Raw genomic sequence first — 55976 nt, forward strand, 5'->3', positions numbered from 1 at the left:
ATCGCGGGGCAAGCCCGCTCCCACAGGTTAATCACTGCCCTCGAGAACGGTGGGGGACCTGTGGGAGCGGGCTTGCCCCGCGATTGCGTCTGACCTGCCCACCACCGTCGCTGACGCCTCCCTGCAACCCGCCTGGCCTGCTTCTTGCCTACTCATTTCATGTAGTGAGCACTTACCGAAAAAGCGCACCGTTTGAGTCCTTTGGTAGCGCCCCAGAGATGAGCGAGCCATGCAAGAAGACATCGCCCTGCGGATAAACGGTCAGACCGTCACGGTCGCCGCTGAACCCGACACCCCCCTGTTGTTGGTGCTGCGCAACGACCTGTGCCTGAACGGCCCGAAATACGGCTGCGGCCTGGGCGAGTGCGGCGCCTGTACGGTGATCATCGACGGGGTGGCCGCGCGCTCCTGCGTGATCCCGCTGGCCGGCGCTGAAAACCGCGAGGTCACCACACTCGAAGGCCTCGGCAACAAAGCCGCGCCGCACCCGGTGCAACAGGCGTTCATCGACGAGCAGGCAGCCCAGTGCGGCTACTGCATGAACGGCATGATCATGACCGCCAAGGCCCTGCTCGACCGCATCCCCAATCCCACCGACGAACAGATCCGCAACGAACTGTCCGGCAACCTCTGCCGCTGCGGCACCCACGTCGAAATCCTGCGCGCGGTGCGCCGCGCCGCCGGCCGCCAGGCCTGAGATTCGGAGAACCCCATGAACCACTCGCAACAGGTGCCTTCACGCGAGCAATTGCTGGCCAGCAACGGTGTGCTGCTGATCGTCGACGAAATCACCCCGCCCTCGGGGCCGGTTGCCAAGGGTGTGACACCCCAGGTCAAGGACCGCGAACTGGCACTGTTCATCGCCGTGAGCGACGACGGCCTGGTGTATGCCTTCAATGGCCACGTCGACCTGGGCACCGGCATCCGCACCTCGCTGGCACAGATCGTCGCCGAGGAACTGGACCTGCGCATGGACCAGGTGCACATGGTGCTCGGCGACACCGAGCGTGCGCCGAACCAGGGTGCGACCATCGCCAGCGCCACACTGCAGATCTCCGCCGTGCCGCTGCGCAAGGCAGCAGCCACCGCGCGACGCTTCCTGCTGCAGCAGGCTGCCCTTGAGCTGGACTGCACAGCCGATGCGTTACGAATCGAAGAAGGCGCGGTGATCGCCGAAGACGGCCGTCGCCTACCCTTCGCCGACCTGGTGCGCGGGCACAACCAGCAGTTGCGCATCGCCGAAGACGCGCCGCTCAAGGCCGTCGAGGACTACCGCCTGGTCGGACGCAGTACCGCGCGGGTGGACATCCCCGGCAAGGCCACCGGCGAGCTGACCTACGTGCACGACATGCGCCTGCCCGAGATGCTCCATGGCCGGGTGATCCGCCCACCTTATGCCGGCCACGATAGCGGCGACTTCGTCGGCAACAGCCTGCTGGCGGTGGATGAAAGCTCCATCGCCCATGTGCCTGGCGTGGTCGCCGTCGTGGTGATCCGCGACTTCGTCGGCGTGGTGGCCGAACGTGAGGAACAGGCGATCCGCGCCGCCCACGACCTCAAGCTGAGCTGGAAACCGTTCACCGGCAAGCTGCCCGATCTCAGCGACGTCGCCCAGGCCATCCGCGACAACCCCAGGGTGCAGCGCACCGTGCTGGACAAGGGCGAGGTCGACGCGGGCATCGCCAACGCCAGCCAGCGTCTGAGCCGCAGCTACCTGTGGCCCTACCAGTTGCATGGCTCGATCGGCCCATCCTGCGCCCTGGCCGACTTCACCGAAGGCCAGATCCGCGTCTGGTCCGGCACCCAGAATCCGCACCTGCTGCGCGCCGACCTCGCCTGGTTGCTGGAATGCTCCGAAGCACGCATCGAGATCATCCGCATGGAGGCGGCGGGCTGCTACGGCCGCAACTGCGCCGACGACGTGTGCGCCGATGCGGTGCTGCTGTCGCGCGCGGTCGGACGCCCGGTGCGGGTACAGCTGACCCGCGAGCAGGAGCATGTCTGGGAGCCCAAGGGCACCGCGCAACTGATGGAGATCGACGGCGGCCTGAACGCCGACGGCACGGTCGCCGCCTATGACTTCCAGACCAGCTACCCCTCCAACGGCGCCCCCACCCTCGCCCTGCTGCTGACCGGCGCGGTGGAGCCGGTGCCGGCGCTGTTCGAAATGGGCGACCGTACCTCGATTCCGCCCTACGACTACGAACACATGCGCGTCACCATCAATGACATGACGCCGCTGGTGCGTGCGTCGTGGATGCGCGGCGTGTCGGCGATGCCCAACAGCTTTGCCCACGAGTCATATATCGACGAGCTGGCCTTCGCGGCGGGGGTCGACCCGGTCGAGTACCGCCTGCGCCACCTGTCCGATCCGCGCGCCATCGACTTGGTCAAGGCCACCGCCGAGCGCGCCCAGTGGCAGGCGCACACCCAGCCCATGCAGACGCCCGCCGAAGGCGATGTGTTGCGCGGTCGCGGTTTTGCCTATGCGCGCTACATCCACAGCAAGTTCCCGGGTTTCGGCGCGGCCTGGGCGGCCTGGGTCGCCGATGTGGCGGTGGACCGACGTACCGGCGAGGTGGCCGTCACGCGGGTGGTGATCGGCCATGACGCGGGCATGATGGTCAACCCTGAGGGCGTGCGCCACCAGATCCACGGCAACGTGATCCAGTCCACCAGCCGCGTGCTCAAGGAACAGGTGCACTTCGAGGAATCGACGGTGGCCAGCAAGGAATGGGGCGGCTACCCGATCCTCACCTTCCCGGAGCTGCCAGCCATCGACGTGATGATGCTGCCGCGCCAGCACGAACCACCGATGGGCAGCGGCGAATCGGCCTCGGTGCCGAGCGCGGCGGCCATCGCCAACGCGATCTTCGACGCCACCGGCATACGCTTTCGCGAGCTGCCGATCACTGCCGAACGGGTGCGCGCCGCGCTTGGCGGCAACGGCGAGGATTCGTCTGCGCCAGCACAGCCCGCGTCGAAGCGCTCGAAGTGGTGGTTCGGCTCGATCGCCGGCGTGTTCGGTGCCGCCCTGGGCATGCTCGCGACCGCCCTGCCCTTTCGCGCGGAAATCGCGCCGGTGACGCCTCCGGCGGCCGGCAGCTGGTCAGCGGCAATGCTCGAACGTGGGCGCCAGGTGGCGGCGGCCGGCGATTGCGCGGTGTGCCACACGGTCAGCGGCGGCAAGGTCAATGCCGGCGGCCTGGCGATGGAAACGCCGTTCGGCACGCTGTACAGCACCAACATCACGCCCGATCTGGAAACCGGCATCGGCCGTTGGTCGTTCGCCGCCTTCGAGCGCGCCATGCGCGAGGGCATCAGCCGCGACGGCCGACATCTGTACCCGGCCTTTCCCTACACCTCGTTTCGCAACATCACCGACGGTGACATGCAGGCGCTGTACGCCTACCTGATGTCGCAGACACCAGTGCGCCAGGAGGCGCCCGCCAACGACATGCGTTTCCCGTTCAACCAGCGCCCGCTGATGGCCGGCTGGAACGCACTGTTCCTCAAGCGCGGCGAGTACCAGCCCGACCCACAGCGCAGTGCGCAGTGGAACCGCGGCGCCTACCTGGTCGATGGCCTCGGGCACTGCACCGCCTGTCACTCGCCGCGCAACCTGATGGGCGCGGAAAAAGCCGGCAAAAGCTACCTGGCCGGGGGCATGGTCGATGGCTGGGAAGCGCCAGCGCTCAACGCCCTGGGCAAGTCGTCCACGCCCTGGAGCGAGAGCGAGCTGTTCACTTATCTGCGCACCGGCTTCTCCGACAAGCACGGTGTCGCCGCCGGGCCCATGGGGCCGGTGGTCAGCGAGCTGGCAACCTTGCCGGAGAACGACGTGCGGGCCATTGCCCACTACCTGACTTCACTGGACGGCGCGCCGCAGCCAGTCGCGACCCCGGCTGCGCCCCAGGTCGATACGCAACTGTCCATCAGCAACGGCGAGCGGGTGTTCAAGGGTGCGTGCATGGCCTGCCACAGCGATGGCCTGGGCCCGAAGCTGTTCGGTGTCAGCCCGTCGATGGCGGTCAACAGCAACGTGCACAGCGATGTGCCGGACAACCTGCTGCGCGTGATCCTGCACGGTATTCCGACGCCTGCGACCCGCGACCTGGGCTATATGCCCGGCTTCAGGGATAGCCTCTCGGACCGCCAGGTGGCGGATCTGGCCGCCTACCTGCGCCAGCGTTTCGCCGCAGACAAACCGGCCTGGCAAGGGCTGACGGCGAAGAGCGCGCAAGTGCGTGCCAACCCCGGCAGCCACTGAGGCTAGCGGCGCAGACCGCGCAGGGCGAGGTCGCTGATGAAGTCCAGCCACTCGGCCTTGGCCTGCTTGTCGGCAAGGTCCACGGCGAGGAACGAGCTGAGCGTATGGCGGTTGGAGTTATAGAAATAGCAGAGCGAGGCAATCATCAGGTAGGCGTGGGTGATGTCGATATCGTCGCGGAACAGGCCCTTGGCCTGCCCAGCCTCGATGATCGGCCGCAGCACGCCGACCGCCTCGCCGGACAGCGCCTGCAGGTTCTGCGACTTGCGCGCGTGCTGGCCCTGGTGAAGGTTTTCGGTGGCCAGGATGGTGACGAACTCGGGATGGCGCACGTAGTAGTCCCAGATGAACGCCACCAGTTGGCGCAGCGCGAGCTCGGGGTCGGACAGGTCCAGGCGCAGCTTGGCTTCGGCCTGGTTGAAGCTGGCGTAGATATGCTCCAGCACGCTGATGAACAGCTTTTCCTTGTTGCCGAAGTAGTAATAGATCATCCGGTCGTTGGACTTGGCCAGCGTGGAGATCTGCTCGACGCGCCCGCCGGTGAAGCCCTCCTTGCTGAAGACCTTCACCGCGGCCTTGAGGATGTTGTCCTTGGTGCGGTCGGCCTGCTGGGCGCGAACACCGGTTTTGCGAGTCTGCATGTCGGTCCCTGTGGGGCTGGCCAGATAGCCAACACTGCCACAGACATGGGGTGTGGCGCCAACGATTGGAACGGGGTAACCGAACATGCAGCATCTCGACCGGCAAGTGATCGACAAGGCGCTGGCATGGGCTTGTGCCGGCGACACGGTATGGCTGTGCACGGTGCTCTCCACCTACGGCTCGGCACCCCGTGCACCGGGAGCGATGCTGGTCTGCCGTGGCGGGCTGGAGTATGTCGGATCATTGTCGGGAGGCTGTGTGGAGGAGGAGTTTCTCGACAGCCTCGCACAGGGTGCATTCCACTGTGCTGCGCAGGTGGTGCGCTATGGCGATGGACAGGCGCAAAGTCGGCGCTTGCGCCTGCCGTGCGGGGGGGTGTTGGTGGTGCTGGTCGAGCGGCGCGAGGCCAGTGCGGCCTGGCTGGAGCACTTGCAGGCGTTGCGCGGCGCATTGCTTGGCCAGCGCCGGGTGACGCGCAGGGTGGGGCTGATGGATGGCACCTTTGGCCTGGAAAGCGATAGCAGCGTTACCGTGCGCATGAGCGAGGATGCCGTACATATCGCCATCGGCCCGGCCCTGCGCCTGCTGCTGGCGGGGTTGTCACCGGTGGCTGAAGCCTGCGCCGATATCGCCCGTACGCTGGGCTGCGAAGTGATCGCCTGCGATCCGCGCGAGGAGATGGCCCATGTGCATCTGGAGGGTGCTCAACTGCACCGCGTGCTGCCCTCGGAGTTCATTGCCGAAGGTGGCTGCCATGCCGCCACCGCGGTGGTGGCGCTGACCCACGATCCGAAGATCGATGACCTGGCGCTGATGGAGGCCGTGCATACCCCGGCGTTCTACATCGGCGCCATGGGCTCGGTGACCACCTCCGCCCGCCGCGCCGAACGCCTGCAGCGCATCGGCGGCTTGTCAGCACAGCAGATCGAACGCCTGCACATGCCGATCGGCCTGGACCTGGGCAGCAAGTCGCCAGCGGAAATCGCCCTGGCGGTAATGGCGGATGTGCTGCGGGTGTATCGCGGCAAGGCGCGGGATGCGTTGTAGTCTACCCGGCACCCGCAGTGCCGATGTTCGCGGGACAGTCGGGCGGCGCAGTAGACCCTGAGTCGCCCAGTCGACACAGATGTGAACTACCACACGCCCCCCCCTTGCCGCCCCGCAATCTCTTTCCCCACAATCCCCTCCACGCCGCACCACGACAGGGAACTCACCGTGCCATCCATCTATCAGCTCAAACCCCGCTTCCAGGCTCTGCTGCGCCCATCGGTTCAGCGTCTCTACGCTCGCGGCGTCACTGCCAACCAGGTCACCGTCGCCGCAGCGTTGGTGTCGGTGCTGCTGGGGCTGCTGCTCACCTGGCTGCCCCACGTCACCTGGCTGTTCATCCTCATCCCGGTGTGGATGCTGCTGCGCATGGCGCTCAATGCCGTCGATGGCATGCTGGCCCGCGAGTTCGGCCAGCAATCGACCCTCGGCGCCTACCTCAACGAGCTGTGCGACGTGATCGCCGACGCGGCGCTGTACCTGCCCTTCGCGTTGCTGGTCGGGGTGTCGCCGACACTGGTGGTGCTGGTGGTGTTGCTTGCCGTCATCAGTGAATACGCCGGGGTGATGGGCCCGCTGGCCGGTGCTTCGCGGCGTTACGACGGGCCGATGGGCAAGAGCGACCGGGCCTTTGCATTCGGCGTACTGGGGACCGGCGTGGGCTTCGGCGTGCTGAATTCGACGTGGATCAACGGCCTGCTGCTGGTCATCCTGCTGCTCTCGCTCTATACCCTCTACAACCGGGTACGCCACGGGCTGGCCGAAACCCGCTGACCCCACCGCCGCAGGACAAGGACTTTCACCATGCGCCAAGCGCAATCGCTGCACTTCTCGACCCACGACGGCGTCGAGCTGCACTACCGGCACTGGCCGGCCACCCGCAACGAGCACCAGCCACGCCGGGCGCTGGTGATGTTCCATCGCGGGCACGAGCACGGCGGGCGCATGGCGCACCTGGCCGACGAACTGGACCTGCCCGGTTACGACATCTTCGCCTGGGACGCCCGTGGCCATGGCCTCTCGCCAGGGGCCCGGGGCGATAGCCCGAGCTTCGCCACCAGCGTGCGCGACGTGCAGACCTTCATCGAACATATCCAGGCCCGGCACGGCATCGCCGAGCCCGATATGGCAGTGCTGGCGCAGAGCGTCGGCGCAGTGCTGATCGCCACCTGGGCCCACGACTACGCGCCCAAGGTGCGCTGCCTGGTGCTGGCCTCGCCGGCGTTCAAGGTCAAGCTCTACGTGCCCTTCGCCCGCCCCGGCCTGAAACTGCTCAAGGCCCTGCGCGGCAACTTCTTCGTCAACAGCTATGTCAAGCCGCGCCTGCTCACCCATGACCCGGAACGGGTGATGTCGTACACCGCAGACCCGCTGATCAGCCGACCGATCTCGGTGACCGTGCTGCTGGGCCTGTACGAGGCTGCCGACCGTGTGGTGGCCGATGCCCAGGCCATCCAGGTGCCGACTCAGTTGCTGGTGTCCGGCGCAGACTTCGTAGTGGAACGCGGCCCGCAGGAGCGCTTCTTCGAGCGCCTGGGCAGCCCGCGCAAGGAGATGCACATCCTGCCCGGTTTCTTCCACGACACCCTCGGCGAACGCGACCGCACCCACGCCCTGGCGCGGATCGAGCGCTTCATCGCCCACTGTTTCGACGCACCGCTGCCTGCACCGTCGCTGCTCGATGCAGACAAGGTCGGCGCCAGCTGCGCCGAGGCCGAGTGCCTGGCCGCACCGCTGCCACGCAACTCGCCGCGCGACCTCTACTGGCGCAGCTACCGCGCCAGCCTGCGCCTGGGCAAGGGGCTGTCCGAAGGGGTGAAGCTGGGTTTCGACACCGGCTTCGACTCCGGCAGCACCCTGGACTACGTGTACCGCAACCAGGCGACCGGCAAGGGCAAACTGGGCGAGCTGATCGATCGCAACTACCTCGACGCCATTGGCTGGCGTGGCATCCGCCAACGCAAGGTGCATGTCGAGGAACTGCTGCGCCTGGCCATCGCTCGCCTGCGCGAACAGGCACGACCTGTGCACATCGTCGATATCGCCGCCGGCCACGGCCGCTACATCCTCGAAGCGCTGCAGGAGCAATTGCCGGACTCGATCCTGCTGCGCGACTACAGCGAGCTGAACGTGCAACAGGGCAGCGCGTTGATCAACGAAAAGGGCCTGGGCGAGATCGCCCGTTTCGTCCAGGGCGATGCCTTCGACCGCCAGAGCCTGGCCAGCCTCGACCCGCGCCCCACCCTGGCGGTGGTGTCCGGGCTCTATGAACTGTTCGCCAGCAACCAACTGGTGGGCGACTCCCTGGCCGGGCTGGCCGATGCCGTGGAAGACGGCGGCTACCTGGTCTACACCGGCCAGCCCTGGCACCCACAGCTGGAGATGATCGCCCGCGCCCTGACCAGCCACCGCGGCGGCGACGCCTGGGTGATGCGTCGGCGCAGCCAGGCCGAGATGGACCAACTGGTGGAAGCGGCCGGTTTTCGCAAGATCGCCCAGCGCATCGACGGATGGGGAATCTTCAGCGTCAGCCTGGCCCAGCGGGTTCGCTGATGACACGCGAAGCCGGGCTGATCCGGCGCGGCGTGCTGTGGCTGTTGCTGCTCGGGCCGTTCTTCTTCCTCAGCTACGGCCTGGCCAACAGCTACACCGCCGGGCGCGACGATGTCGGCAGCCTGGTATTCGGCTGGGAGCAGCATATGCCGCTGTGGCCGTGGACGATCATCCCGTACTGGTCGATCGACCTGCTGTACGGTTTGTCATTCCTGCTGCCGCTCACTCGCCGCGAGATGGACCGCCATGCCCTGGCGCTGCTGACCGCACAGGTGGTCAGCGTGACCTGCTTCCTGCTCTGGCCGCTGCGCTTCACCTTCGAGCGACCGGAACTGGCAGGTGTGTTCGGCTGGCTGTTCGATGTGCTGATGGGCTTCGACAAGCCGTACAACCAGGCCCCGTCGCTGCATATCGCGCTGCTGGTGATCATCTGGACGATGTTCGCCCGGCATACCCACAAGCCGCTCTGGCGCTGGGCTGTGCACGGCTGGATGGCGTTGATCGGGCTGTCGGTGCTGACCACCTGGCAGCACCACTTCATCGACCTGCCCAGCGGCGCGCTGGTGGGGTTGTTGTGCCTGTGGCTATGGCCGCACCAGGGCGCATTGCCGCTGCGCGAGGCGCGCCTGACGCGTGAGCCGAAACGCTGGCGGCTTGGCTTGCGCTATGGCATCGGCGCCCTGTTGTGTGCAGGGCTGGCCTTCAAGCTCGGTGGTGTATGGCTGTGCTTGTTATGGCCGGCACTGGCGTTGCTGGTGGTGGCGCTGAACTATGTGCTGTTCGGTGCTGGCGGATTCCAGAAGGGAGCGGATGGACGACTGTCGAATGCCGCGACCTGGCTGCTGGCGCCCTATCTGGTTGGCGCCTGGGTCAACTCACGGGCCTGGACCTGGCGACATCCGCAGGCAGATGAAATATGCGACGGGGTGTATCTGGGGCGGATTCCCGGATTGGGAGAGGCAGGTGATTTTGCTGCGGTGGTGGATTTGTGTGCGGAGCTACCCTGCCCATGGCCAGCCACAGCGCCTAATACCCCTGTAGGAGCGGGCTTGCCCGCGAATGGGCCAGAACAGGCAACCTACCTCAGCCTGCCCACCCTAGACCTCATCCCCCCGAGCCCCGCCCTGCTGCTGCAGGCCGCCAAAGCCATCGAACGCCTGCGCCCTCAAGGCCCGCTTCTGGTCTGCTGCGCCCTGGGCTATTCACGCAGCGCCAGCGCCGTAGCCGCCTGGCTGATCCACACCGGCCGCTGCGCCGACATCGACGCCGCCGAAGCCCTCATCCGCCAGGCCCGCCCGGGCGTGGTGCTGCATACGGGCCACCGCCAGGCCCTACTGCAACTCGGAGTCCAGCCATGAACCTGTACCTGGTCGCCACCCTGCTAGCCCGTGGTCGACAACTGGAACGCCTGTCCGATGCACTGACCCTGCTGGCCATCGCCTACGGCCTGGCACCGCTGCTCGGCCTGCACCTGCACCCGCTGGCCAGCGTGCTGTGCATCCTGCTGCTGATCCTCGGCGTTGCCCACAAGTACTGGGCCATTCGCGTGGCCCTGGACGCCGAGCTCTTCGCACGCCTGGCCGCCAGCCCGCAACGTGCCGACGATACTCGCGCCCTGGACCGCGCCCTGTTCGACCTCAACCTCAAGGCCAAGGCCGACGATCCACGCGACTGGCCAACCCGCAGCCAGGCCGCCCTCGCCCTGCTGCGCCGCCAGAGCCTGTGCCTGGGCCTGCAGCTACTGCTGACCTTGGCTACCCTGCTGACACTGCCCTTCACCGGATGACCCTGCACCATGCTCGCCGCCTTGACCGCCTTCGCCATCACCTCCGCCGCGCGCCTGATCACCGGCGCTCGGGCCCTCTGGCTCGGCTGCACGCCACAACCGGTGCAGCGCCTGTACTTCGCCAACCACAGCAGCCACGGCGATTTCGTCCTGCTCTGGGCCTCGCTGCCCGAACCCTTGCGGCGCCGCACGCGGCCCGTGGCCGGCGCCGACTACTGGAACACGCCAGGCCTGCGCAACTTCGTCATCCACAATGTCTTCAATGGCATCCTGATCGACCGTCAGCGCAGCGAAGGCCAGGACAATCCGCTGCAACCGGTACTCGATGCGCTGGCCCAGGGTGACTCGCTGATCTTCTTCCCCGAAGGCACACGCAATCTTGGCGACGATCCACTGCTGCCTTTCAAGAGCGGCCTGTTCCACCTCGCATCCGCCCAGCCTGACATCGAAGTGGTGCCGGTGTGGATCGCCAACCTCAACCGGGTGATGCCCAAGGGCCGCGCCCTGCCGTTGCCGCTGCTGTGCACGCTGAGTTTCGGCGAGCCATTGCAGGTGCTGCCTGACGAAAGCAAGCAGGCGTTTCTCGAGCGGGCCCGTCAGGCCCTGCTGAACCTGGCCCCGAAGGAAGCCTGAGATGGATCACAACACCCTGTCCTTGTTCGCCGGCATCGGCGCCCTGCTGCTCCTGGCCAGTGTCATCGGCCGCCTGCTCAAGTGGCGCGCAGGTTCCGCGCCGCACGCGGTGATCGACAACCTCAACGCACGCATCAACGCCTGGTGGGTGATGGTGCTGGTGATTGGCCTTGCCTTCGTGTTCGGCAAGTACGGCGTGATAGTGCTGTTCTATTGCGTGTCGTTCTATGCCCTGCGCGAGTTCATGACCCTCACCCCGACCCGGCGCAGCGACTACCCGGCGCTGGTGGCGGCGTTCTACGTAGCGTTGCCGGTGCAGTACCTGCTGATCGCCATGGACTGGTACGGCATGTTCAGCATCTTCATTCCGGTGTACCTGTTTTTGCTGCTGCCGATCCTGGCCAGCTTCGGCGGCGATACCACACGCTTCCTGGAACGCGCCTCGAAGGTGCAGTGGGGCCTGATGATCGCGGTGTACTGCGTGTCGTCGGTGCCCGCGCTGATGACCTTGGACATCCCCGGCTACGAGGGCCGCAACCTGCTGCTGATCGCCTGGTTGATCCTGGTGGTGCAGATCAGCGACGTGCTGCAGTACGTGTGCGGCAAGCTGTTCGGCAAGCGCAAGGTGGCGCCCAACCTGTCGCCGTCCAAAACCGTCGAGGGCCTGGCCGGCGGGGTGGCGTTGGCCACGCTGGTCGGCGCCCTGCTGTGCTGGATCACCCCGTTCAACTTCTGGCAGGCGGCGCTGATGGCATTGACGGTCAACGCCATGGGGTTCTTTGGCGGGCTGGTGATGTCGGCCATCAAGCGCGATCGCGGGGTGAAGGACTGGGGGCACATGATCGAAGGACATGGCGGCATGCTCGACCGCATGGATTCGGTGTGCTTCGCCGCGCCGGTGTTCTTCCACTTCGTGCGCTATTGGTGGGCGTGACCGCCATAGCGCGACCAGGCAGATAGGCGTCGAATCCAGGCAACTGCATGTCGGGCCAACGCCCTAAGGTGACGGGTCACTCAGCCCGTCATCAGGAGCCTTGCCATGTCCGACTTCATCACCGTCCTGCGCGAAACCTGCCCGACCCCGGTGGTCGATGCGACCAAGTGGAAACGCATCGGCGGCGACCCGCACACCGTCAACCTCAATGCCTACCTGTCGGCCGATGGCAGCAAGATCATGGGCACCTGGATCTGCACCCCTGGCAAGTTCGAGGTCAACTACGAGAAGTGGGAGTTCTGCCACTTCCTCGAGGGCTACTGCATCATCACCCCCGAAGGCGAAGAGCCCAAGCACCTCAAGGGCGGCGATGTGTTCGTCATCGAGCCCGGCATGAAAGGCACCTGGGAAGTGGTCGAGACCGTACGCAAGTACTTCGTCTTCGCCTGAGTCCGGCTGACGGAGCGGGCGTGCAGCCGGGCCGGCAGGCTCAGCGCAGCGCCCGGTCCACCAGCACCTGAAGGCGGCCACGGGAGCACTGCTCGACCCGCGCCTCGACGCCATATACCTGCGCCAGCAACTGCGGTTCGAGCACCTCGGCCGGGGTGCCGCAGGCCACCACCCGGCCCTTCTCCAGCATCACCAGACAATCGGCATGGCTGGCCGCCAGATTGATGTCGTGCAGCACCGCGACCGCCAACAGCCGATGGCGAACCACCCGCTCACGCACTGCATCCATCACCCGCAGTTGGTAGTGCAGGTCCAGGGCGCTGGTTGGCTCGTCGAGCAACAGCACCTGTGGATTGCGCGCCAGCAACTGGGCCAGGGCCACCAGTTGGCGCTGGCCGCCGGACAGACTGTCCAAGCCTTGCTCGGCCAGGTGCTCGATGCCCAACTGGCGCAGCGCATCGAAGGCCGTCGCCAACAGGTCATCGGCAGCCCCCACGCGCAGCGCAGCGACGATGCTCTCCAGCACCCCGAGCGCCAGCCCCGGCGGCAGCTGCTGTGGCATGTAGGCCAAGCGCCGGGCGCGCTCGGCGAAACTCAGTCGGGTAACATCCTCATCGCCCAGGTGCACCGCGCCCTGCATCCGCTCCAGCCCGGCCAGGGCGCGCAGCAGGGTGGACTTGCCCGCCCCGTTGGGGCCGACCAGCGCCACCAGGCTGCCCGTCGGCAGCGACGGCAGGCTCAGTTGCTGGATGATCCGACGCGCGCCATAGCTGACCGACAGCCCTTCGATACGCAAGCTCACAACCTTCTCCCCCGCCGGAACACCAGCACCACGAACACCGGTACGCCCACCAGGGCGGTGACGATCCCCACCGGCACGATCACCCCTGGCAGGATCAGCTTGCTGGCGATCGACGACAGCGACAGCAGCAATGCCCCGACCAGTGCACTGGCCGGCAACAGGAAGCGCTGGTCCTCACCCACCAGCAGGCGGGCGATGTGCGGGCCGACCAGGCCGATAAACCCGATGGTGCCGACAAAAGCCACGGCGGTCGCCGACAGCAGGCTGATGCGCAGCAGCGAGGCGACGCGCAGGCGCCGGGTGTCCACGCCGAAGCTGCGGGCACGGTCTTCGCCCATGCGCAGCAGAGTCATGGCCGGGGCGGCGCGCAGCGAGAACGGCAGCACCAGCGCCAGCACCGCAGCAAGAATGCCCAGCTTCTGCCAGTTGGCCCGCGCCAGGCTACCGAGGGTCCAGAACACCAGTTGCTGCAGCACATCCTCGGTGGCCAGCAACTGCAGCAACGACACCAATGCGTTGCAACTGAACACCAGGGCGATACCGAACAGCACCAGGCTCTCGACCCCGGCACCGCGCAGCCGCGACATGGCCTGCAGCAACAGCACCGACAGGCAGGCGAAGACGAACGCCATCACCGTTACCTGGGCGCTCGGCGCCAGCCAGGCCACCGACAGCGGATAGGCGATGGCCAGCGACGCGCCCAGCGCGGCGGCAGAGGACACCCCCAGGGTGAAAGGGCTGGCCAGCGGGTTGTCGAGGATCGCCTGCATCTCCGCGCCAGCCAGCGCCAACGCGGCCCCGACCAGCACCGCCATCAGCGCGTAGGGCAGGCGCACGTTCCAGATGATCACCCGTTCGGTGGCGCTCAGTGCGTTCGGATCGAACACCCCATGCAGCAGCTGTCCGAGCCCCATGCCAGAGGCGCCGCTGGCCAGGTCGCCGAGCACCGCCAGCGCCAGCAGCACGGCCAGCCCGCCGACCAGCCCGGCACGCCGCCAGAGCAAGCGCCGATACCGCCAGGCCGCCAGCGCGGCGCCGTCCAGAGCCTGGGCGGTCACTTGGCGTCGATCCAGTAGTGGCCGTCCAGGCCGACCTTCAGCAGGTGGTTGATGTCGGCCATGGTCGCTTGCGGATCCAGATCCTTGAAGCGCTCGGGGTGAATCCAGCGGGCCATGGCTTCGATGGCGAGGATGTTGAACGGTGAGTTGTAGAAGTCATGCCACAGACCGTGGGCCTGGCCATCGCGGATCGGGCGCAGCGGCGCGAATTCGGGGCGCGCGATGATCCTGGCCAGGCTCTGGCGCGCGGTATCGGCACTCACGCCGGCGCCGAGCAGCACGCCGGGGGCACGGTTGCCGGTAGCGATGTAGACGTCCGGATCGGCCTTGAGCACGTATTCGACGCTGACGTCGCCCAGCGCGCCGGGCACCACGTCAGCAGCGATATTGTGCCCACCGACCGCCTCGACCACACTGCCCAGGCCGCTCTTGCCGGTGGTGTGCCCCGGCGCCTGCCAGACGCCCGCCAGCAGTTCGAGGAAGACTTTCGGCCGCTCGCTGTCCTTGAGCCCCGCCACCTGGTCGGTGACGTGCTTGAGGTGGCTGTCGTAGAGGTCCAGGTATTCCTTCGCCTGCTGCTCGCGACCCAGCAAGGTGCCTAGGGCTTCGAGGCTGACGCGGGTGTTCTTGATCGGGTGCACACGGAAGTCGATGAACAGTACCGGGATGCCGGCCTGTTCCAGCAGGTCGGCGACCGGGCTGTGCTGGGTCGGGCCTTCGCCGGCGATACTGAAGATCGCCAGGTCCGGTTTCAGTGCCAGGATCTGCTCGGCGCTGACGCTCTGCTCCGAGGCCTGGCCGATCAGCGGCAGCTTGGCCACCTGGGGATAAAGCTTGGCGTAGACGTCGTAGGTATGCGGGTCGAGCAGGCGCATGTCGTTCTGCCAACCGACCACGCGCTGGAACGGGTTGTCGCGATCCAGCAGGGCCAGGGCGAAGAACAGCCGGCCCTCGCCGAGGACGATGCGCTGGGGCGCGTGATCGACTTCCACCTTGCGCCCGAGCACGTCGGTGACCTGGGCGGCGCTGGCGGTCTGGAGAGTGCCGAGGCCTGCGACCAGCAGCATGAGCAGCGGCAGCAGGCGCCGCGCGGAACGGAGAACGGAGAACATCGGAGGGCTCCTGGCAACAGCGGATGCGTGACAGAGAATCGGTCTCATTCAAGACCGGGCATTCTAGTCAGGGGGCTGCCCTTGCCAGTGTCCGGGAATGTAGTGGGATGTCAGTGAATCGTCATGGGTTACTGTTCATTACATGGGATAGCGGTGAGTTCTTCGCGGGCAAGCCCGCTCCCACAGTTCAACCAAACATCGCCCTGAGCACCCGGCAGTCCGCCGCATGCCAGTCCGCCAGCTCCGGCCAGGGGTTGTCGGGCAGGTTGACCAGGACCGTCCTGGCCCCCGCCGCACGTCCGCAATCCAGGTCGAAGCGGTAGTCGCCCACCATCACCAGTTCCGACGGATTCACACCCCAGGCCCGGGCGATCTGCAACAGGCCATCCGGGTCGGGCTTGGGCGCCGCCTCGTCACGTCCCAGAATGTGTTCGACCGGGAAGCAGTCGGCCAGACCAATGGCCTCCAGCGTGACATGCGCCAGCTCCCGCGCGTTGCGGGTGAGGATCGCCAGCCGGCAGCCACGCGCCGACAGCTCGCGTACCAGCTCGACTGCACCGGTCGCGGCCTTCGAGGCGATCGCCAGGTCGCGCTCGTGCTCCAGCAGCCAGGCGTGCTTGGCCTTGGACTCCTCGTGAGGCAGCGCGGCGAGGTGGGTGAGGATGTCATCCTCGGGCGGAATCTCCAGCGCCTCGCGGATCGCGGCAAAGTCGTGCACCGCCACGGTGAGAGTGCCGTCCATGTCGAACACCCAGTTGCGTACTTCGTGCAGGCTCATGCCCAGTCCTTGCGATGGCGGATCAGGCCTTCCTGGGTGGACGAGGCCACCAGTTGCCCGGCGCGGTTGAAGATGCTGCCGCGGGTGAAACCGCGGGCGTTGCCGGCCCATGGGCTGTCGGTGGCGTACAGCAGCCAGTCGTCGGCACGCAGGTCGCGGTGGAACCACAGCGCATGGTCGAGGCTGGCGATCTGCATATCCTTCTGCCACACCGATTTGCCGTGGGGCAGCAACGAGGTGGTCAGCAGCCCGAAATCCGAGGCGTAGGCCAACACGTACTTGTGCAGCGCCGGGATGTCCGGAAGGTTGCCGTCGGCGCGGAACCAGGCGTACTTCACCGGGTCGCCCGGCTTGGGGTCGAACGGATCACGCTCGGTCACCGGGCGGATCTCGATGGGCTTGGCGCACAGCACCTTGTCGCGGATACGCTCGGGCAGCTTGTCAGCCATCACGCGGGCCAGTTCGACTTCGCTGGGCAGGTTCTCGGGGCCGACCACATCGGGCATCTGCACCTGGTGCTCGAAACCGCCCTCGTCGTACTGGAACGACGCGCTGCAGGTAAAGATCGGGTTGCCCTTCTGGATCGCCGTGACCCGGCGGGTGCTGAAACTGCCGCCGTCGCGCACCCGATCGACCGAATAGACGACCGGCATGCTGGCATCGCCAGGGCGCAGGAAATAGCCGTGCAGGGAATGGACATGGCGCGCGTCCTCGACCGTCTGGCTGGCCGCCGATAACGACTGGCCCAGCACCTGGCCGCCATACAACTGACGAAAGCCCAGGTCCTGGCTACGGCCACGGAACAGGTTCTCTTCGATGGATTCGAGGCTCAACAGGTCGACCAGGTCGTCCAACACATGGCTCATCGGGGGCTACTCCTGACAGGTGTCACGGCAATTCGGGCATTGGCGCAAATCATACAGAATTTGTCATCGCCTCCGTGCATGGCGCCCCATTCAGGCATGCAGGGTTCGCTCCCAGCGCGGCCGGTCAATGCGATACAACACGTGCGGGCGCAGCGGGTGCCCCTCGGGCAGTCGCGGGTGTTCGAAGCTGCCTGCCTCGTCCTGAACCATGCCGATCGCCTGCATGACCTTCTGCGAGGGTACGTTGTCGTGAGTGGTGAACGACACCACCTCATCCAGGCGCAACTGGGCGAATGCGCAGCGCAGGCAAGTCCACGCCGCCTCGCTGGCAAAGCCCTGGCCCCAGTGACGACGAGCCAGACGCCAACTGATCTCGACCGCCGGCGCGAAGGGTGCGTCGAAGTTGACGTTGAGCAATCCGGTCAGGCCAATGAAGGCACCACTGTCCATGCGCTCCAATGCCCATAGACCGTAGCCGTATTCGTTGAAATGACCACGGATGCGTCCGATCAGCGCGGCGGCCTCAAGACGCGTCAATGGCGCAGGAAAATAGCGCATCACCTGCGGGTCGGCGCACATCTCGGCGAACGCCTGCAAATCGTCGTCATGCCATTGGCGCAACACCAGGCGGGCGCTTTCGAGCTTGAGGATCGGGGTCATCGGGGCGGGCTCCAAGTTTTCAGTCCTGCAGTTTACAGATTAGGCGCCGGGGGCGCTTTTCACCTGCACACCAGGCCCAATGCAATTTTCACAACGGCTTCACTCGGCGCAGACAGGCCGCTTCACAGAATGCCCTCACCTGCCGCCGCCCTGTGCGCGGCCCTCTCTTGCCGGAGCCCGAGCATGCTGTCGAGCGACATCCTGGAAAACCTGGCCATCCCCACCCGCCGCAAGCGACACCGACGTTCGCGCAAGGCTTGGGCCGCCGGCCTCGCCCTGGTGCTGGCCGCGGCCGGATTGATGCTGTGGTCGTCAACGAGGACGCACATCGTGAACCTTGGCAATGAACGGCAGTTGAACGCCAGCGGCCTGCTGCAGAAGTGGGCCGAAGGCAGCGTGATCGTGATGATTCGCCACGCCGAGCGCTGCGACAGCGCGCCCGGCCCTTGCCTGGACGATCCAACCGGCATCACCGTGTCCGGCAGCCAGGCCGCCCAGCGTGTCGGAGAAGGCTTGCAGCGCCTGGGGCTGAACGGTGCCGACCTGCTCAGCAGCCCGAAGCTGCGCACCCGACAGACCGCGCACTTCATCGTCGGCGACACGGTGACCAGCGAGGACTGGCTCGAAGGCTGCGAGAGCGGCTTCGCAGGCCAGGCCATGGCGCACAAGCGTGCAGGGCACAATCTTGTGCTGGTGACCCACAACGGCTGCGTCGATCACTTCCAGCGCACCCTCAAGGTTGCGCCGGGCGAGCGCGAAAGTGGCTACGCCAGCGCGCTGTTCGTGTCGGTCGATGGCAGCGGCAAGGCCCGTATCCTTGGGCGCATGAACGAGCCGGACTGGCGACGGGTACTGGCGTCGGCACAACGCTGATGAGTGTTTGAGTTGCGTGGCATTCTGGCCCACTGGCAAGATCAACGCTGCCTCCAGCCGCGATCCTGCCCATGCCCCTGCCGCTGATCTACCACGAAGACTACAGCCCCGAGTTCCCGCCGGAACATCGTTTCCCCATGGACAAGTTCCGCCTGCTGCACGATCACCTGATCGACAGCGGGCTGACCACCGACCAGGCCTTGCTGCGCCCCGAACTCTGCCCCAACGACATCCTCGCCCTGGCCCATGACCGCGCCTACATCGAGCGCTACATGAACGGCGAACTCTCACGCGAAGACCAGCGCCGCCTGGGGCTGCCCTGGAGCGAGGCCCTGGCACGGCGCACCGTGCGCGCCGTCGGCGGTTCGCTGCTGACCGCCGAGATGGCCCTGCGTCACGGTATCGCCTGCCACCTGGCCGGCGGCACCCACCATGCCCACTACGACCACCCCGCCGGGTTCTGCATCTTCAACGACCTGGCGGTGATCAGCCGCTACCTGCTCGCAGCCGGACGCGTGCACCGCGTGCTGATCTTCGACTGCGACGTGCACCAGGGCGACGGCACCGCACGCATCCTTCACGACACACCAGAGGCGATCACCGTGTCGTTGCACTGCGAGCAGAATTTCCCCGCACGCAAGGCCCAGAGCGATTGGGACATCCCCCTGCCGCGCGGCATGGACGACGCGGCGTACCTGAAGGTGGTGAACGATGCGCTGAACTACCTGCTGCCGCTCTACCAGCCCGACCTCGTGCTGTACGACGCCGGCGTCGATGTGCACAAGGACGACGCCCTGGGTTATCTGCAACTGACCGATGCAGGCGTCGCCGCCCGTGACGAAGCGGTCCTGCGCCACTGTCTTGGCCGTGATATTCCGGTGGTCGGGGTGATCGGCGGCGGTTACAGCAAGGACCGGGCGGCGCTGGCGCGGCGGCACGGCATCCTTCACCACAGCGCGGCGCGGGTGCTGGGTTACACACAATGACTGTGGAACCGCTTGTGGATAACCTGCGGGAAAGCCCCTGGAGCCCTTTAACTGCCTGACCTGCAAAGATTTGTTCATTTTTTGAACAGTACCTGCACAGGCACCTCTGGGGTAGAATGCCGACTCTTTTCCACAGCCTGCCGCCACCATGACCGATTCCCACCCCACCTCCCCTCCCCTCGTCGCCGTGATCGGCGGTGGCCCCGCCGGCCTGATGGCTGCCGAGGCCCTGGCCCAGGCCGGCGTGGCGGTCGAGGTGTTCGATGCGATGCCGTCGGTGGGTCGCAAGTTCCTGCTGGCAGGCGTTGGCGGCATGAACATCACCCACTCCGAGCCCTACCCGGCCTTCATCGGCCGCTATGGCGAACGCCGCGAGGCCATCGACACGCTGCTGCGTGATTTCGATGCCGACGCCCTGCGCCAGTGGATCCACGGCCTGGGCATCGAGACCTTCGTCGGCACCTCGGGGCGGGTCTTCCCCACTGACATGAAAGCGGCACCGCTGCTGCGCGCCTGGCTCAAGCGCCTGCGCGATTCCGGCGTGGTTATCCACACCCGGCACCGCTGGCTCGGCTGGGACACGGAAGGCGCACTGCGGATCGCTTATCCACAGGGCGAACGCCTGGTGCGCGCCACTGCCGTGATCCTGGCCTTGGGTGGCGGTAGTTGGGCGCGCCTGGGCTCGGATGGCAGTTGGGTGCCACTGCTGGCCGAGCGCGCTGTGGATATCTCGCCATTACGCCCGAGCAACTGTGGTTTCGAGGTGCAGGGCTGGAGCGATCTGCTCAGGAACAAGTTCGCCGGCGCGCCGCTGAAGAACATCGCACTCAGCGTGCCTGGCAGCGCTGCGCGCAAGGGCGAGTTCATCCTCACCGCCCAAGGCGTGGAAGGCAGCCTGGTGTATGCATGGTCGGCGGCGGTGCGCGCCGGCATCGAGCGCGACGGACGCGCTACCTTGCTGCTCGACCTGCTGCCGGATCGCCCTGTGGATAAAATCGCTCAGGCCCTGGCCAAGCCCCGTGGCTCCCGCTCGATGGCCAAGCACCTGCAGGGGCAGCTCGGGATCGACGGGGTGAAGGCCGCGCTGCTGCGCGAGCTGACCGACCAGGCCACCTTCGCCGACCCCACGCGCTTGGCCCAGGCGATCAAGGCGCTGCCGATCGAACTGATGCGTACGCGGCCGCTGGATGAAGCGATCAGCAGTGCCGGTGGCGTACGTTTCGAGGCGCTGGACGAGGGCTTGATGCTCAAGCAACTGCCCGGCGTCTTCTGTGCCGGCGAGATGCTGGACTGGGAAGCGCCGACCGGGGGCTACCTGCTGACGGCGTGCTTTGCCAGCGGCTTGCGCGCCGGGCGGGCGGCGCTGGAGTGGTTGTCCGAGCGCCAGCCCGCGTCCCTGTAGGAACAACTGTCTTGTTCAAAATCTAAAGGCCAGCCCAATCCCTGTGGGAGCGGCGGTTCGCCGCTGCGACTTGCCCGCGAATGCAATAGTGACGGCACCGACGCATTCGCGGGCCAGCCCGCTCCTACGAGGACCGCAACGCCCCTGACCCAAACAATAACAACGAGGTGTCAACATGACGGGACAGACAGTCAAGATCGACGACCTGCCGATCGGACGTTTTCATATCAAGATCGCCGGCCTGACCTTCGGCGCGCATTTCACCGACGGCTATATCCTCGGCCTGATCGGTATCGCCTTCACCCTGATCAATCCGCAGATGCAGTTGAGCCCGTTATGGCAGGGGCTGATCGGCGCCTCGGCGTTGCTCGGGCTTTTCCTGGGCAGCCTGTTCTTCGGCTGGATCTCCGACCGACTGGGGCGCCAGAAGATTTTCCTGATCAGTTTCGTGCTCATTACCCTCGCCTCGGTGATGCAGTTCTTCGTCGAGACGGCAACGCAACTGTTCCTTTGCCGGGTACTGATCGGCATTGGGCTTGGCGGCGACTTCAGCGTCGGCCACGCCATGCTTGCCGAGTTCTCGCCGCGCAAGCACCGTGGCGTGCTGCTGGGCTCGTTCAGCGTGATCTGGACCTTCGGTTATGTCGCCGCAACCTTCGTCGGCACGGCCCTGCTGCCGCTGGGCGACGATGCCTGGCGCTGGATGCTGGCGTCCTCGGCCATTCCGGCAGCAATGATCCTCATCGCCCGTATCGGCACGCCAGAATCGCCACGCTGGCTGATGCACCAGGGCCGCGCCGAGGAAGCCCGCGCCATCGTACGCAAGCACCTGGGCGCCAACGTGGTACTCGACGACGAAGTCGCCCGGCCCAGCCACAGCGGTTTCGCCGCCCTGTTCAGCCGTGAATACCGCAAGCGCACGGCGTTCAACTGCCTGTTCTTCATCTGCATCGTCATGCCTTACTTCGCCATCTACACCTTCCTGCCAGCGATCCTGCAGAAGATGGGGCTGGCCGAAGGCTTCGGCACCGAGATGATGCTCAATGCCCTGCTGATCGTCGGCGCACTGCTGGGGATCTGGTGCACCATCAAATTCAGCCGCCGCGGCTTTCTGATCAACAGCTTCCTGATCCTGGCGGCGGCGCTGTTCCTGCTGGTGCTGATGCCGAGCAGCATGGCCTGGGCGATGGTGGCGCTGTTCGGGCTGTTCACCCTGGTGCTGTCGGCGGTGAGCAACCTGGTCGGTGTGTACCCGGCCGAGAGCTTCCCCACCGAAGTGCGCGCCAGCGGCATCGGCTTGGCCACCGCAGCAAGCCGGCTGGGATCGGCGATCAGTACCTTCCTGCTACCGGTGAGCGTGGCCGGGATCGGCCTGAACCCGACCATGGCGATCCTCGCCGGCATCCTGCTGTTCGGGGCACTGGTGTCGATGGCCTGGGCGCCGGAAACCAAGAGCCTGTCGTTGGCCGAGGCCTGTCGTGGGGAGGAGAACCCTGCGCCGGCGGGCAAGGTGGCGGCGGCCTGATCGGGCAGTGTCGCTGTTTCGCGGGCAAGTCACAGCCCTCCCGGGAGCAAGGCCGGTGTGAGGGAATCCGCAGCGAAGCGCAGGGCCGGATGATCGGCTGTTGCAGGAACAGCATGCTCGTTTATCACGGCTCGCGCCTGTCATCTTCAGAGCTGACATCGTCGGTCCACGGCTCGCCGTCCAACGGTGCCGAGCGAGCCAGCTCAGCCTCGTCCAGGCCAATGCCGCCACCGATCTCGTGAGCGTCTACCTGACGCAGAGTCTGGTCGGCAGGTCTGCTACCGCTGCCAGGCTCATGCGGATCACGAGCACCGGTTTCATCGAACAGCGTGTCCGGGCTCAGGTCGTCCAGGGTGACATTGTCCTCGCGCAGGCTGTCGCTCAAGGCCTCGCCACCGGTCATGCCGCTTTCGGCAACACGTCGGGGCGGATAGTCCTCGGCGATCTCACGCGCCGGACGCTCGTCGCCGACACGCCCCTGGCGTTCATCGCGGCGCTCACTGAAATCCAGCTCGTGGACGCTTCCCATGCGGTCCTCGGTGTCATCGATCTCGACCTGCGGTCTTAGGTCATCAGGTGTAGGCATGAGTGTTCTCCGATTGGGGGCTTCACTCGGTCGACTCCCACACAGGGAAATGATTCATAGTTTCTTGCTACGCCCTGCTCCGCGCTTTTATTGAACTCCGCGCAGTATCGCCGCCTCCCAGTCTTGAGACCCGCGAACCCTCCCGGAGCCCGCCATGGCCAAGCCCCTGCAGGAGTACCATCGCAAGCGCGACTTCAACGCCACCTCCGAACCGCTAGGCAAACACGCCAAGCCACGCTCGGCGCACGCGCTGCAGTACTGCATCCAGAAACACGACGCCAGCCACCTGCACTACGACTTGCGCCTGGAACTCGACGGCACCTTGAAAAGCTGGGCAGTCCCCAAGGGGCCCTCCCTGGACCCCAAGGTCCGGCGCCTGGCGGTGCATGTCGAGGATCACCCGCTGGACTACGCCAACTTCGAAGGGCACATCCCGGAGGGTCACTACGGCGCTGGCGATGTGATCGTCTGGGACCGGGGCATCTGGGAACCCGAAGGCGACCCGCGTCAAGCCTATGCCAAGGGCAAGCTGCGCTTTCGCCTGCAGGGCGAGAAACTGTCGGGGGTCTGGAACCTGTTCCGCACCCAGCTGGCCGGCAAGAAGGAGCAATGGATGCTGGTCAAGTCCGGTGACGGGCGGGCACGCAGCGAAGCCGAATACAGCATCGTCGAAGCCCTGCCGGACAGCGTCCTCAGCGAGCGCAGTCTGCCGCCAAGGCGTCCGGCCAAGACAACCTCCGCCAGCCCGCGCAAGCACAAGGCCCGCGCCAAAGCCCTGCCCGACAAGCTCCAGCCGCAACTGGCCACCTTGGTCGATTCCCCCCCCAGCGGCGACTGGCGCTATGAAGTCAAGTTTGATGGCTACCGCATCCTCGCGCGCATCGACGGTGACGACGTACGCCTGTTCACCCGCAATGGCCACGACTGGAGTGCGAAGATGCCCCGTCAGGTCGAGGCGCTAAAGGCGCTCGGGCTCGACGCAGCGTGGCTGGATGGCGAAATGGTGGTGGTCGATGACAACGGCGTCGCCGATTTCCAGGCGTTGCAGAATGCCTTCGACACCGAGCACGACGAACGCATCACCTATTACCTGTTCGACCTGCCCTGGCTGGGGCGAGAGGACCTGCGCGAACTACCGCTAAAGGCGCGTCGCGACACCTTGTCCCGGCTGCTGGAAGACAACGCATCGCCGGTGCTCAGGTACTCCGCAGACTTCGAGGAGCCGGTCGACTCGCTGCTCGACAGCGCCTGTCGCCTGGAGCTGGAGGGCCTGATCGGCAAACGCGCCGACAGCCCCTACGTGGGCCGACGCAGCAGCGACTGGGTCAAGCTCAAGTGCAAGCAGCGCCAGGAATTCGTGATCGTCGGCTACACCGACCCCAAGGGCAGCCGCCACGGCTTCGGCGCCCTGCTGCTGGCCCTGCATGACCACGATAGCGGCCAGCTGCGCTACGCCGGCAAGGTCGGCACCGGCTTCAGCGCCGCCACCCTGGACAGCATCCTCGCTCGCCTCAAGCCGCTGCGGACCGCCAAAGCGCCGTTGCCCAGCCCACTCACCGGCGCCGAAGCTCGCGGCGTGCACTGGCTCAAGCCTCATCTGCTGGCCGAAGTGGCCTATGCCCAGATGACCCGCGAAGGCATCGTGCGCCACGCGGTGTTCCACGGCCTGCGCGACGACAAGCCCGCCACCGCCATCGACCTGGAGAAAGCGATGCCCGCCAAGCGCGCAGCACAGCCACAACCGAAGGCGCCGGGCAGCCTGCGCCTGACCCACCCCGACCGCGTGGTTGACGCAACCATCGGTGCAACCAAGCGCCAGGTCGCCGAGTACTACGCCCAGGTCGCCGACTGGCTGCTGCCTCAGCTCAAGGATCGGCCCGTCGCCCTGGTCCGGGCACCGGATGGCCTGGCTGGCGAGTTGTTCTTCCAGAAGAATGCCGGCCAGCTGCACATTCCCAAGGTGCTCAGCTACAGCAAGGCCCAGGCCGGCCAGGCGGCCATGGTGCTCAACCGCGCCGACAGCCTGCTCGGCGCGGTGCAGATGAATACCCTCGAACTGCACACCTGGAACGCCACCAACAAAGACTTCGACAAGCCCGACCGCTTCGTGCTCGACCTCGACCCAGACCCCGCGCTGCCCTGGAAAGCCATGCTCGAGGCCACCCAACTGACCCTGACCCTGCTCGATGAGCTGGGCCTGAAGGTGTTTCTCAAGACCAGCGGCGGCAAGGGGATACACCTGGTCGTGCCGCTGACCCGACGTGCGGGCTGGGACGAGGTAAAGGATTTCAGCCATGCCTTGGTCGAGCACATGGCCGCGCTATTCCCTGATCGCCTCAGTGCCGTTTCCGGCCCGAAGAATCGGGTCGGGCGGATCTTCATCGACTACCTGCGCAACGGCAAGGGCACCACCACCGTAGCGGCTTATTCGCTGCGCGCTCGCGAAGGCCTGCCGGTTTCGGTGCCGATCTGGCGCGAAGAGCTGAGCCAGCTCAAAGGCGCTGACCAATGGAATATCGGCAACCTGCACGAGCGTCTTGCACAGGTCGACGACCCTTGGTCCGAAATGGCCAGGACCCGCCAATCCATCACCGCGCGCATGCGCAAGCAACTGGGAATCGAGTGAAGGAGCGCCAAGCCGATGAGCACCGCCCATGACTTCGACCGGGTCCGCCTCGATCACCTGTTGCGCCCTTTCAGCGCGCGACGGCAGGCGATCGATCTCGACACCCAGCTACCAGAGCTGCTGCACATGCTGCAGGCCGATCACCTCGACCGCCTGCCGCTGCCGGGCCAGGGCTGTACCCTGGAACGCTGGAGGATCCTGGCGCGGGTCGCCGGCTGCGACCTGGCCCTGGCCAAGCTCTACGAGGGCCATACGGACGCCCTGGCGATCCTCAGTGAATGCGCCGCCGAGCACCACGCCGACGACGGGATCTGGGGCGTGTGGGCTGCCGAACCACCGGATGCTCGCACCCGCATCGTCGCCCGGGACGGCGACCAGGTTCGCCTGCAAGGCCGCAAAGCCTGGTGTTCGGGGGCATTGCAGATCGATCGCGCGCTGGTGACCGCCTGGGACGACGAGCAGCCACAGTTGGTGGCCATCGAGCTCTCCCATCCCAGCCAGCGCATTCAGGCCGAGCACTGGCAGGCCGTTGGCATGGCCACCACCACCAGCGTCACCCTCGAGTTCGATGATTCGCCGGGGCTGGCCATCGGCGCGCCCGGCCAATACCTGTCCCGCCCGGGATTCTGGCAAGGCGGCGCGGGCATTGCCGCCTGCTGGTATGGCGCCGCCGAAGCCTTGGCGGACTACCTGCGCGAACACTGCGTCAAACCCCGACCCGACCCACACGCCGATGCCCACTTGGGCGCGGTCGACGCCGTCTTGTTCGGCGCCCGCGCCGCCCTGCGCGAATGCGCTGCCTGGATCGATCGGCACCCCCATGACGATGCCAGTTTCCAGGTGCGCCGCACCCGCGCTCAGGTCGAGCATGCGGTCGAGCAGGTCATCTGGCATGTCGGCCGAGCGCTGGGCGCCACGCCGTTCTGTCGCAACAGCCATTTCGCCCGGCTCAGCGCCGACCTGCCGGTATACCTGCGTCAAAGTCACGCTGAGCGCGACCTCGCCGAGCTGGGCCAGCAGCTGACCGGCATGCCGGCAGGCGCATGGCAACTATGAGCCAGCACCTGATTCAGGCAGCCACCGGCTGCATCCCTTGCAACCGTTCCTGCCCGCAATGGAGTCACCATGAGCCTCGATGCGCAGTATTTCGCCAACCTGTATGCCGACAACGATGACCCATGGGCCTTTCGTACCCGCTGGTACGAACGGCGCAAGCGCGACCTGACCCTGGCCAGCCTGCCCCGCCAGTGCTACGAGCGTGTGTTCGAGCCGGCGTGCGCCAACGGCGAGCTCAGCGTGCTGCTGGCCGAGCGCTGCGCCGACCTGCTGTGCCAGGACATCGACGCCACCGCCGTGGCACTGGCCCGCCAGCGCTTGGCGGGAGTGAACCATGCCTGCGTCGAGCAAGGGCACCTGCCGGGCGACTGGCCCGGCGGACAATTCGACCTGATCGTGCTGAGCGAAATCGGCTACTACCTGGACCCCACCGACTGGCTGCAGGTGATCGAGCAATCGGTGGCCAGCCTGACCTATGACGGCGGCCTGCTGGTGTGCCACTGGCGCCATCCCATCGCCGGTTGCCCTCAGGATGGACGTGAGGTCCACGCTCTGCTTGCCCGGCATTTGCCGCTGTATCCGCTGTTGCGCCACGAAGAGGCGGATTTCCTGCTCGAATACTGGTCGTGCCAACCCAGCGTCGTAGACCTGGACGAGACTTGCCCATGATCGCCGTCATCATTCCCGCCCACAACGAAGCCCGCCGCCTCGGGCACTGCCTGCGCGCCGTCACGCAGGCGGTGGCACGGGCCAAGGCGGCGGGCCTGGTGGCCGAGGTCCTGGTGGTGCTCGATCGCTGCACCGACGCCAGCGCACGCATCGCTCGCCGTCATGGCGTGCACACTCTTGAGCTGCAGGCCGGCAACGTCGGCATTGCCCGACGCCAGGGCGCCGAGTGGATGATCGAGCGCGGCGCGCAGTGGCTGGCCTTTACCGACGCCGACAGTCGCGTGCCCGAGCACTGGCTGGTATCGCAGTTGCAATGGCACGCTGACGCTGTCTGCGGCACGGTGCACATCGAGCGCTGGCAGCCCTGGCAGAACGCCGCCCTGCGCCAGCTATACCGCAGCCGTTACCAAGCCCGGGACGGGCACCGGCACATCCATGGTGCCAACCTGGGCGTGTGCGCCAAGGCCTATGAGCGCGTTGGCGGATTCCAACCATTGCCAGCCGATGAAGATGTGCAACTGGTGCTGGCCTTGGAAGCCAGTGGCGCGCAGATCGTCTGGACCGCAGCGCACAGCGTGGCCACCAGCAGTCGGCGGGACAGCCGGGCTCGCCAAGGCTTCGGCGATTACCTGAGCGCGCTGGAGGGCCTGATGCGGTAGGGTGCGCTCCCGCCCTAGGACGCCTTGCGCGGTCGCTTGCTCGCTGGTTTCTTCGCCTTGGTCTTGCCGCCAAGGCTGCGCTTGAGCAACTCGGTGAGGTCGATGATGTCGGCGCTCTTCCCTGCCGTCGCCCCCTCACCTTTGTCCACCGTCGCGATCTTGCCCTTGCTCGCCTTCTCTTCCACCAGGTCAAGGATGGTCTGGCGAAAGGCATCGTGGTACTCGTCTGGCTTCCATGGCCCACTCATGTCCTCCACCAGTCGCTTGGCCATGTCCAGTTCGCGCTTGTCGACCTTGGTGTCGGTCACGCTCTTGTCCAGCTCCAGCGACTCCAGGCCACGGACTTCCTCGGGCCAGCGCAGGGTAATCATCACCAGCGCATCCTCCAGCGGGCGCAGCAGCGCCAAGTGCTGGCGGGTGTGCAGCACCACGGTGGCCAAGGCTACCTTGCCGGTGCTGTGCAAGGTCTCGCGCAACAAGGCATAGACCTTGCCGCCACGACGGTCGGGGCTCAGGTAGTACGGCGTGTCGAACTGTTGCAGCGGGATCTCTGCGGCGTCGACGAAGGAAAAAATATCGATGGTCTGGGTCGCCTCGGGCCGCGCCTTGCGAATCTCCTCCTCGCTGATCACCACATAGCGGCCCTTCTCGTACTCGACACCCTTGACGATGTGTTCCTTGTCGATCTCCTTGCCAGTCACCTTGTTCACCCGCTTGTAGCCCACCGGCTCCATGCTGCGCTTGTCGAGCCAGTCGAAATCCACCCGCTCGGTGCGCACGGCGGTATTGAGAGAGACAGGGATATGCACGAGGCCGAAGCTGATCGCGCCTTTCCAGATTGCCCGGGCCATGGTCGGCTCCTACGCAGCGAATGGTTGGCCGGGCTGGCTGTAGCGCAGCGCGCCGCAGCGTTCGCAGCACTGACAGTCAAGCCCGGCGATTTCACGGATCAACAGGCTGCGCCACTGACAGCCACGCAGCAGACAGACGAGTTTCATCAGCCACCTCCCAGGCCCGCATGCAGGGGCCTCTTACAACGACTGACTGCGTGGCGCGGCCAAGGTTTATTCGACTTTGCCCTAAGGCAGTGGATTGCCCCCGGTGACGCCGAACACCTCCCCGGTGATATAGCTCGACTCCTGGCTGGCCAGCAGCACGTACAACGGGGCGCACTCGGCGGGCTGGCCCGGGCGTTTCATCGGCGTATGCCCACCGAAGTCGGGGATCTTTTCCGGTGGTTGGCCGCCACTGGGCTGCAGCACGGTCCAGATCGGGCCTGGAGCCACCGCGTTGACGCGAATGCCGCGCTCGATCACCTGCTTGGCCAGCGCCTTGGTGAAGGCCACGATGGCCGCCTTGGTGGTGGCGTAGTCGAGCAGCGTCGCCGATGGCTGGTAGGACTGGATCGAGGCGGTGTTGATGATGGTCGCCCCGGCAGGCATCAGCGGCACGGCGGCCTGGCAAAGCCAGAACAGCGCGTAGACGTTGGTCTTGAGGGTGTGGTCGAACTGCTCATGGCTGATCTGGCCAATGTCCTCGCGCGCCACTTGCTTGCCGGCAACGTTGACCAGGATATCCAGGCCGCCGAGCTGTTCGTGGGCCTGGTCTACCAACTGGCTGCAGAAGCGCGGATCCTTGAGGTCGCCGGGAAGCGCCACGGCCTTGCGGCCTTCACGCTCGATCAACTGGACCACCTCCCGGGCATCGCGCTCCTCCGTGGGCAGATAGTTGAGGGCGATGTCGGCGCCCTCGCGGGCGAAGGCGATGGCCACGGCACGTCCGATACCCGAGTCGGCGCCGGTGATCAGGGCGCGACGTCCGGCCAGGCGCCCGAAACCCTTGTAGGTGGTTTCACCGTGGTCGGGCTTGGGCTGCATATGGGCATCCAGCCCCGGGGCGGGTTGGCCCTGGGCCGGAAACGGCGGATGGGGGTACTGGGTCAGGGGGTTTTGCAGGGTGAATTGGTCCTGGGGCTTGCTTGGCATGGGTTGGACTCCTTCTGGTTTGGCTAGGTGTTGCCTGATCGCGAATCACACAGCGTTCGAGGCAAAGGATCTGCGGATGGTTTACTCAACCAGTCCCGGGCACCGACAACTGGTGCTCCACCACCTGTTTCACCACGTTGCGCAGCGCCTGTCGGTCGTCCAGGCCTTGGTCGCGGGCCAGCGCATAGGTCGCGCGCTGATGGTCGGCACTGGTGCCGTCGCGCAGGATGCGCCGGGCGTGCATGAAGGCGCGATCAGCGTCGACGGTGTCGGCTGGACATTGCGCCTGCAGTTGCGCCAGCCAACCTTCGGCGTTCACCGGCTGTTGGTCGTGCACACCGATGAAAGTGCCCAGGCGGCCCTGACGCAGGGCACGCCAATAGTTTTCGTGGGTGATCCAGCGCATCTCGCGGCTGGCGACAGCGCCATCGCGCCCCAGTGCATGCTCGACGAGATGGCGAAACAGCGCGGCGATGGCCAAGGCATCGTCCAGCCGGGGGCAACCATCGCAGATCCGCAGTTCGACGGTCGGAAACCGTCGCGAGGGCCTGATCGCCCACCAGAAGTCGCCATCCTTGGCCAGGCTGCCAGTGCGTTGCAGCAGCGCCCGGTAACGCTCGTAGGCGCGCCAGTCCGGCAGCGGCTCGGGCAGGCCCATGTGCGGCCACTCCCCGCACACCACGCGGCGGTAGCTCATGTAGCCGGTGTCCTGTCCGCCCCAGTACGCAGAGGAGGTGCTGAGTGTCAGCAGCAGCGGTAACCAGTACAACACCCGATTGATCACCTGCATGCGATCAACGCCCTGCGGCACGCCGACATGCACGTGCAGGCCGTTCAACAGGCTGCGCCGGGCCACCAGCCGGTAATCGTCGAACAACTGACGGTAGTGCGGGGCTTGCCGTGGGTGTTGGCGCAGCCATTGGGCACTCGGATGGCTCCCCGCGCCGTAAAGGCCGGCCCCCTCGCCCGCCAATGCCTGGCTCAGGCGCTGGCGCTGCTCGGTGAAAAAGCCACAGGCCTGGTACAGCGTGTCGAATACCGGCGAGGCGACTTCCACTTGGCTGCGGAACATTTCCTCGGCGAACCAGGGCCCCAACACATCGCGGCAACAGCGGACCACGGCCGAGGACGGCGCGGCCATGACCCGGCCCGTGGCCAAGTCCACCAACAGGTATTCTTCCTCGATGCCGAACGTGCAACGCCGCGCCATGCTGGCATCAGCCCCGACGCGTGACGGTCAGGGCAACGGCGGCGATACGCTCGACCTGCTCGTATCCAGGCTCGAGCAACTGCTCGCCGAACACGTCCGGGTCCAGTTCCCGGTAGGACCAACCAAACGCAGGCCCGGCAAGGCGCAGGCGGGCGGCTTCGAGCAGCGCGTCGCGCCCCTCGACGATGGCGACACCGGTGTACAGCAGCAACGTGCCGCCGATCGACAGCCGCTCACGGGCCTGCTCGACAATGCGCAACGACAGTTCGGCGCCCAGCGCGCCCCCTCCGTGGCGGTAGGCGCGCTCGCCCGCGTCGAGCATGTAGGGAGGATTGGCGACGATCAGGTCGAACGTCCCGGCGATGCTGTCGAGCACGTCGCTGAGCGCTACCGAAACATTGGCCACGCCGGCCAGTGCGGCATTGACTGCGGTATGACGCAAGGCCACAGGGTTGATGTCCACCGCAGTGACCTGCGCATGCTGCGCGGCCCGGGCGATCAGCAACGCGCCGACGCCACTGCCGCAACCAATGTCGACGGCATGCTGCACAAGCTGGGGGCTGTGGCGCAGGTGATCCTGGATCACCTGGGCGAACCGGTAGCTGTCCGGGCCGAAGAACACCGCGTCGCGGCCGTCGGTCGGCCAGGCGGAGTGCACCAGCAGCAGGTCATCCAGGCTCGACCAGCGCACCCTGCTGCGCCACAGCGCACCCTGTGGCTCCAGCACACCGGCGATACGCAGCTGTTCCAGTTCGTCGGCGCTGAGCAGCGACGCTTCGAACGGTCGGCTCCAGCCGAACACATCGCGCAGCGTTCGAGCCCGGTGCGCTTCACTGCGGGCATTGACCCTGCCCTGGGTCGCCGGGGTCACGCAGGTGAAACGATAGCCGTCGGCGCGCAGCCGACGTCCCAGCTGGAGCAATGCCTCGTCGGCACGCCTCTGGTCTTGGTCGAGCAGCATCAGTTCGGCCCTCCGCTCATCAACCCGGTAGCCTGGATGAATGAGCGGGTTGCGCGCAGGCCCTGGGGCGTGGAATGGCGATTGCCGGCCATCGCTTCGATCAGTGCAGCCATGTCCGCTGCCTGCGCTTCGCAAGGCGCCTCTTCCTCCAGTTGCAACGCCTGCTCCCACTGCCCCGGCGGCACCCGACGTATCACGGCGCCCTGCCAGGTGCCGGCGATCCAGTCGTGCCAGAGCTGCTTTTCATAGGCATCGAACACACCGAACATGGCCGCCACCGGACCGTCGATCAGCGCCCAGAAGCGGCTTTCCCTGGGATCGCTGTCGCGCTTGATCCAACCCTGGGCTTGCAATGCATCCAGGAAACCAGGCATCGCACCGGGCTCGGCAAGCCACTGGTTGATGGTGCGCCCTTGCAGGCGACATCTGTCCGAATGCATGCACTGCCCGTATGGACGCTTGCGCTCCAACGCGCCGAGCAACTCGGCCTGCAGGTCGAACGAAGCGATCAGCGACGGAGTGTCGATACCCAGGTCATTGAGCCGATAGCCCTGCCTGACCCGCTCGTAGAACGCCGGCCCCTGATCCACAGACAGTTCGGCGAAGCTCTCCAGGGCGCGCCGTGCATGACCGCTGGCGGCATTGTCGATGGTCACATGCAACTGGAAGTAATGAGCGTCGATGCCCAGCTCGGCCAGCTCATGAGTGGTGATCAGCAGGTGCAAGGGGGGCTGCTCGTACCCCAGGTTGTAACCGATCACCTCCGGCAGGAAGCGCTCGCAGTGTTGCCCCAGGGCCAGTTGCAGCGCGCCCTGCAGGTAACGTTCAGCGGCTAGCGGTGCGCTCTGCAGGCAGCCGAGACGGCTGAGCAGGCGCTGGTAGATCAGCACGTGGTTGCAGCGCAGGTCGCCGTCACCCAGCTCTTCGAGGAAGGTGCGGATCAGCCCGTGAAACCGAGGGTCGCGCCAGTGCCAGAGGGTGCCGTGCAGCCATGCGCCATCGACCGCCTTGGTTGGCGCGACCTGCTGCAAGAACCACAAGGCCTGCGCCCGGTTGTCGAAGTAACGGCGTGGAGCACCCTGACGGCGTTGTTCAAGATAGGCCGCGTGCTCCCCGGCGACCCGCTGCGCATGGGCAGCGGCCCAATCCGGCAGTTGCCCAGGATCATCCGGCAAGTCGTCCGCCAGCGTGCGGACATGGCCCAGTTGCTCGCCCAGCCAAGCCTCGGCCGTCGGGTCACGGCCCTCGAGCAGGGCACGGTAGCGATGTTCAAGTCCATCGCTCGCCTTGGCGGTTGCCGCCCAGCCTTTCGTCATCGCCACCATGCCCGCTACCTCGCTCATTGATTTTGCGGTTTGGTCTCGGGGGACGGGTTGGTCGCGGGTGTATCGGGCTGCTGCATCTGCAGCGACGGCTTGCTTGGATCGGCGTCCTTGGCCGGATGGTCGTTATCACGGTCGAAACAGCCACCGAGCAACGTAAAGCAGACGGCCAGCAGCGCTGTAGCCAATAGATTCGTGTTCATGGAGGGTGCTCGCTTTTTGGTGAGGGCCTACACAAGCGAGTCCGACGCCCCCTGAAGGATTCGTTTTAATTCCGGCGCAGCGGATGAGCGGTGCCCTGACGGCGGCCAGCCTTCCCCGCCGACATGACGCGAGTGTTACCGACATGCACCAGCAGGTTATGCTGCGCACCCCGCCCCTGCCACGAGGCTGTCATGTCGTCCGCTGCCGTACCGGCGCAAACCCTGCGCGCCGACCGAGATTCGCGCAACGCCGCCCAGGTGCTCGGCCTGTGCCTGCCCAGTGACGTGCTGCTCTACCTGCTGCTGCCCATGTACGCAGCGGACTTCGGTGTGACGCTGGTCGAGGCCGGGGTATTGCTGGCGGCCAATCGCCTGGTGCGGATCATCGGCTATGGCTGGGTGGTGCGGTTCTATGCACGCCACGGCGATCGCGCAGCGTGCAGCCTGGCGGCTTTCGCTGCAGCGGTGTGTGCGCTGGGCAACGCCACCCTTTCCGGATTCGCCGCACTGCTGGTACTGCGCCTGGTCTGGGGGTTGTGCTTCGCCACCTTCAACTTGAGTACCCAGACCCTCGCCACTGCCGAGGCACAGGGTGCAGCCCGCCGCGCCGGGCGTTCGCGGGCGACCCTGGCCATCGGCCCCATGCTGGCCTTGCCGCTGGGGGCGCTGATGGCCCAGGCCTATGGCCCGCGTACGGTGTTCTTCGTACTGTGCATCAGCGCCCTGTGCGGCCTGTGGCGGGCCCGCGCCTTGCCTTCCAGAGGCCATGACATTCCCGTGCGCAGCGGTCGGCGCCTGCGCCTGCCGGACAGCATCGCCACCTGGTCTTTCATCGAAGGGGTGACGCTGGACGGTCTGTTCATTTTCGGCCTCTCGCTGTATGCGCAAGTCCACATGGGCGAGTCGGGGGTACTGGTGGCCGGTGTGCTGATGGCGGTGCGCTATTTGAGCGAGATGCTCTTCAGCCCCTTCGGCGGACGCCTGGCAGATCGCTTCGGCGCACTGCGCATGTTGGTGGTGCTGTCGCTGGCCACCTCACTGGCGCTGCTGGTGTTCGCCAGCCATTGGCTGTTCATCGGCGCCTTCTTCGTGTTGGTGCTGCGCGCCTTGCAACTACCTCTTGTGATGACCCTCGTCGCGCTGCGCAATCCGCACGCGCGCATTCAGGCGCTGGCCAGCAATGCCGTGTGGCGCGACATCGGCGCCGGGCTCGGGCCGATGCTGGCCGGTGTGCTGCTGCCGCAGGTGCCAGCGATCTGGGCTTATGCCGGGGCGGCGTTGGCAGTCGCCGTGGCGGCGCTGAACTGTGCCAGGCCGCCACGGCATTGAGCACGGCGCCCAGGGGTCAGCGCAGCTGGATCCAGGTGGTCCTCAACTGGGTGTACTTGTCGAACGCATGCAGTGACAGGTCGCGCCCAAAGCCCGACTGCTTGTAGCCGCCGAACGGGGCGACCACATCGAGCGCATCGACGGTATTGACCGAAACGCTGCCGACCCTGAGCTGCCTGGCAACCCGGTGCACGCGGTTCAGGTCGTCACTCCACACCGAGGCGGCCAACCCATAGACGCTGTCGTTGGCCAGGCGGATAGCTTCCTCTTCAGTGTCGAAGGCCGTCACTGCGAGTACCGGGCCGAAGACCTCTTCACGCGAAAGCGACGACTGCGGGTCGACATGGGTGAAAATCGTCGGCTCGATGAAGTTGCTGGAGCCGTTGAAGCTGAGCTGACGCCCACCGGCCACCAGAAGCGCGCCCTCCTCCTGTGCGCGGCCGATCGCGGCCATGATCTGCGAAGTCTGCTGCGCATCGACGATGGCGCCGGCGCGGCTGGCCGGATCCAGCGGATTACCGGGGAGCCAGTCGCGCGCCTTGGCGATCAGGCGCTCGATGAACGCGTCATGGATCGAGCGCTGCACGTAAAGTCGTGAGTTGGCCGAGCAGACCTCACCCTGGTTGAAGAAGATGCCGAATGCGGCTTTCTCTGCGGCCAGGTCCAGGTCCTTGCAGTCATCGAACACCAGGTTCGGGCTTTTCCCACCGCACTCCAACCACACCTGTTTCAGGTTCGACTGCGCCGAGTACTGCATGAAGTACTTGCCCACCTGGGTGGAGCCGGTGAATACCAGGCAATCGACGTCGGGGTGCAGGCCCAGTGCCTTGCCGGCGATCTCGCCCAGCCCCGGCACGACGTTCAGCACCCCTTCGGGAATGCCGGCCTCCAGCGCAAGTTCGGCCAGGCGCAGCGCCGAAAGCGGCGACTGTTCGGCAGGCTTGAGCACGACGCTGTTGCCGGCCGCCAACGCCGGGGCCAGCTTCCAGGCCGCCATGTCCAGCGGAAAGTTCCACGGCACCACGGCTGCGACCACACCGATCGGTTCCCGGGTGATGGTGGCCACGGCATTGGCCGCAGTGGGCGCAACCTGGTCGTAGAGTTTGTCGAGCGACTCGCCATACCAGGCGAAGACCTGGGCGGCGCCCGGCACATCGATGTTGTAGGCATCGAGCACCGGCTTGCCCATGTTCAGCGATTCGAGCAGCGCCAGCTCCTCGCGGTGGGCCAGCATCAGCTCGGCCAGGCGCAGCATCACGCGCTTGCGCTGGGTCGGCGCCATACGGGCCCACGGGCCTTGCTCGAACGCCTGCCGCGCACTGGCCACGGCACGGTCGACGTCCTCAGAGGTACAGGCGGCGACCCGCGCCAGCAGTTGATTGGTGGCAGGATTGATCGCATCGAACGTCGCGCCACCTGCGGCGGCCACGAAACGGCCGCCGATCATGGCTTGATCGCGAAAAGTCAGCTTGGCGGCTTGCTGCTGCCAGTAGGTTGAATCGTGCACGTTGTGCTCCAGGAACCGTTGATTGGAAAAGGTAGCGCAGCCGCTTCAGAGCTTGCCCAGCGCCTGCGCGGTGCGATCGACCGCTTTGCGGGTCTTCTCCACCAGTTCGTCCAGCTCACTGTGGTTGGCCACCAGCGCGGGTGCCATGATCATCCGTCCCAAGGTCGAACGAATGATCACGCCCTCTTCGAAGCCGAAGGTCCGGCACTGCCAGGCCAGCTCGTTTTCGTTGGCGTAGCGCTTGCGGCTGGCCTTGTCCTCGGCGAACTGCAGGGCAGCCACCAGCCCGGCGCCCTGCACCTGGCCGATCAAGGGATGGTTGGCGAACACCTCGCGCAGGATGCGCTGCAGGTAGGGCCCGGTATCGTCTTTCACCTGACGCACGATGCCTTCGTCGCGCAGCGCCTTGAGGTTGGCAATCGCCACCGCAGCGGCCACCGGGTGCCCGGAATAGGTCAGGCCGTGAGCGAATACGCCGCCGCGCTCCACCAGTGCTTCGGCGATACGCTTGCTCAGCACCAGCCCGCCCATCGGCACGTAGCCCGAGGTGAGGCCCTTGGCGATCGACAGGGTGTCGGGCTCGAAACCGAAGTACTCGTGGGCGAACCATTCGCCGGTACGCCCGAACCCGCCAATCACCTCGTCGGCACACAGCAGCACGTCGTATTGGCGGCAGATGCGCTGGATTTCCGGCCAGTAGCTTTCCGGCGGGAAGATCATGCCGCCGGCGCCCTGGAATGGCTCGGCGATGAAACCGGCGACGTTCTCGGCACCGAGCTCGAGGATTTTTTCTTCCAGCTGCAAGGCGCAGCGCCGACCGAACTCCGCCGGACTCAGCTCGCCACCGGCGGCATACCAGTAGGGTTCATCGATGTGCGCCACATCCGGAATCAGCCCGCCCATCTCGTGCATGAACTTCATACCGCCCAGCGCCGTGGCCGCCAGGGTCGAGCCGTGGTAGCCGTTCCAGCGGCCGATCATGACCTTCTTGTTCGGCTGGCCAAGCACCTGCCAGTAACGGCGCACGGTACGGATCAGCACCTCGTTGGCCTCGGAGCCGGAGTTGGTGTAGATCGCGTGGCTGTAGTGGCCCGGCAGCAGGCTGAACAGCAGCTCGGACAACTCGATCACGGCCGGGTGAGTGGTGTGGAAGAACATGTTGTAGTAGGCGAGCTGGTCCATCTGCGCCGCAGCGGCGGCCGTCAGGTCCTTGCGCCCGTAGCCGAGCTGGGTGCACCACAGGCCCGACATGCCGTCCAGGTAGCGCTTGCCTTCGCTGTCCCACAGATGCAGCCGCTCACCGCCGACGATTACCCGCGGGCCTTCGGCGTTGAGCGCCTTCTGGTCGAGGAAGGCATGGATATGGTGTGCAGCATCGGCGGCCTGGTAGTCACGGGTCTGGCGTTGGGGTGCGAAAGGCGCGTTCATGGGCGGTTTTCCTTGTTGGTATGGAGACGCCCCTGAAGCTTGCAGCAGCCAGCAACCGTGCGAAATCACCCGTTGGGGTGAGGTCCCCAGCCTCGTAACCGGCTCACCCCAACGGGTGATTTCGGAGGCGAATCGGCTATGGGAGCATGCGCCAAGGCCCCGAAACGCGGCCCCCTTCGTGCCCAATCCATAAAGAGAACAACGCCATGAACGCACGCTTCAGTCCCTTGCGCCGAATCCGCTCCCGCCTACGCCTGCGCAGCGCTTGAGCGAGGGGCCACGCCCCCGCATCCAGCCCACCACCTCTCCTTCACCGGTAGCGAGCATGATCGCCTACCGCGGCGTCCTGCATCCCCACATCAGGAGTCAGCAATGCATACAACAACGACAACCGCAGCGCATTCCACGCCTCACTCACCGTCCAGCACGCGCTTTCGCACCTCCATGGGCATGACCGCGCTGATACTCTTCGGCCTCGCCTACATGGTGCCGTTGGCAGTCTTCTCCGCCTACGGGCTGGTAGCCCAGACCACCAAGGGCCACCTGCCGACCGCCTACTTGCTGACTCTCGGCGCCATGCTGTTCACCGCCTACAGCTACGGGCGCATGGTCCAGGCACACCCCTACTCCGGCTCGGTCTACACCTATACCCGCAAAGCGTTCGGCGCCCACGCCGGGTTCATGGCCGGCTGGACACTGTTGCTCGACTACATTTTCCTTCCGCTGCTCAGCTACCTGCTCATCGGCATCTACATGTCGGAATACTTCCCGACTGTGCATGCCTGGGTATGGGTGCTCGGGTCGATCAGCGCAGTGACTTTCCTCAACCTGATCGGCATCGAGTCGGTGACCCGGGTCAACGGCATCCTGGTGGTCGCACAACTGGTATTCATCGTGGTGTTCGTGGCGTTGTCGATCAACAGCCTGTCCGCTCAGACACAACCGATCTCGCTGACCGCCCCCTTCTACCACGAGGGTTTCAGTGCCTCGGCCATCATGGCGGGCGCGGCGGTGCTGTGCCTGTCGTTCGTAGGCTTCGATGCCGTCTCGACCATGGCCGAGGAGACTGCCGACCCCACCCGGCGGATTCCGCGGGCGATCATGGCGGTATCGTTGATCGGCGGCCTGTTGTTTCTCGTGGTGTCGTATTTCGCGCAATTGGTCCACCCGGACTGGAGCAGCTTCGCCAACCCTGACTCGGCACCGGTGGAGGTGATGAACAGCGCTGGCGGACATCTCTTGGCCAGCGCCTTTACCGCCACCTACGTGGCAGGCTGCTTCGCGTCGGCCATGGCCTCTCAGGCCAGCGTGTCGCGGGTCCTGTTCGCCATGGGCCGTGACGGCGCCCTGCCCCGTGCCTTCGGTCAACTGGTGACGAAAAAGCGTGTGCCCGCCTTCGCGATCATCGTGGTCGGGATGGTGTCGTTGAGTGCGCTGTTCATCAGCCTGGATACCGTCGCCAACATGATCAGCTTCGGCGCCCTGTTTGCCTTCTCGGCAGTCAACCTGGCGGTGGTCAAGCACTACCTGGCCGACCAGAAGCTGCGCGGCACGGCAAACTGCCTGCGCTATGGCCTGATTCCGGGCCTGGGGTTCCTCAGCACCCTGTGGCTGTGGACCAGCCTGTCGAGCCTGTCGTTCACCATCGGCCTGTGCTGGATGGGCCTGGGCGTGGTGTTCCTGATCGGCCTGACGCGCGCGTTTCGGGTGAAACTGCCTGACTTGCAGATGGCAGACTGACAACACCGGCCTAAAAACGCCGACGATGATGCGTCGGCGTTTTCATATCAGCGCGGCTTGCCCATGTAGCTTTCCAGCGGGTCGCGCTCCAACACTCCATGGGCATTGGCCAGGGCATCGATGAACAGGGAGAACAGCTCGGACTGGGTGCCGATGTCGAGCTTGGCGTAGACGTGTTTGCGATGGGACTTGATGGTGTCTTCCGACACCTTCAGACGCTCGGCCAGGGAGCGGGTCGAGTGCCCGCGCAGGATGAGCTGGGCGATCCGGCACTCGCGATCGGTCAGCAAGGACGATCCGAAATTGCTCAGGGCGGCATGCACGCGCTGCTCCCAGACCTTCTCCACGCGTCCGCCGCGGCCCTGATAGCCGTCGAAATGCTTGGCCAGTACCGCCAGCACCCAGGGGCTGATGGCCTTGAAGCGTGACTTCGCTGCGTCGTCGAGTTCATCGGTGAACGCCAACGACACTGCCAGGCTCAGGCCGTCATCCAGTTGCAGGATGTAGTTGATCTCGTCCTCGAGGTGGGAATGGCGGTAGAACGCCAGGTAATACTCACTGAGCTTGAAGTGATCGGGCGCCACGTCACCCAGCGCATAGCAGCCTGAGTGAACGCTTTCGATGCAGACTTCATAGAACGGGTCCAGCAGGTAGAAGCCCGACAGGTAGCGTCGAACGTTGCCTTCCGGCCGCCAGGGGCCAGGCCCATCGCATTCCGACCAGGCCGACGGCAGCCCCTCGCGGGGATACAGGTACACCGTGCTGGCCTTGACCGGGCCGACCAAGGCCAGCGCTTCGAACAGCGCCGTGGCGAAACCCTGGGCGCCGATGGCGGCGGTGACTTTCGCCATCGCCTCGAACCACTGGACTGATGAAAGCTGATCGATTTGCACGTCTGTGACCCCTGGAATTCCGCTGATCGGATGGTGCCATGGGCCTGTGCGCCAGGGAATCACCCGTTGGGGTGAGCAGGTAGGGAGGATTGTCGGACGCACTGCGCTATGCTGCCAGGCTCGCACGCATCGACAAGGACGTTCCCTCATGACCCCGACCCTGCGCCTGGCTCTGCCCGAGGATATCGAACTGCTGTTCGACATTCGGACCAGCGTGAAGCAGAACCACCTTTCGCGCGAGCAGATGCACGATCTGGGCATTACCGCGACCACCCTCACCGAAGCCATTCGCGAGGCGCCCTGCGCCTGGATCGCCGAATACCGGCAGGAGGCGGTCGGCTTTGCCATGATCGATCTGGACGAAGGTGAGCTGTTCGCACTGTTCGTGCGCCCGCAGCATGAAGGCAAGGGCATCGGTCGATTGCTGCTGGAGCAGGCCGAACGCGCGCTGTTCCAGCGTCATGAAGTGATTCACCTGACCACCGATGGCGATCAGGCGATCCGTGCGAACGGCTTCTACCAGCGTGCCGGTTGGGTTTCGCGCGCAGCGGTCGATGAGCGCGATGTGCGCTATGAGAAACGCCGCACCGCCCCGCCTGCAGGCTCAGGTCAATGACTGGAAATCAGCCGCATCATGCCGTTCGCGCAAGAACTCGCCCGGCGCCGCGGATGTGCGGTTGACCACCCTGCCCCGCGCCACAGCAGGGCGCGCGGCGATGGCGTGGTACCAACGCAGCAGATGGGTGTACTGCTCGACTTCGAGGAACTCGCCCGCACCGTACACGCCCAGCAGGCTGCCGGGATACCAGGGCCACACGGCCATGTCGGCAATGGTGTAGATATCCCCGGCCAGGAACTCGTGGCGTGCCAGATGGGTGTCCAGCACATGCAAGGGGCTGGTTCTGCTGGGATACGTCGGTCATGGGTCGCTCCAGGGAGTTCGTGGCGTCACGCCGAAAACTCTAACCAAGCGACACCTGCGCAGATACGCCGCGCAGCTGAATTGACTGTTTCGTAACGCGAAACGCTGGCCCCGCCCGGAGCCTGCTCGCTTCAAGCCTGGGCGGTTTGCTGCCAGGCCAGTCGTGCCTGGACCTCGACCGCTGCGTCCATGACTTTCTGTGTCCAGTTCCCATCCTTCGGACAGACGACGACCACACGGAAGCCATGGTCGTCACCTTCGATCCGCACGCCTTCGGAGTCATCGACATGCAGGTCGATATCGAACGCCGGCGGGAACTTCGACGGTGCCTTGGCAAGGCCGTTCGCCGACAGGACCTGCTGGTGCCGGTCGCTGTTGACCACACCATCGACACGGATGCCGTAGAGCAGCAGCCAACGCCTGATGTACGACGGCGTGCGCCCGGACGATGTGTAGATCCAGATGCTGTAGCCCTGGCGGCGCAGATCGCGGATCAGCGCGCGGGTGCCGATGCGCAGGGGCTCACCCAGCCAGCGATGAACGAACTCCGGCAGTTTGCTGTGCTCGGCCGGGCTGTGGTGCGGCAGGCAGGCGAGCGTGTCATCGATATCAAAGGAAATACGCACCCGCGGCTGCCTGAACGCCCGCGTGACACCGTGCCAGGCCTGGCGACTGCCGATCTGCCATTGCTTGAGCTTCGGATACCTGCCCATCAACGGCCCTCCTGACAGATGCGTGCCGACGCGTCGCTCAGGAAAAACGTCTCGGGATCGGGCGCCTGCGCCTCCAGGAACGCCGCATACTTCTTCTTGATCTTGGGCAATTCGTACAAGGCCTTTACACCATGCTTGGCAGAGTTGCGTATGACCGAGGACGGGTTGAAATAGCCCTCGGCGTTGTCCAGCGTCAGCACGAACGGCGGTAGCCCTGCGCGCATCAGCAGATAACTGACGATGAGCGACCCCGTGCGATTGTTGCCTTCAATGAACAGCTGCGGCTTGCTCAGGATGCGAACATACACGCCTGCTGCGCGTTTCCACACCGAATCGCTGCCATACGAGCAATACCAGTTGTACAGATCCTTGATGCCGCCTTCGACGTTGTTGAAGAAGTGCTCTTCGGTGGCGATCAGGTGCTGGGCGAACTCCACTCGACGTTCAGGATCGCTGCCACACAGCACCGTGGCGTTGATCTCCAGCATCAGGTTCAGCTGCTGAAGGTCGAACAGGTCGATACCCCGCGCGACATAGTCGTCAATCAGGGCATAGCCTTCAAGCACATTTTGCAGCACCTCATCGGTGAACGGATCACGCGGTTCGGTAAAGTGCTTGCTGAGCTCGGTGAAACGCCGCTGCACATCCCGCAGTGCGCGTTCTACCGCTGACAGGTCAAGACGACGCGTCGCACGCATAAGTAATCTCTGGAAACACTAAAAAGTAAAAGCGGTCGGACTGTCGCAGCGGCCATCCTGGCCTGCGACATCCAACCGCTTCGGTCGAGTGACTACATCAGCTGAACTTGCCGCTGATGTAGTCACTGGTCAGCTGTTCGCGCGGGTTCTGGAAGATCTGGGTGGTCGGGCCCATCTCGACCAGGTAGCCCGTGCGCGTGCCCTGGGAAATATCGACCGAGAAGAATGCCGTGGTGTCGGCAACACGGATCGCCTGCTGCATGTTGTGGGTCACCAGGGCGATGGTGTAGTCCTTCTTCAGTTCCACCATCAGCTCTTCAACGCGCCGGGTTGCGATCGGGTCGAGTGCCGAGCAGGGTTCATCGAGCAGCAGGACTTCCGGCTCGGTGGCAATGGCACGGGCGATGCACAGGCGCTGCTGCTGGCCGCCGGACAGCGACAGGCCACTGACCTTGAGCTTGTCCTTCACCTCATCCCACAGGGCTGCACCTTGCAAGGCGTGCTTGACGCGGTCGCCGAGGTCGCCCTTGTAGCGGTTCAGGCGCAGGCCGAACGCGACGTTGTCGAAGATGCTCATCGAGAACGGGTTCGGTTGCTGGAACACCATGCCGATGTAACGGCGCACGACCACAGGGTCCACACCCTTGCCATAGACATCCTGGCCGAGGAAGTGCACGTGGCCTTCGAAGCGGAAGCCCTTCACCAGGTCGTTCATGCGGTTGAGGCTACGCAGCACGGTACTCTTGCCGCAGCCGGACGGGCCGATAAAACCGGTGATCTTGTTCTTTTCGATCGGTACATGGCTGTCGCGGACCGCCATGAAGTTGCCGTAGAAAATCTTGTCCAGCTTGCAGTCCATGACCACTGGTGCCTGGTTGACCAACGGAGCGGCTCTTTGCGCAGTCGATACGTTCAAGTTAGATGCTCCCGTTCTCAATACTTAGGCTTGCCGAAAATACGGCTGAGAATATTCACGACCAGCACGATCATCACCAGTACCAGCGAGGCCGCCCAGGCGAGCTCCAGCTGGTTGTCGAAAGGCATGCCGGAGAAGTTGTAGATCAGTACCGCCAGCGAGGCCGTGGGGTTCATCACCGCCAGGCTGCCGTCGTGGTAGATCCAGTAGTTGCTGAACAACGCGGTGAACAGCAGCGGCGCGGTTTCGCCAGCGGCGCGGGCCACGGCGAGCATGACACCGGTGAGGATGGCCGGCATGCCGGTCGGCAAGACGATCTTCCAGATCACCTGGGCACGGGTACAGCCCATGCCGTAGGCGGCGTCCTTCATGATCTTGGGCACCATCTTCATCGCCTCTTCGGCGGTCAGCACGACGATCGGCAGCATCAGTACCGCCAGCGCCACGCCACCGGCCGGTGCGGAGTATGTGCCGGTGGTCATGACCACCAGGGCATAGGCGAACACGCCAGCCAGGATCGACGGCAGGCCGGTGAGCATCTTGGCGGCAAAGCGCGATGCGTTGGCAAGCTTGCTGTCCGGACCGAGTTCGGCCAGGAAGATCGCCGCCAGGATGCCGACCGGCACCGCGATGGCAGCGGCAATGCCGACCATGACGAAGGTACCGGCCATGGCGTTGCCGAAACCACCGCCCATCTCGAAGCCGGTGGGTGGCAGCTCGGTGAACACCTCAAGGCTCAGGCGTGCACCGCCGCGGGTGATCAGCATGTAGAGCACGGAAATCAGCGGCACACTGGCCAGCAGGGCCACGCACCACACCATCGTGGTCAGGGTCAGGCTGCGCAGGGCGCGGCCTTCGAACCGGCGCTGCAGGCTGGGCAAGGCAGTTGCAGGGGTCGTGAGGTCGGTCATTATTTATTACCCCGCTGGGCGTAGAGCATGATCAGCGATCCAACGACGTTCACCAGCAGGGTGATGAACATCAGTACCAGCGCCGCGTACATCAGCACCTCGACCTCGTTCGGCCCGGCTTCAGGGAAGTTCAGGGCCAGCAAGGCCGCCAGCGTGTTGGCCGGGGCGAACAGGGAAAGCGTGATGGTGTTGGCGTTACCCACCAGCATGGCCAGCGCCATGGTCTCGCCCAGGGCACGGCCAAGGCCAAGCACCAGGGAGCCGAAGATGCCGGTGGCGGCGGACGGCACCATCACCTTGAGGATGGCTTCCCAGTGGGTGGTGCCCATACCGTAGGCTGCCTGCTTGGTCTTCATCGGCACGCTGGTCAGCGCGTCCTGGGACACCGCGGCCACGGTGGGCAGAATCATGATGGCGAGCACCAGTGCTGCTGGCAGCAGCCCAGGCCCACTCAAGGAGGAACCGAAGAACGGAATCCAGCCCAGTTCGCTGTTCAACCATGCGGTCAGCGGACGGATCGCCGGGATCACCACATAAATGCCCCACAGGCCATAGACGACGCTGGGGATGGCGGCGAGCAGCTCGACGATGGTGCGAAACACCGCAGCGAGTTTTGCGGGCAGGAAATCCTGGGTGAGGAAAATCGCCATGCTGATACCGAAGAAACCGGCGATCAGCAATGCAATCAGGGCGCTGTAGAGCGTGCCCCAGATCGCCGGCAGAATGCCGTATTTGCCTTGGTTAACGTCCCACACGCTGCCGAAGAGCACATCGAATCCGTGCTTTTCCATACCCGGCAGCGCCTTGCGTCCTACTTCGTAGACCAGCGCAAAGACCAGCGCCAGCACCAGCACCACGCCGATACGTGCAAGTGCACGGAACGTACGGTCGACCAGGAAATCCCTGGTTGACGGCGGCTGGCATGCAGAGTCGGGGTTATCCGGAATGGCAAAAGGTGTGTTCATGGATTATTTCCGGGACAGGGGCAGAGGCGCCCGGCATGCCTGGTGGGTCATGACGGGCGCAACCTGACAAGCCTTACTGGATGTTCTGAGCCGCTTTGCGCACCTGGTCGACAACCGACTGCGGCAGCGGGATGTAGCCCATCGAGTCAGCGATCTTCTGACCTTCGGTCAGGCTGTACTCGATCATGTCGCGCATGGCCTTGGCCTTGGCGGGGTTGCCGTTGTCCTTGCGGAAGATCATCCAGGTGTAGGAGGTGATCGGGTAGGACTTGGCACCGTCCGGGTCAGGCAGCCAGGCCACCAGGTTTTCCGGCATCTTCACTGCAGCCAGTGCTTCGGCACCGCTTTCGGCGTTCGGTACGACGTACTGGCCGGCCTTGTTCTGCAGGGCTGCGAAGTCGACCTTGGCCAGCTTGGCGAAGCCGTACTCGATGTAACCGATCGCACCCGGGGTCTGGCGCACGGTGGCGGTCACGCCATCGTTCTTCGGCGACTTGATGAACTTGTCGGTCGCTGGCCAGTTGACGGTGTTGCCCTCGCCCAGTGCTTCCTTGAAGCCCGGGTTGATGGCCGACAGGTGCTTGGTGAAGACGGCGGTGGTACCGCTGGAGTCTGCACGCACGACCACGGTGATCGGGGTGGCAGGCAGCTTCAGCTCAGGGTTGGCAGCGGCGATCTTCGGATCGTTCCACTGGGTGATCTTGCCCAGGAAGATGTCGGAGTAGACGTCACGCGGCAGCTTCAGGCCCTTGGGGTTACCTGGCAGGTTGTAGGCCAGGACGATTTCACCGGCGGTCATCGGCAGCAACTGAACGCCCTCGCCGACCTTGGCAATTTCTTCGTCTTTCATGGCCGAGTCGCTGGCGGCGAAATCGACGGTCTTGTTCAGGAAGTCCTGGACACCGGCGCCACTGCCCTTGGACTGGTAATCGACAGTGACCCCTTCGGTCTTCTTGCTGAAATCCTTGAACCAGGTCAGGTAGATCGGTGCAGGGAAGCTGGCACCGGAACCGGTCAGGCGGACGTTTTCTGCGGCGAAGGCCGAAGTGGCGCTAAGCGAAACGGCAACGGCGAGTGCAGCAGACTTCATCAGGCGTATCATGGAAAAGCGCTCCGTGTGATGGCCGGAACACTTTGCAGCAGCTGTATTACAACTTTGTGACCATTGGGTGGCAAACCACCTGCTCAGCCCCCATGAATCGGGCCAACAAGGCAATTTGATGCCATTTCGTAGTAACTAAATGTGACTAGTACCGCCAAGCAGATGCCCGTCACTAAATTTCAAATGACCTTCACCGAACGCCCGATGAACTTCACCGGGCCGGTCGGTCGGCCCGTGGGCGATCCGCCAGCCTTTTCCAGCGTCAGCTCGAACAGCTGATTGGGCTCCAGAGGCGGTAGGTCGCGCAGCGGCACGCGATACTGTTCGCCAGGCTTGACCAGGCCCAGGGAGACTGGCGCCTGCCATTGCTCGCCCTTGGTCCAGAACTGCAGGGTCATCCCTTCTGGCACCTGATCCCGACCCAGCGGGATCAACGCGATGGTCCGCGCATCGCTGGCCTGCACCACCCAGCCGGGCACCTGGTCGGTCGGCGCTACCAGCACGACCAGGTAGTGGGTCGTCGCAGGCCGGGTGATCAGCAGCGCCAGACTCAGCAACACAGTGGCCGCCAGGCCGGCGGCGCTCACGCCTTGCCACAGGCCCAGGCGCTTCCACCATCGGCTTGTCGGATGCACCTGCCGCGCCTGCTCCGAAATACTGCGGTCGATCCGTCGCCACAGACGCGTGCTGGGTCGTTGCGGCTCAGCCAGCGTAGTCAACTCGAGCAGGCGCGCCTCCCAACGGTCGACAGCCGCCCGCAAGTCCGGCTCGCGGTCCAGTCGCGCAAGCACCGCAGCGCGCTGTTCGGCAGACAGCGTCCCCAACACATACTCCCCCGCCAGCACGTCGAGCAGTTGCGAAGGGTCATCGGTTGAACCCGGCGTCATGTCATGCACTCCCGCAGCGCCTCGAGGCTTCGCTTGATCCACGCCTTGACCGTACCCAGCGGCGCCCCCATCAGGCTGGCGATTTCCGCGTGGCTGCAGCCGTCCACATAGGCATGCAGGACACACCGCTGCGGTGCAGGCTGCAGTTGCTCAAGGCAGCGATAGATCTTCGCAGAGCCTGACCAGATGGCGCCCTCGTCGAATTCTCCAACCAAGGTCACGATGTCCGCGTCGTCCAACGCCGTCTCCTGTCGGCTGTCGCGCACGGCGTTCAACGCCAGGTGGCGGTTGATGCTGTAGATCCAGCCCCGGGCCGAACCTCGCGTCGCATCGAAGCTGGTCGCCCGTGTCCAGATACGAATGAACGCGTCGTGGACGATATCCTCGGCCATGGCGTCATCGCGCACGATGCGCCGCACCACCCCGAGCAAACGCGAACCTTCATGGTCGTAGAGCGCCTGCAAGGCGCTGCGGTCACCCCGCGCGCAAGCGGCAAGGCAACCCTGGAAATCGAAAGGCGTAACGGATGAATTCACTCTCGGCACGGTCCTGTGTCGGCGCTGACACCCGGCCTTACGGCCGGGGCTTGTAGAGCAGCGTAGATGATCCATTGCCAAGCGTCAGTTCAACCACGCGTCATTTGGCAGACCAGAAGATGTAGTCGGCCTGGTACTTGACGATCTGCTGCGCCCCCTTGTTCTGCGCTGTGCAGGCCATTGCCGGGGCCACCCCGCCCTGGGTGGCGAGGCGCTGGATGTAGCTGACCCCGTGCATTGCCCCCTTACCCTCGGCCGGATTCGCCTTGACCAGTTGATACGGCAGATCGCCTTTGCCTGCAGGGGCTACGGCAAGCTGGGTGCCGGTGACTTTCGAGCCGTCCTTGGCCTGCCAGGTGGCGGGCGGGCCAAAGTAGTCGCCGACAGCCTTGCCACTGCGGTCGCTGAGGGTCGCCTTGGGACCGACGAAGAACCACTCGGTCTCGCCCGGCGCATTGGCCTTGTCCCGGCACTCGTAGGTGATTTCACCGACGCCGACGGTTTCGAGCATGACCGTGTGGCCTGCGGGCACCTTGACGGCATCGGGCACCGCAGCATGGGCAGCCTGTTGCGCGAGCATGAAGCTCGATACGAGCAGGATCGAGGCAAACGGGATTTTCATGGGATGGACTCCTGATGGGTACGCGGTTGGGCAGTCGATGACTGCTACCTTCCTGTACCCGCCAGCAGCCGTTGTGGATGCAGACTAGGCAATCCTGGCGACGAACGGTCGCAGGATGCCTATTCGGTGGACTCCACCACGCCCTGATCCTCTCCCAGGAACCCACCGCTCTGATGCTGCCACAACCGCGCATAGGTGCCGTTTCTGGCCAGTAGTTCAGCGTGGGTGCCCTGTTCGATGATGCGCCCTTCATCCATCACGATGAGCCTGTCCATCGCCGCGATGGTGGACAACCGGTGAGCGATGGCGATCACCGTCTTGCCCTGCATCATGTCATCGAGGCTTTCCTGGATGGCAACCTCGACCTCCGAGTCCAGCGCACTGGTGGCTTCGTCGAGCAACAGGATCGGGGCATTCTTGAGCATCACCCGGGCGATCGCGATGCGTTGGCGCTGGCCACCGGACAGCTTGATGCCACGCTCGCCGACCAAGGTGTCGTAGCCGGTGTTCCCTTGGCGGTCGCTCAACTGGCTGATGAAGCCATCGGCCTGGGCACTGGCGGCAGCACGGCGGATCTGCGCCTCGCTCGCCTCTGGGCGGCCGTAGGCGATGTTGTCGCGAATCGAACGGTGCAGCAGCGAGGTGTCCTGGGTGACCATGCCAATGGCGCTGCGCAGGCTATCCTGGGTGACCTGGGCGATGTTCTGCCCATCGATGCGGATCTCGCCACTGTCCACGTCATAGAAACGCAGCAGCAAGTTGATCAGCGTCGACTTGCCCGCACCGGAGCGGCCGACCAGGCCGATCTTCTCGCCGGGGCGAATCTCAAGGCTCAGGCCATCGAGCACCTGGCGCTCGCCGTTATAGTTGAAACGCACATTATCGAAGCTCACCGCCCCGCCGTGGGTCACCAGCTCCCCCGCGTTCGGCACATCCTGGACCTTGGGGCCGGTGGTCAGGGTCACCATCCCGTCCTGCACGGTGCCGATGTTCTCGAACAGCGAAGTCATCTGCCACATGATCCAGTGCGACATGCCATTGACGCGCAATGCCATGGCGGTGATCGCCGCCACCGCGCCAGCGCCCACTTCGCCCTGGTGCCACAGCCACAGGGCGTAACCGCCCGCGCCCATGATCAGGCCGACCACCAGCGCCTGGTTGGCGATCTCGAACTGGCTGACCAGGCGCATCTGGCGAAAGCCGGTCTGCTTGAAATCCTCCATCGCCGCACGGGCGAAGTGCGCCTCGCGCCGGGAGTGGGAAAACAGTTTCACCGTGGTGATGTTGGTGTAGGCATCCGAAACCCGCCCTGTCATCGACGAGCGGGCATGGGCCTGTTCCTGGCCGACCTGCCCCAGGCGCGGGACGAAATACACCATGGTCAGGCCGAACAGCGCCACCCAGGCAATGAACGGCAGCATGAGCTTGAGCGCGAAGCCGCCAGCCAGGGCAATGATCGCCACGAAGTACACGCCGATACCCGGCAGGATCTCGATCAGGGTGAACAGCACCTCACGCACCGCCAGCGCCGTCTGCATCACCTTGGTAGTGACCCGGCCTGAGAACTCGTCGGAGAAGAACGACAAGCTCTGGCGCAGCATCAGGCGATGGAAATCCCAACGCAGGCGCAGTGGCAGGTTGATCGCCAGCACCTGATGCTGCACCAGCGTGCGCCCCGCCACCAGGCCGATACTGACCAGCAGCACGGCACCCGCGCCCCACAGCACCCTCGCCTCCTCTGCGGTCACCGCGTCGCCCACTTTCCAGGTCGCGAGCAGGTCCACTACCTGGCCGAGAAAGGCGAACAGCCAGGCCTCGTAGATCGACACTGCAGCGCTGAGCAGCGCCAGCGCCACGATATAGCCGCGGGCACCGCGCGTGCAGGCCCACATGAACCGCGCCAGGCCCATGGGCGGTGGTGGGGCTTCGTCGGGTGGGAAAGGGTCAAGCCAACGCTCTAATATGCGCAGCATGGAAGTCTCCGGATAAGGCAAACAAGGGATTGTGCCAGTTCATGACGATAGGTGGCGGAAATTGACATCGACAGTGGTGCGCAGCCGGCGACCGGGCGCCAGCGGTCAGATGAAGGAATTTTCATCTTCCACGCCAGCGCGCTGTTACCGGGGTGGGCGGCACGTCACGCTATTGGCTGGCCGTGACCGACCTTGAGCCGACCGCCGAGCTTGCGTAGCATCCCCGGCCCTTGGGGCCGCAGACGGCCCACGGCGGGCCAGCCCTCGCCTTCACTCGTCATCACGTCACCGAGCCCCCATGCCACAGCCGATTCCCCTCAAGGACCACGAAAAGGAAAAGCACCTGGTCAACCGCCGGCTGCTGGTCTGCGCCGCGCTGACCCTGGGCCTGGTTGCCGTGCTGATCGGCAGGCTGTATGTCTTGCAGGTGCTGCAGCACGACCAGCAATCGGCGGTCTCGGAGAACAACCGCGTGCACGTGCTGCCCATCGCCCCCGAGCGCGGGTTGATCTACGACCGTAACGGCGTGGTGCTGGCCGACAACAAGCCCAGCTTCAACCTCACCATGACCCGCGAGCGCACCAACGGCCAGACCCCCGCCGTGCTCGACGCCCTGGCCAAGGTCCTGAACCTCTCCGACGACGACCGCGCCCAGTTCGACAAAGACCTGCGCCGCGGCCGCAAGCCGTTCGAACCGGTCACCCTGATGTTCGGCCTGAGCGAAGAGCAGATCGCGCTGATCGCGGTCAATCAGTTCCGTCTGCCCGGCCTGGACGTCGAGCCGCAGTTCATCCGCGAATACCCGCTGGCCGAGCATTTCGCCCATTCGGTCGGCTACGTCGGGCGGATCAACGAAAAGGAAGCCAAGACCCTCGACAGCACCGAGTACCGCGGCACCCAGTCGATCGGCAAGACCGGCGTCGAGCGCTTCTACGAGAACGAGCTGCACGGCCATGTGGGCTACGAGGAAGTCGAGACCAATGCCCAGGGGCGGGTCATGCGCGTGCTGCGCCATCACGATCCGGTGCCGGGCAAGGATATCGTCCTGAGCCTGGACGCCAAACTGCAGCAGGCCGCCGAAAAGGCCCTGGGCGATCGCCGTGGTGCGGTGGTGGCGCTGGACCCGGCCACGGGCGACGTGCTGGCGATGGTCAGCAACCCCAGCTTCGACCCCAACCTGTTCGTCAAGGGCATCAGCTTCAAGCAATACGCCGCGCTGCGCGACTCGATCGACCGTCCGCTGTTCAACCGCGTGCTGCGCGGGTTGTACGCGCCCGGTTCGACGGTCAAGCCGGAAGTGGCCATCGCCGGCCTGGACAGCGGCGTGATCAACCCGGGTAGCCGCGTGTTCGACCCCGGTTACTACGAGCTGCCCAACTACGACCACAAGTACCGCAACTGGAACCGCAGCGGCGATGGCTGGGTGGACATGTACACCGCCATCATGCGTTCCAACGACACCTACTTCTACGACCTGGCGCACAAGCTGGGCATCGATCGCCTGCACGACTACATGGCCGAGTTCGGCCTGGGCCAGAAGGTCTCGCTGGACATGTTCGAGGAAGCGCCCGGCCTGATGCCGTCCGCACAATGGAAACGCGCCACGCGCCGCCAGGCCTGGTTCCCCGGCGAAACCCTGATCCTTGGCATCGGCCAGGGCTACATGCAGGTCACCCCGCTGCAACTGGCGCAGGCCACCAGCCTGCTGGCCAGCAAGGGGGTGTGGCACCGTCCGCACCTGGCCATGACCGTGGGTGGCGAGCACCCGGTCGACCCGAACCCGATGCCCGACATCGTGCTGCATGACAAACGCGCCTGGGACCAGGTCAGCCAGGGCATGCAGATGGTCATGCATGATCCGCGCGGCATCGCCCGTGCGGCCGCCGCTGGCGCGCAGTACCGGATTGCCGGCAAGAGCGGCACCGCGCAGGTCGTGGCGATCCGCCAGGGCGAGCGCTACAACCGCGACAAGACCCTGGAGCGGCACCGCGACAACGCCCTGTTCGTGGGTTTCGCCCCCGCCGAGCATCCCTCCATCGTGGTGGCGGTGATGATCGAGAACGGCGAGGCTGGCGGCCGGGTGGCCGGGCCCGTGGTGCGCGAGATCATGGATGCCTGGTTGCTGGATGACCAGGGGCACCTGAAGGAGCAGTACGCCGGGAGCGCGGGCAAGAGCGCGGTGCCGCACGGCTGAGCCCAGGCCGCCCGCCCTATGCGCAGGCGGGCAGCGCCATTTGCCCCATCATCGCAACGGATACAGCGCCTCGTCGAACTGCTCCAGACGCGGGAACACCAGTGGCTGGTCATCCGAGAGCTGTTCCAGCCGCTGGCGATACTGCACCAGGAACTCACCCCGCGCCTCGTCGCTGATGTAGGGCACGTGCCAGGCCACGAACGGCGCCAGTACATCAAAACCGACATAGGCCAGGGTGCCGCGCAGGATCGGCCGCAGCATGTCCTCCAGCGGCCCGTGGATCGCCCCTTCGCCGAACATGTGCTCACGCCCGCCCAGGGTCACGGTCACCAGCGCCTTCTTGCCCGCCAGGCCACCCTGGTCGTAGAAGCGCTTGCCGCCGTAGCACACCCCCGACACCAGCACCCGGTCGATCCAGCCCTTGAGCATGGCCGGGGCGGAGAACCAGAAGATCGGGAAGTTCAGCACCAGCAGATCAGCCCACAGCAGCTTGTCCAGCTCCTGCTGGATATCCGCGGCGATGGAGCCGCTCTTGACGCCCAGGCGCTGTTCCAGCGCATAGACCAGATATTCGGGGTTCTCACGGGTGCTGAAATCCTCGGCGCTGGCCACCGGGTTCCAGCCCATGGCGTACAGGTCGCTGACCTGCACCTGATGCCCCTGGGCCTTGAAAGTCTCCACCGCCTGGTCGCGCAGCGCGGCGGTGAACGAATGCGGTTCGGGGTGGGCGTGGACGATCAGTACGTTCATGGAAGCTGTCCTTCGGCAATTGGCTGGTTAGTAGCAGCGGCGCGACCGGCCAACAGGCGGTCGAGCCAGTCCGGGTCCATCTGCGGTTCGCAAGAGAACAGCAGCCCGGTGTAATCCTGATAAGGCGGGGTAAAGATCGACTCGCGCCGCCCCTGATCCACCACCCTGCCCCGCTGCATCACCATCACCTCGTCGGCGATGGCGCGCACCGTGGCCACATCGTGGGTGATGAACAGGTAGGCCACGCCCAACTGGCGCTGGATGCGGTCGAGCAGCTTGAGCACACCTTCGGCCACCAACTGATCGAGGGCCGAAGTCACCTCGTCGCAGATGATCAGTTGCGGCTCGGCGGCCAGCGCGCGGGCGATGCACACCCGCTGCTTCTGCCCGCCGGACAGTTCGCGTGGCTGACGCTCCATGAACCTGGCCGGGTCCAGCTCGATCATCTCCAGCAGCTCGGCGACCCGCTCGCGCAGCGCCCTGCCCTTGAGCCCCAGGTAGAACGCCAGCGGCCGGCCGATGATGTCGACGATGCGCTGGCGTGGATTGAGCGCGGTGTCGGGGATCTGGTAGATCATCTGGATGCGCCGCAACTGTTCCTTGCTGCGCCGGCGGTAGTCGGTCGGCAAGGCTTCACCGTCGTACAGCACCTGGCCGCTGCTCGGTTGCAAGAGCCCGGTAATCAGCCGCGCAGTGGTGCTCTTGCCGCTGCCGGACTCGCCGATCACCGCCAGCGTCTGGCCGCGTTGCAGCTTGAGCGAGACATCATGCAGCACCGGCTGGGCACCGTAGCTGGCCGAGGCGTTGCGCACCTCGAGCAGTGGCCGGGTCTGCGCCTGGCTGCGCTTGGGTTCGGTATGGAAGCTGCGTACCGCCCACAGCGAGCGGGTGTAGTCCTGACTCGGGGCACCGAGCATGGTGCGGGTGGCGGCTTCTTCGACCAGGCTGCCGTGGCGCAGCACCATGATGCGGTCGGCGATCTGCGCCACCAGGGCCAGGTCGTGGCTGATGTACAACGCTGCGCTGCCGAAGCGCTTGACCGCATCGCGAATGGCGGCGATCACTTCGATCTGGGTGGTCACGTCGAGCGCGGTGGTCGGCTCGTCGAACACGATCAGGTCCGGGTGGCAGGCCATGGCCATGGCGGTCATCACGCGCTGCAGTTGGCCGCCAGAGACCTGGTGCGGGTAACGCCGGCCGATATTTTCCGGATCCGGCAGGCGCAGCACACGGTACAGCTCGACCGCCTCGGCCTCGGCGGTGGCGCGGTCGATACCGCCATTGACCACGGCGGTTTCCACATGCTGGTCGATCAGGCGATGCGCCGGGTTGAACGACGCTGCGGCGCTCTGCGCCACATAGGCGACCCGCAAGCCGCGCAGCTTGCGCAACACCTCAGGTGCCGCGCCGACCAGTTCCTGGCCGTCGAAGCACACCGAGCCACGGGCGATGCGGCAACCGTCGCGCACGTAACCCATCGCGGCCAGGCCAAGGGTCGACTTGCCGGCCCCCGATTCGCCGATCAAACCCAGCACCTCGCCACGCTGCAGGGTCAGGTCGATGCCCTTGACCAACGGATGCCAGGCGTCGTCGGAGTGACCTTCGATGTGCAGGTCGCGGATTTCCAGTAGCGGTTTCATGCTCAGCACTCCTTCAGGCCGCTGGACTTGTGCAGCACCCAGTCCACGACGAAATTCACGCTCACGGTGATCAACGCCACCGCCAGCGCCGGCAGCAGCGGGCTGACATCGCCGAAAGTGATCAGCACGGCGTTGTCGCGCACCATGCTGCCCCAATCGGCGGTTGGCGGCTGGATGCCCAGGCCGAGGAACGACAGTGCACTGATGAACAGGAAGACAAAGCAGAAGCGCAGGCCGAACTCGGCGATCAAGGGCGCGGCGGCATTGGGCAGCACCTCGCGGGTGACCAGCCACCACAGCCCCTCCCCGCGCAGCCGCGCGGCCTCGACGAAGTCCTGCACCACCACGCTCATTGCCACCGCCCGCGACAGGCGGAACACCCGGGTGGCATCGAGCAGCGCGATCACCAGCACCAGCGAGGTGGTGGTGGTGCCGACCACGCTGAGGATCAACAGGGCGAAGATCAGTTGCGGGATGGCCATGAGGATGTCCACGACCCGCGACATGCCCTGGTCGATCCAGCCACCGAGGATCGCCGCCACCAGCCCGCAGAACCCGCCCAGGGCGAAGGCCAGCACGGTGGTCAGGAAAGCGAT

53 protein-coding genes and 1 pseudogene (1 of these 54 running past the window's edge) are annotated in these 55976 nt (G+C 65.4%); 22 read left to right on the forward strand and 32 right to left on the reverse strand.

The features are described from left to right. The first annotated feature begins 229 nt into the window (after positions 1-229). Both ACPZMI_RS13430 and ACPZMI_RS13435 read left to right on the forward strand, forming a co-directional pair. Positions 230-697 carry a (2Fe-2S)-binding protein gene (locus ACPZMI_RS13430; RefSeq protein WP_186669335.1) on the forward strand — a complete coding sequence of 156 codons (468 nt, stop codon included), beginning with the start codon at positions 230-232 and terminating at the stop codon, positions 695-697. A 15-nt stretch (positions 698-712) separates the two neighbouring features. Beyond that, entirely contained in the window at positions 713-4270 is a 3558-nt protein-coding gene (locus ACPZMI_RS13435; protein WP_426352403.1) for a molybdopterin cofactor-binding domain-containing protein, read from the forward strand. 2 nt (positions 4271-4272) lie between these two features. Here the strand turns inward: ACPZMI_RS13435 and ACPZMI_RS13440 are convergent, their stop codons facing one another. Further along, positions 4273-4911 carry a TetR/AcrR family transcriptional regulator gene (locus tag ACPZMI_RS13440; protein ID WP_426352404.1) on the reverse strand — a complete coding sequence of 213 codons (639 nt, stop codon included), beginning with the start codon at positions 4909-4911 and terminating at the stop codon, positions 4273-4275. A gap of 85 nt (positions 4912-4996) precedes the next feature. On the opposite strand from ACPZMI_RS13440, the gene ACPZMI_RS13445 reads away from it, so the two are divergent. The 8 genes from ACPZMI_RS13445 (at position 4997) to ACPZMI_RS13480 (ending at position 12315) form a co-directional block, all read left to right on the forward strand. Further along, positions 4997-5959, forward strand: a complete 963-nt coding sequence (locus ACPZMI_RS13445) for an XdhC family protein (RefSeq protein WP_426352405.1) — start codon at positions 4997-4999, stop codon at positions 5957-5959. A gap of 168 nt (positions 5960-6127) precedes the next feature. After that, positions 6128-6733, forward strand: coding sequence for a CDP-alcohol phosphatidyltransferase family protein (locus ACPZMI_RS13450; RefSeq protein WP_426352406.1), 606 nt, complete (start codon positions 6128-6130; stop codon positions 6731-6733). A 30-nt stretch (positions 6734-6763) separates the two neighbouring features. Continuing rightward, the gene (locus ACPZMI_RS13455; RefSeq protein ID WP_426352407.1) at positions 6764-8512 is read left to right on the forward strand and encodes a bifunctional alpha/beta hydrolase/class I SAM-dependent methyltransferase; all 1749 of its coding nucleotides are present in this window, start codon (positions 6764-6766) and stop codon (positions 8510-8512) included. Further along, on the forward strand, positions 8512-9870 hold the full coding sequence (locus ACPZMI_RS13460; protein WP_426352408.1) for a phosphatase PAP2/dual specificity phosphatase family protein: 1359 nt from the start codon (positions 8512-8514) through the stop codon (positions 9868-9870). The genes ACPZMI_RS13455 and ACPZMI_RS13460 overlap by 1 nt, the downstream gene beginning before the upstream one ends. Beyond that, complete coding sequence (locus ACPZMI_RS13465) at positions 9867-10298, forward strand: hypothetical protein (RefSeq protein ID WP_186669325.1); 432 nt, start codon at positions 9867-9869, stop codon at positions 10296-10298. The genes ACPZMI_RS13460 and ACPZMI_RS13465 overlap by 4 nt, the downstream gene beginning before the upstream one ends. Positions 10299-10307: 9 nt before the next feature. Beyond that, complete coding sequence (locus ACPZMI_RS13470) at positions 10308-10931, forward strand: lysophospholipid acyltransferase family protein (protein ID WP_186669324.1); 624 nt, start codon at positions 10308-10310, stop codon at positions 10929-10931. A gap of 1 nt (position 10932) precedes the next feature. Further along, the gene (locus ACPZMI_RS13475) at positions 10933-11865 is read left to right on the forward strand and encodes a phosphatidate cytidylyltransferase (protein ID WP_054892666.1); all 933 of its coding nucleotides are present in this window, start codon (positions 10933-10935) and stop codon (positions 11863-11865) included. Positions 11866-11970: 105 nt separating this feature from the next. Continuing rightward, positions 11971-12315: a cupin domain-containing protein gene (locus tag ACPZMI_RS13480; RefSeq protein WP_063542660.1), complete on the forward strand. Its 345-nt coding sequence runs from the start codon at positions 11971-11973 to the stop codon at positions 12313-12315. Positions 12316-12355: 40 nt separating this feature from the next. On the opposite strand, the gene ACPZMI_RS13485 is transcribed toward ACPZMI_RS13480, so the two are convergent. The 6 genes from ACPZMI_RS13485 to ACPZMI_RS13510 form a co-directional block, all read right to left on the reverse strand. Then, on the reverse strand, positions 12356-13117 hold the full coding sequence (locus ACPZMI_RS13485) for an ABC transporter ATP-binding protein (protein WP_426352409.1): 762 nt from the start codon (positions 13115-13117) through the stop codon (positions 12356-12358). Beyond that, a complete protein-coding gene (locus tag ACPZMI_RS13490; protein WP_186669318.1) occupies positions 13114-14175 on the reverse strand; it encodes a FecCD family ABC transporter permease in 1062 nt (353 codons plus the stop codon). Before ACPZMI_RS13490 ends, ACPZMI_RS13485 begins: the two co-directional genes overlap by 4 nt. Further along, positions 14172-15287 carry an ABC transporter substrate-binding protein gene (locus ACPZMI_RS13495; protein WP_426352410.1) on the reverse strand — a complete coding sequence of 372 codons (1116 nt, stop codon included), beginning with the start codon at positions 15285-15287 and terminating at the stop codon, positions 14172-14174. Before ACPZMI_RS13495 ends, ACPZMI_RS13490 begins: the two co-directional genes overlap by 4 nt. 187 nt (positions 15288-15474) lie before the next feature. After that, positions 15475-16065 (reverse strand): HAD family hydrolase, encoded by a 591-nt coding sequence (locus ACPZMI_RS13500; RefSeq protein ID WP_426352411.1) that lies wholly within the window; start codon positions 16063-16065, stop codon positions 15475-15477. Further along, the gene (gene tesB, locus ACPZMI_RS13505) at positions 16062-16931 is read right to left on the reverse strand and encodes an acyl-CoA thioesterase II (protein ID WP_186669311.1); all 870 of its coding nucleotides are present in this window, start codon (positions 16929-16931) and stop codon (positions 16062-16064) included. The genes ACPZMI_RS13500 and tesB overlap by 4 nt, the downstream gene beginning before the upstream one ends. Positions 16932-17021: 90 nt before the next feature. Continuing rightward, positions 17022-17591, reverse strand: a complete 570-nt coding sequence (locus ACPZMI_RS13510) for a GNAT family N-acetyltransferase (protein WP_426352429.1) — start codon at positions 17589-17591, stop codon at positions 17022-17024. A 183-nt stretch (positions 17592-17774) separates the two neighbouring features. Between ACPZMI_RS13510 and pmrG the strand changes: the two genes are divergently transcribed. From pmrG to ACPZMI_RS13530, 4 genes are all read left to right on the forward strand, one after another. Continuing rightward, on the forward strand, positions 17775-18464 hold the full coding sequence (gene pmrG, locus ACPZMI_RS13515) for a lipopolysaccharide core heptose(II)-phosphate phosphatase PmrG (protein WP_426352412.1): 690 nt from the start codon (positions 17775-17777) through the stop codon (positions 18462-18464). Positions 18465-18535: 71 nt separating this feature from the next. Continuing rightward, a complete protein-coding gene (locus ACPZMI_RS13520) occupies positions 18536-19450 on the forward strand; it encodes a histone deacetylase family protein (protein WP_186669306.1) in 915 nt (304 codons plus the stop codon). Positions 19451-19598: 148 nt separating this feature from the next. Further along, the gene (locus ACPZMI_RS13525) at positions 19599-20852 is read left to right on the forward strand and encodes a TIGR03862 family flavoprotein (protein ID WP_426352413.1); all 1254 of its coding nucleotides are present in this window, start codon (positions 19599-19601) and stop codon (positions 20850-20852) included. Positions 20853-21027: 175 nt separating this feature from the next. Continuing rightward, positions 21028-22377 (forward strand): MFS transporter, encoded by a 1350-nt coding sequence (locus tag ACPZMI_RS13530; RefSeq protein WP_426352414.1) that lies wholly within the window; start codon positions 21028-21030, stop codon positions 22375-22377. A 124-nt stretch (positions 22378-22501) separates the two neighbouring features. Here the strand turns inward: ACPZMI_RS13530 and ACPZMI_RS13535 are convergent, their stop codons facing one another. Continuing rightward, the gene (locus ACPZMI_RS13535) at positions 22502-22963 is read right to left on the reverse strand and encodes a phosphotransferase system, HPr-related protein (protein WP_426352415.1); all 462 of its coding nucleotides are present in this window, start codon (positions 22961-22963) and stop codon (positions 22502-22504) included. A gap of 154 nt (positions 22964-23117) precedes the next feature. On the opposite strand from ACPZMI_RS13535, the gene ligD reads away from it, so the two are divergent. The 4 genes from ligD to ACPZMI_RS13555 all read left to right on the forward strand — a co-directional run bounded on the left by ligD (position 23118) and on the right by ACPZMI_RS13555 (position 27973). Next, positions 23118-25589 carry a DNA ligase D gene (ligD, locus tag ACPZMI_RS13540; protein WP_426352416.1) on the forward strand — a complete coding sequence of 824 codons (2472 nt, stop codon included), beginning with the start codon at positions 23118-23120 and terminating at the stop codon, positions 25587-25589. 15 nt (positions 25590-25604) lie between these two features. Then, a complete protein-coding gene (locus ACPZMI_RS13545; RefSeq protein ID WP_426352417.1) occupies positions 25605-26645 on the forward strand; it encodes an acyl-CoA dehydrogenase in 1041 nt (346 codons plus the stop codon). A 69-nt stretch (positions 26646-26714) separates the two neighbouring features. Further along, complete coding sequence (locus ACPZMI_RS13550; RefSeq protein WP_186708610.1) at positions 26715-27314, forward strand: class I SAM-dependent methyltransferase; 600 nt, start codon at positions 26715-26717, stop codon at positions 27312-27314. Further along, the gene (locus tag ACPZMI_RS13555) at positions 27311-27973 is read left to right on the forward strand and encodes a glycosyltransferase (protein ID WP_426352418.1); all 663 of its coding nucleotides are present in this window, start codon (positions 27311-27313) and stop codon (positions 27971-27973) included. Before ACPZMI_RS13550 ends, ACPZMI_RS13555 begins: the two co-directional genes overlap by 4 nt. A 14-nt stretch (positions 27974-27987) precedes the next feature. Here the strand turns inward: ACPZMI_RS13555 and ku are convergent, their stop codons facing one another. The 7 genes from ku to ACPZMI_RS13590 all read right to left on the reverse strand — a co-directional run bounded on the left by ku (position 27988) and on the right by ACPZMI_RS13590 (position 33654). Further along, positions 27988-28824 (reverse strand): non-homologous end joining protein Ku, encoded by an 837-nt coding sequence (gene ku, locus ACPZMI_RS13560; protein ID WP_288376809.1) that lies wholly within the window; start codon positions 28822-28824, stop codon positions 27988-27990. 9 nt (positions 28825-28833) lie between these two features. Next, complete coding sequence (locus ACPZMI_RS13565) at positions 28834-28971, reverse strand: PSPA7_2676 family Cys-rich small protein (protein ID WP_186665207.1); 138 nt, start codon at positions 28969-28971, stop codon at positions 28834-28836. A gap of 81 nt (positions 28972-29052) precedes the next feature. After that, positions 29053-29958 (reverse strand): SDR family oxidoreductase, encoded by a 906-nt coding sequence (locus tag ACPZMI_RS13570; protein WP_186665208.1) that lies wholly within the window; start codon positions 29956-29958, stop codon positions 29053-29055. Between the two features lie 85 nt (positions 29959-30043). Next, on the reverse strand, positions 30044-31168 hold the full coding sequence (locus ACPZMI_RS13575) for a carboxylate-amine ligase (RefSeq protein WP_426352419.1): 1125 nt from the start codon (positions 31166-31168) through the stop codon (positions 30044-30046). Between the two features lie 7 nt (positions 31169-31175). Further along, on the reverse strand, positions 31176-32129 hold the full coding sequence (locus tag ACPZMI_RS13580; RefSeq protein ID WP_426352420.1) for a methyltransferase: 954 nt from the start codon (positions 32127-32129) through the stop codon (positions 31176-31178). After that, complete coding sequence (locus ACPZMI_RS13585) at positions 32129-33454, reverse strand: iron-containing redox enzyme family protein (RefSeq protein ID WP_426352430.1); 1326 nt, start codon at positions 33452-33454, stop codon at positions 32129-32131. Before ACPZMI_RS13585 ends, ACPZMI_RS13580 begins: the two co-directional genes overlap by 1 nt. A 14-nt stretch (positions 33455-33468) precedes the next feature. Continuing rightward, positions 33469-33654: a hypothetical protein gene (locus ACPZMI_RS13590; RefSeq protein WP_426352421.1), complete on the reverse strand. Its 186-nt coding sequence runs from the start codon at positions 33652-33654 to the stop codon at positions 33469-33471. 192 nt (positions 33655-33846) lie between these two features. Between ACPZMI_RS13590 and ACPZMI_RS13595 the strand changes: the two genes are divergently transcribed. Continuing rightward, on the forward strand, positions 33847-34983 hold the full coding sequence (locus ACPZMI_RS13595) for an MFS transporter (protein WP_186665215.1): 1137 nt from the start codon (positions 33847-33849) through the stop codon (positions 34981-34983). A gap of 16 nt (positions 34984-34999) precedes the next feature. Here the strand turns inward: ACPZMI_RS13595 and ACPZMI_RS13600 are convergent, their stop codons facing one another. Together ACPZMI_RS13600 and ACPZMI_RS13605 are read right to left on the reverse strand one after the other, a co-directional pair. After that, positions 35000-36430 (reverse strand): aldehyde dehydrogenase, encoded by a 1431-nt coding sequence (locus tag ACPZMI_RS13600; RefSeq protein WP_426352431.1) that lies wholly within the window; start codon positions 36428-36430, stop codon positions 35000-35002. Between the two features lie 105 nt (positions 36431-36535). Further along, on the reverse strand, positions 36536-37918 hold the full coding sequence (locus ACPZMI_RS13605; RefSeq protein WP_186708597.1) for an aspartate aminotransferase family protein: 1383 nt from the start codon (positions 37916-37918) through the stop codon (positions 36536-36538). A 372-nt stretch (positions 37919-38290) separates the two neighbouring features. Between ACPZMI_RS13605 and ACPZMI_RS13610 the strand changes: the two genes are divergently transcribed. Beyond that, a complete protein-coding gene (locus ACPZMI_RS13610; protein WP_411384293.1) occupies positions 38291-39658 on the forward strand; it encodes an APC family permease in 1368 nt (455 codons plus the stop codon). 47 nt (positions 39659-39705) lie between these two features. Here the strand turns inward: ACPZMI_RS13610 and ACPZMI_RS13615 are convergent, their stop codons facing one another. Next, positions 39706-40509 (reverse strand): helix-turn-helix domain-containing protein, encoded by an 804-nt coding sequence (locus ACPZMI_RS13615; protein ID WP_426352432.1) that lies wholly within the window; start codon positions 40507-40509, stop codon positions 39706-39708. A 190-nt stretch (positions 40510-40699) separates the two neighbouring features. Here ACPZMI_RS13615 and ACPZMI_RS13620 point away from each other — a divergent pair, with 190 nt between their 5' ends. Next, entirely contained in the window at positions 40700-41167 is a 468-nt protein-coding gene (locus tag ACPZMI_RS13620) for a GNAT family N-acetyltransferase (protein ID WP_426352422.1), read from the forward strand. Here the strand turns inward: ACPZMI_RS13620 and ACPZMI_RS13625 are convergent. The 11 genes and pseudogenes from ACPZMI_RS13625 to ACPZMI_RS13675 all read right to left on the reverse strand — a co-directional run. Then, positions 41156-41443: pseudogene (locus ACPZMI_RS13625) on the reverse strand (glutathione S-transferase C-terminal domain-containing protein); the annotation flags it as partial. The gene ACPZMI_RS13620 and the pseudogene ACPZMI_RS13625 overlap by 12 nt on opposite strands. Before the next feature lie 161 nt (positions 41444-41604). After that, positions 41605-42186, reverse strand: coding sequence for a hypothetical protein (locus ACPZMI_RS13630; RefSeq protein ID WP_426352423.1), 582 nt, complete (start codon positions 42184-42186; stop codon positions 41605-41607). Then, positions 42186-42884, reverse strand: a complete 699-nt coding sequence (locus ACPZMI_RS13635) for a hypothetical protein (RefSeq protein WP_186665229.1) — start codon at positions 42882-42884, stop codon at positions 42186-42188. Before ACPZMI_RS13635 ends, ACPZMI_RS13630 begins: the two co-directional genes overlap by 1 nt. A 97-nt stretch (positions 42885-42981) precedes the next feature. Next, positions 42982-43743: a phosphate ABC transporter ATP-binding protein PstB gene (gene pstB / locus ACPZMI_RS13640; protein WP_238343281.1), complete on the reverse strand. Its 762-nt coding sequence runs from the start codon at positions 43741-43743 to the stop codon at positions 42982-42984. Between the two features lie 74 nt (positions 43744-43817). After that, positions 43818-44711: a phosphate ABC transporter permease PstA gene (gene pstA, locus ACPZMI_RS13645; protein WP_186665233.1), complete on the reverse strand. Its 894-nt coding sequence runs from the start codon at positions 44709-44711 to the stop codon at positions 43818-43820. Beyond that, on the reverse strand, positions 44711-45676 hold the full coding sequence (gene pstC, locus ACPZMI_RS13650) for a phosphate ABC transporter permease subunit PstC (protein ID WP_288376817.1): 966 nt from the start codon (positions 45674-45676) through the stop codon (positions 44711-44713). Before pstC ends, pstA begins: the two co-directional genes overlap by 1 nt. Before the next feature lie 73 nt (positions 45677-45749). Next, entirely contained in the window at positions 45750-46778 is a 1029-nt protein-coding gene (gene pstS, locus ACPZMI_RS13655) for a phosphate ABC transporter substrate-binding protein PstS (protein WP_065863516.1), read from the reverse strand. Positions 46779-46957: 179 nt separating this feature from the next. Further along, entirely contained in the window at positions 46958-47665 is a 708-nt protein-coding gene (locus tag ACPZMI_RS13660) for an anti-sigma factor (protein WP_186708590.1), read from the reverse strand. Beyond that, positions 47662-48201 carry a sigma-70 family RNA polymerase sigma factor gene (locus ACPZMI_RS13665; RefSeq protein ID WP_186708588.1) on the reverse strand — a complete coding sequence of 180 codons (540 nt, stop codon included), beginning with the start codon at positions 48199-48201 and terminating at the stop codon, positions 47662-47664. Before ACPZMI_RS13665 ends, ACPZMI_RS13660 begins: the two co-directional genes overlap by 4 nt. Before the next feature lie 100 nt (positions 48202-48301). Continuing rightward, positions 48302-48823, reverse strand: a complete 522-nt coding sequence (locus ACPZMI_RS13670; RefSeq protein ID WP_186708586.1) for a DUF3455 domain-containing protein — start codon at positions 48821-48823, stop codon at positions 48302-48304. Between the two features lie 119 nt (positions 48824-48942). Then, positions 48943-50796 carry an ABC transporter ATP-binding protein gene (locus ACPZMI_RS13675; RefSeq protein WP_426352424.1) on the reverse strand — a complete coding sequence of 618 codons (1854 nt, stop codon included), beginning with the start codon at positions 50794-50796 and terminating at the stop codon, positions 48943-48945. Between the two features lie 298 nt (positions 50797-51094). On the opposite strand from ACPZMI_RS13675, the gene mrdA reads away from it, so the two are divergent. Beyond that, on the forward strand, positions 51095-52990 hold the full coding sequence (mrdA, locus tag ACPZMI_RS13680; RefSeq protein WP_426352425.1) for a penicillin-binding protein 2: 1896 nt from the start codon (positions 51095-51097) through the stop codon (positions 52988-52990). Between the two features lie 48 nt (positions 52991-53038). On the opposite strand, the gene ACPZMI_RS13685 is transcribed toward mrdA, so the two are convergent. The 3 genes in view from ACPZMI_RS13685 to ACPZMI_RS13695 are tightly spaced (at most 2 nt apart) and all read right to left on the reverse strand, a layout consistent with a single transcriptional unit that may run on beyond the window. Then, on the reverse strand, positions 53039-53740 hold the full coding sequence (locus tag ACPZMI_RS13685; protein WP_186665248.1) for an NAD(P)H-dependent oxidoreductase: 702 nt from the start codon (positions 53738-53740) through the stop codon (positions 53039-53041). Then, on the reverse strand, positions 53737-55380 hold the full coding sequence (locus ACPZMI_RS13690) for an ABC transporter ATP-binding protein (RefSeq protein WP_426352426.1): 1644 nt from the start codon (positions 55378-55380) through the stop codon (positions 53737-53739). The genes ACPZMI_RS13685 and ACPZMI_RS13690 overlap by 4 nt, the downstream gene beginning before the upstream one ends. Positions 55381-55382: 2 nt before the next feature. Continuing rightward, positions 55383-55976, reverse strand: the 3' portion of a protein-coding gene (locus ACPZMI_RS13695) for an ABC transporter permease (RefSeq protein ID WP_426352427.1). 234 nt of this gene lie beyond the right edge of the window; 594 of the gene's 828 nt are visible here — the last part of the coding sequence; the start codon falls outside the window, past its right edge; its stop codon occupies positions 55383-55385.

It is taken from the genome of Pseudomonas wayambapalatensis (assembly GCF_049942315.1).
Classification (GTDB): Bacteria; Pseudomonadota; Gammaproteobacteria; order Pseudomonadales; family Pseudomonadaceae; genus Aquipseudomonas; species Aquipseudomonas wayambapalatensis.

Bases quoted from the DNA above. Each gene is read 5' to 3' on its own strand.
- ACPZMI_RS13430 (WP_186669335.1), top strand. From the start codon at position 230: ATGCAAGAAGACATCGCCCTGCGGATAAACGGTCAGACCGTCACGGTC.
- ACPZMI_RS13435 (WP_426352403.1), top strand. From the start codon at position 713: ATGAACCACTCGCAACAGGTGCCTTCACGCGAGCAATTGCTGGCCAGC.
- ACPZMI_RS13440 (WP_426352404.1), bottom strand. From the start codon at position 4,911: ATGCAGACTCGCAAAACCGGTGTTCGCGCCCAGCAGGCCGACCGCACC.
- ACPZMI_RS13445 (WP_426352405.1), top strand. From the start codon at position 4,997: ATGCAGCATCTCGACCGGCAAGTGATCGACAAGGCGCTGGCATGGGCT.
- ACPZMI_RS13455 (WP_426352407.1), top strand. From the start codon at position 6,764: ATGCGCCAAGCGCAATCGCTGCACTTCTCGACCCACGACGGCGTCGAG.
- ACPZMI_RS13460 (WP_426352408.1), top strand. From the start codon at position 8,512: ATGACACGCGAAGCCGGGCTGATCCGGCGCGGCGTGCTGTGGCTGTTG.
- ACPZMI_RS13465 (WP_186669325.1), top strand. From the start codon at position 9,867: ATGAACCTGTACCTGGTCGCCACCCTGCTAGCCCGTGGTCGACAACTG.
- ACPZMI_RS13470 (WP_186669324.1), top strand. From the start codon at position 10,308: ATGCTCGCCGCCTTGACCGCCTTCGCCATCACCTCCGCCGCGCGCCTG.
- ACPZMI_RS13475 (WP_054892666.1), top strand. From the start codon at position 10,933: ATGGATCACAACACCCTGTCCTTGTTCGCCGGCATCGGCGCCCTGCTG.
- ACPZMI_RS13480 (WP_063542660.1), top strand. From the start codon at position 11,971: ATGTCCGACTTCATCACCGTCCTGCGCGAAACCTGCCCGACCCCGGTG.
- ACPZMI_RS13495 (WP_426352410.1), bottom strand. From the start codon at position 15,287: ATGTTCTCCGTTCTCCGTTCCGCGCGGCGCCTGCTGCCGCTGCTCATG.
- ACPZMI_RS13500 (WP_426352411.1), bottom strand. From the start codon at position 16,065: ATGAGCCTGCACGAAGTACGCAACTGGGTGTTCGACATGGACGGCACT.
- tesB (WP_186669311.1), bottom strand. From the start codon at position 16,931: ATGAGCCATGTGTTGGACGACCTGGTCGACCTGTTGAGCCTCGAATCC.
- ACPZMI_RS13510 (WP_426352429.1), bottom strand. From the start codon at position 17,591: ATGACCCCGATCCTCAAGCTCGAAAGCGCCCGCCTGGTGTTGCGCCAA.
- pmrG (WP_426352412.1), top strand. From the start codon at position 17,775: ATGCTGTCGAGCGACATCCTGGAAAACCTGGCCATCCCCACCCGCCGC.
- ACPZMI_RS13520 (WP_186669306.1), top strand. From the start codon at position 18,536: ATGCCCCTGCCGCTGATCTACCACGAAGACTACAGCCCCGAGTTCCCG.
- ACPZMI_RS13525 (WP_426352413.1), top strand. From the start codon at position 19,599: ATGACCGATTCCCACCCCACCTCCCCTCCCCTCGTCGCCGTGATCGGC.
- ACPZMI_RS13530 (WP_426352414.1), top strand. From the start codon at position 21,028: ATGACGGGACAGACAGTCAAGATCGACGACCTGCCGATCGGACGTTTT.
- ACPZMI_RS13535 (WP_426352415.1), bottom strand. From the start codon at position 22,963: ATGCCTACACCTGATGACCTAAGACCGCAGGTCGAGATCGATGACACC.
- ligD (WP_426352416.1), top strand. From the start codon at position 23,118: ATGGCCAAGCCCCTGCAGGAGTACCATCGCAAGCGCGACTTCAACGCC.
- ACPZMI_RS13545 (WP_426352417.1), top strand. From the start codon at position 25,605: ATGAGCACCGCCCATGACTTCGACCGGGTCCGCCTCGATCACCTGTTG.
- ACPZMI_RS13550 (WP_186708610.1), top strand. From the start codon at position 26,715: ATGAGCCTCGATGCGCAGTATTTCGCCAACCTGTATGCCGACAACGAT.
- ACPZMI_RS13555 (WP_426352418.1), top strand. From the start codon at position 27,311: ATGATCGCCGTCATCATTCCCGCCCACAACGAAGCCCGCCGCCTCGGG.
- ku (WP_288376809.1), bottom strand. From the start codon at position 28,824: ATGGCCCGGGCAATCTGGAAAGGCGCGATCAGCTTCGGCCTCGTGCAT.
- ACPZMI_RS13565 (WP_186665207.1), bottom strand. From the start codon at position 28,971: ATGAAACTCGTCTGTCTGCTGCGTGGCTGTCAGTGGCGCAGCCTGTTG.
- ACPZMI_RS13570 (WP_186665208.1), bottom strand. From the start codon at position 29,958: ATGCCAAGCAAGCCCCAGGACCAATTCACCCTGCAAAACCCCCTGACC.
- ACPZMI_RS13575 (WP_426352419.1), bottom strand. From the start codon at position 31,168: ATGGCGCGGCGTTGCACGTTCGGCATCGAGGAAGAATACCTGTTGGTG.
- ACPZMI_RS13580 (WP_426352420.1), bottom strand. From the start codon at position 32,129: ATGCTGCTCGACCAAGACCAGAGGCGTGCCGACGAGGCATTGCTCCAG.
- ACPZMI_RS13585 (WP_426352430.1), bottom strand. From the start codon at position 33,454: ATGGTGGCGATGACGAAAGGCTGGGCGGCAACCGCCAAGGCGAGCGAT.
- ACPZMI_RS13590 (WP_426352421.1), bottom strand. From the start codon at position 33,654: ATGAACACGAATCTATTGGCTACAGCGCTGCTGGCCGTCTGCTTTACG.
- ACPZMI_RS13595 (WP_186665215.1), top strand. From the start codon at position 33,847: ATGTCGTCCGCTGCCGTACCGGCGCAAACCCTGCGCGCCGACCGAGAT.
- ACPZMI_RS13600 (WP_426352431.1), bottom strand. From the start codon at position 36,430: ATGATCGGCGGCCGTTTCGTGGCCGCCGCAGGTGGCGCGACGTTCGAT.
- ACPZMI_RS13605 (WP_186708597.1), bottom strand. From the start codon at position 37,918: ATGAACGCGCCTTTCGCACCCCAACGCCAGACCCGTGACTACCAGGCC.
- ACPZMI_RS13610 (WP_411384293.1), top strand. From the start codon at position 38,291: ATGCATACAACAACGACAACCGCAGCGCATTCCACGCCTCACTCACCG.
- ACPZMI_RS13615 (WP_426352432.1), bottom strand. From the start codon at position 40,509: ATGGCGAAAGTCACCGCCGCCATCGGCGCCCAGGGTTTCGCCACGGCG.
- ACPZMI_RS13620 (WP_426352422.1), top strand. From the start codon at position 40,700: ATGACCCCGACCCTGCGCCTGGCTCTGCCCGAGGATATCGAACTGCTG.
- ACPZMI_RS13630 (WP_426352423.1), bottom strand. From the start codon at position 42,186: ATGGGCAGGTATCCGAAGCTCAAGCAATGGCAGATCGGCAGTCGCCAG.
- ACPZMI_RS13635 (WP_186665229.1), bottom strand. From the start codon at position 42,884: ATGCGTGCGACGCGTCGTCTTGACCTGTCAGCGGTAGAACGCGCACTG.
- pstB (WP_238343281.1), bottom strand. From the start codon at position 43,743: ATGGACTGCAAGCTGGACAAGATTTTCTACGGCAACTTCATGGCGGTC.
- pstA (WP_186665233.1), bottom strand. From the start codon at position 44,711: ATGACCGACCTCACGACCCCTGCAACTGCCTTGCCCAGCCTGCAGCGC.
- pstC (WP_288376817.1), bottom strand. From the start codon at position 45,676: ATGAACACACCTTTTGCCATTCCGGATAACCCCGACTCTGCATGCCAG.
- pstS (WP_065863516.1), bottom strand. From the start codon at position 46,778: ATGATACGCCTGATGAAGTCTGCTGCACTCGCCGTTGCCGTTTCGCTT.
- ACPZMI_RS13660 (WP_186708590.1), bottom strand. From the start codon at position 47,665: ATGACGCCGGGTTCAACCGATGACCCTTCGCAACTGCTCGACGTGCTG.
- ACPZMI_RS13670 (WP_186708586.1), bottom strand. From the start codon at position 48,823: ATGAAAATCCCGTTTGCCTCGATCCTGCTCGTATCGAGCTTCATGCTC.
- ACPZMI_RS13675 (WP_426352424.1), bottom strand. From the start codon at position 50,796: ATGCTGCGCATATTAGAGCGTTGGCTTGACCCTTTCCCACCCGACGAA.
- mrdA (WP_426352425.1), top strand. From the start codon at position 51,095: ATGCCACAGCCGATTCCCCTCAAGGACCACGAAAAGGAAAAGCACCTG.
- ACPZMI_RS13685 (WP_186665248.1), bottom strand. From the start codon at position 53,740: ATGAACGTACTGATCGTCCACGCCCACCCCGAACCGCATTCGTTCACC.
- ACPZMI_RS13690 (WP_426352426.1), bottom strand. From the start codon at position 55,380: ATGAAACCGCTACTGGAAATCCGCGACCTGCACATCGAAGGTCACTCC.